This window comes from Pseudomonas putida S13.1.2, assembly GCF_000498395.2.
GTDB lineage: Bacteria > Pseudomonadota > Gammaproteobacteria > Pseudomonadales > Pseudomonadaceae > Aquipseudomonas > Aquipseudomonas putida_Q.
The window spans coordinates 2274676-2332346 of record NZ_CP010979.1; the positions used below are offsets into that span (position 1 = coordinate 2274676).

At 63.5% G+C, this 57671-nt stretch carries 49 protein-coding genes (2 of these 49 only partly in view); 22 read left to right on the forward strand and 27 right to left on the reverse strand.

Annotated elements, in window-relative coordinates; translation table 11 throughout:
* A protein-coding gene (locus tag N805_RS30995) for a hypothetical protein (protein ID WP_080956793.1) crosses the window boundary here: on the forward strand, positions 1-229 show its 3' portion. Its footprint begins 77 nt before the window's first position; only the last 229 of its 306 coding nucleotides appear in the window; its start codon lies beyond the left edge, outside the window; the stop codon is at positions 227-229.
* 129 nt (positions 230-358) lie between these two features.
* On the opposite strand, the gene N805_RS10335 is transcribed toward N805_RS30995, so the two are convergent.
* Positions 359-883: a hypothetical protein gene (locus tag N805_RS10335; RefSeq protein WP_028613696.1), complete on the reverse strand. Its 525-nt coding sequence runs from the start codon at positions 881-883 to the stop codon at positions 359-361.
* 147 nt (positions 884-1030) lie between these two features.
* Here N805_RS10335 and N805_RS10340 point away from each other — a divergent pair, with 147 nt between their 5' ends.
* Positions 1031-2818, forward strand: a complete 1788-nt coding sequence (locus N805_RS10340) for a thiamine pyrophosphate-requiring protein (RefSeq protein ID WP_028613695.1) — start codon at positions 1031-1033, stop codon at positions 2816-2818.
* Between the two features lie 42 nt (positions 2819-2860).
* On the opposite strand, the gene xth is transcribed toward N805_RS10340, so the two are convergent.
* From xth to N805_RS10365, 5 genes are all read right to left on the reverse strand, one after another.
* Positions 2861-3667, reverse strand: coding sequence for an exodeoxyribonuclease III (xth, locus tag N805_RS10345; protein WP_028613694.1), 807 nt, complete (start codon positions 3665-3667; stop codon positions 2861-2863).
* Positions 3664-3906 (reverse strand): hypothetical protein, encoded by a 243-nt coding sequence (locus tag N805_RS10350; RefSeq protein ID WP_016486338.1) that lies wholly within the window; start codon positions 3904-3906, stop codon positions 3664-3666. The genes xth and N805_RS10350 overlap by 4 nt, the downstream gene beginning before the upstream one ends.
* Before the next feature lie 173 nt (positions 3907-4079).
* Positions 4080-5033 (reverse strand): IS110 family transposase, encoded by a 954-nt coding sequence (locus N805_RS10355; RefSeq protein ID WP_028613411.1) that lies wholly within the window; start codon positions 5031-5033, stop codon positions 4080-4082.
* A gap of 388 nt (positions 5034-5421) precedes the next feature.
* Positions 5422-6606, reverse strand: a complete 1185-nt coding sequence (locus N805_RS10360; RefSeq protein WP_028613693.1) for a M20 aminoacylase family protein — start codon at positions 6604-6606, stop codon at positions 5422-5424.
* Positions 6607-6622: 16 nt separating this feature from the next.
* Positions 6623-7924 (reverse strand): MFS transporter, encoded by a 1302-nt coding sequence (locus tag N805_RS10365; RefSeq protein ID WP_028613692.1) that lies wholly within the window; start codon positions 7922-7924, stop codon positions 6623-6625.
* Between the two features lie 372 nt (positions 7925-8296).
* Here N805_RS10365 and N805_RS10370 point away from each other — a divergent pair, with 372 nt between their 5' ends.
* Positions 8297-9427 carry a porin gene (locus tag N805_RS10370; RefSeq protein ID WP_028613691.1) on the forward strand — a complete coding sequence of 377 codons (1131 nt, stop codon included), beginning with the start codon at positions 8297-8299 and terminating at the stop codon, positions 9425-9427.
* Here the strand turns inward: N805_RS10370 and N805_RS10375 are convergent.
* The 14 genes from N805_RS10375 to speB form a co-directional block, all read right to left on the reverse strand.
* On the reverse strand, positions 9404-10342 hold the full coding sequence (locus N805_RS10375; RefSeq protein ID WP_028613690.1) for a LysR family transcriptional regulator: 939 nt from the start codon (positions 10340-10342) through the stop codon (positions 9404-9406). The two genes, N805_RS10370 and N805_RS10375, sit on opposite strands and share 24 nt — an antisense overlap.
* 82 nt (positions 10343-10424) lie before the next feature.
* Positions 10425-10931, reverse strand: coding sequence for a peroxiredoxin (locus N805_RS10380; RefSeq protein WP_028613689.1), 507 nt, complete (start codon positions 10929-10931; stop codon positions 10425-10427).
* 88 nt (positions 10932-11019) lie between these two features.
* On the reverse strand, positions 11020-11160 hold the full coding sequence (locus N805_RS30750; RefSeq protein ID WP_016486219.1) for a hypothetical protein: 141 nt from the start codon (positions 11158-11160) through the stop codon (positions 11020-11022).
* Positions 11161-11387: 227 nt separating this feature from the next.
* A complete protein-coding gene (gene lipA, locus N805_RS10385) occupies positions 11388-12380 on the reverse strand; it encodes a lipoyl synthase (protein WP_028613688.1) in 993 nt (330 codons plus the stop codon).
* 167 nt (positions 12381-12547) lie between these two features.
* The gene (gene glyA, locus N805_RS10390; RefSeq protein ID WP_028613687.1) at positions 12548-13801 is read right to left on the reverse strand and encodes a serine hydroxymethyltransferase; all 1254 of its coding nucleotides are present in this window, start codon (positions 13799-13801) and stop codon (positions 12548-12550) included.
* Positions 13802-13864: 63 nt separating this feature from the next.
* Entirely contained in the window at positions 13865-16735 is a 2871-nt protein-coding gene (gene gcvP, locus N805_RS10395; protein ID WP_028613686.1) for an aminomethyl-transferring glycine dehydrogenase, read from the reverse strand.
* A 15-nt stretch (positions 16736-16750) separates the two neighbouring features.
* Positions 16751-17128: a glycine cleavage system protein GcvH gene (gene gcvH, locus N805_RS10400; RefSeq protein WP_028613685.1), complete on the reverse strand. Its 378-nt coding sequence runs from the start codon at positions 17126-17128 to the stop codon at positions 16751-16753.
* A gap of 261 nt (positions 17129-17389) precedes the next feature.
* Positions 17390-18922, reverse strand: coding sequence for a sigma-54-dependent transcriptional regulator (locus N805_RS10405; RefSeq protein ID WP_028613684.1), 1533 nt, complete (start codon positions 18920-18922; stop codon positions 17390-17392).
* Positions 18923-19015: 93 nt separating this feature from the next.
* Positions 19016-20440 (reverse strand): D-serine/D-alanine/glycine transporter, encoded by a 1425-nt coding sequence (gene cycA / locus N805_RS10410; RefSeq protein WP_028613683.1) that lies wholly within the window; start codon positions 20438-20440, stop codon positions 19016-19018.
* 329 nt (positions 20441-20769) lie between these two features.
* Positions 20770-22458: a choline dehydrogenase gene (gene betA, locus N805_RS10415; protein ID WP_028613682.1), complete on the reverse strand. Its 1689-nt coding sequence runs from the start codon at positions 22456-22458 to the stop codon at positions 20770-20772.
* 4 nt (positions 22459-22462) lie between these two features.
* A complete protein-coding gene (locus N805_RS10420; protein ID WP_028613681.1) occupies positions 22463-23932 on the reverse strand; it encodes a cytosine permease in 1470 nt (489 codons plus the stop codon).
* Entirely contained in the window at positions 23929-24108 is a 180-nt protein-coding gene (locus tag N805_RS10425) for a hypothetical protein (RefSeq protein ID WP_016500197.1), read from the reverse strand. Before N805_RS10425 ends, N805_RS10420 begins: the two co-directional genes overlap by 4 nt.
* A 96-nt stretch (positions 24109-24204) precedes the next feature.
* A complete protein-coding gene (locus tag N805_RS10430; RefSeq protein WP_028613680.1) occupies positions 24205-25713 on the reverse strand; it encodes an aldehyde dehydrogenase family protein in 1509 nt (502 codons plus the stop codon).
* A gap of 15 nt (positions 25714-25728) precedes the next feature.
* A complete protein-coding gene (speB, locus tag N805_RS10435) occupies positions 25729-26700 on the reverse strand; it encodes an agmatinase (RefSeq protein WP_016486208.1) in 972 nt (323 codons plus the stop codon).
* Between the two features lie 267 nt (positions 26701-26967).
* Between speB and N805_RS10445 the strand changes: the two genes are divergently transcribed.
* Positions 26968-27882: a LysR family transcriptional regulator gene (locus N805_RS10445; RefSeq protein ID WP_028613678.1), complete on the forward strand. Its 915-nt coding sequence runs from the start codon at positions 26968-26970 to the stop codon at positions 27880-27882.
* Between the two features lie 9 nt (positions 27883-27891).
* Here the strand turns inward: N805_RS10445 and N805_RS10450 are convergent, their stop codons facing one another.
* A complete protein-coding gene (locus N805_RS10450) occupies positions 27892-28779 on the reverse strand; it encodes a LysR family transcriptional regulator (RefSeq protein ID WP_028613677.1) in 888 nt (295 codons plus the stop codon).
* A gap of 95 nt (positions 28780-28874) precedes the next feature.
* Between N805_RS10450 and N805_RS10455 the strand changes: the two genes are divergently transcribed.
* The 14 genes from N805_RS10455 to dsdC all read left to right on the forward strand — a co-directional run bounded on the left by N805_RS10455 (position 28875) and on the right by dsdC (position 45273).
* Positions 28875-30317 (forward strand): aldehyde dehydrogenase family protein, encoded by a 1443-nt coding sequence (locus tag N805_RS10455; protein WP_028613676.1) that lies wholly within the window; start codon positions 28875-28877, stop codon positions 30315-30317.
* Positions 30318-30330: 13 nt separating this feature from the next.
* Positions 30331-31317, forward strand: coding sequence for a dipeptidase (locus tag N805_RS10460; protein ID WP_028613675.1), 987 nt, complete (start codon positions 30331-30333; stop codon positions 31315-31317).
* A gap of 55 nt (positions 31318-31372) precedes the next feature.
* Positions 31373-32923 (forward strand): BCCT family transporter, encoded by a 1551-nt coding sequence (locus N805_RS10465; RefSeq protein WP_028613674.1) that lies wholly within the window; start codon positions 31373-31375, stop codon positions 32921-32923.
* Positions 32924-32949: 26 nt separating this feature from the next.
* Positions 32950-34644 carry a hypothetical protein gene (locus N805_RS10470; protein WP_028613673.1) on the forward strand — a complete coding sequence of 565 codons (1695 nt, stop codon included), beginning with the start codon at positions 32950-32952 and terminating at the stop codon, positions 34642-34644.
* Positions 34645-34646: 2 nt separating this feature from the next.
* Entirely contained in the window at positions 34647-35342 is a 696-nt protein-coding gene (locus N805_RS10475; protein WP_028613672.1) for a DUF3726 domain-containing protein, read from the forward strand.
* Between the two features lie 28 nt (positions 35343-35370).
* On the forward strand, positions 35371-35742 hold the full coding sequence (locus tag N805_RS10480) for a RidA family protein (protein WP_028613671.1): 372 nt from the start codon (positions 35371-35373) through the stop codon (positions 35740-35742).
* Positions 35743-36178: 436 nt separating this feature from the next.
* Positions 36179-37588 carry a circularly permuted type 2 ATP-grasp protein gene (locus N805_RS10485; protein ID WP_028613670.1) on the forward strand — a complete coding sequence of 470 codons (1410 nt, stop codon included), beginning with the start codon at positions 36179-36181 and terminating at the stop codon, positions 37586-37588.
* A 3-nt stretch (positions 37589-37591) separates the two neighbouring features.
* Positions 37592-38542 carry an alpha-E domain-containing protein gene (locus N805_RS10490; protein WP_028613669.1) on the forward strand — a complete coding sequence of 317 codons (951 nt, stop codon included), beginning with the start codon at positions 37592-37594 and terminating at the stop codon, positions 38540-38542.
* Complete coding sequence (locus N805_RS10495; protein WP_028613668.1) at positions 38539-39318, forward strand: transglutaminase family protein; 780 nt, start codon at positions 38539-38541, stop codon at positions 39316-39318. Before N805_RS10490 ends, N805_RS10495 begins: the two co-directional genes overlap by 4 nt.
* Positions 39319-39391: 73 nt before the next feature.
* Entirely contained in the window at positions 39392-40114 is a 723-nt protein-coding gene (locus N805_RS10500) for a proteasome-type protease (RefSeq protein ID WP_028613667.1), read from the forward strand.
* 244 nt (positions 40115-40358) lie between these two features.
* Positions 40359-41495 carry an MFS transporter gene (locus tag N805_RS10505; protein ID WP_028613666.1) on the forward strand — a complete coding sequence of 379 codons (1137 nt, stop codon included), beginning with the start codon at positions 40359-40361 and terminating at the stop codon, positions 41493-41495.
* A gap of 139 nt (positions 41496-41634) precedes the next feature.
* Complete coding sequence (locus N805_RS10510; RefSeq protein WP_028613665.1) at positions 41635-42978, forward strand: gluconate:H+ symporter; 1344 nt, start codon at positions 41635-41637, stop codon at positions 42976-42978.
* Positions 42979-43012: 34 nt separating this feature from the next.
* Positions 43013-44362, forward strand: a complete 1350-nt coding sequence (locus N805_RS10515) for a D-serine ammonia-lyase (RefSeq protein ID WP_028613664.1) — start codon at positions 43013-43015, stop codon at positions 44360-44362.
* Positions 44359-45273 (forward strand): DNA-binding transcriptional regulator DsdC, encoded by a 915-nt coding sequence (gene dsdC / locus N805_RS10520; RefSeq protein ID WP_028613663.1) that lies wholly within the window; start codon positions 44359-44361, stop codon positions 45271-45273. The genes N805_RS10515 and dsdC overlap by 4 nt, the downstream gene beginning before the upstream one ends.
* A gap of 139 nt (positions 45274-45412) precedes the next feature.
* Here the strand turns inward: dsdC and N805_RS10525 are convergent, their stop codons facing one another.
* A complete protein-coding gene (locus N805_RS10525) occupies positions 45413-46780 on the reverse strand; it encodes a PLP-dependent aminotransferase family protein (protein WP_028613662.1) in 1368 nt (455 codons plus the stop codon).
* Between the two features lie 150 nt (positions 46781-46930).
* Between N805_RS10525 and N805_RS10530 the strand changes: the two genes are divergently transcribed.
* The 4 genes from N805_RS10530 (at position 46931) to N805_RS10545 (ending at position 51071) form a co-directional block, all read left to right on the forward strand.
* Positions 46931-48217, forward strand: coding sequence for a hydroxymethylglutaryl-CoA reductase, degradative (locus N805_RS10530; RefSeq protein WP_028613661.1), 1287 nt, complete (start codon positions 46931-46933; stop codon positions 48215-48217).
* Complete coding sequence (locus N805_RS10535) at positions 48214-49134, forward strand: hydroxymethylglutaryl-CoA lyase (RefSeq protein WP_028613660.1); 921 nt, start codon at positions 48214-48216, stop codon at positions 49132-49134. Before N805_RS10530 ends, N805_RS10535 begins: the two co-directional genes overlap by 4 nt.
* A gap of 102 nt (positions 49135-49236) precedes the next feature.
* The gene (locus N805_RS10540; RefSeq protein WP_028613659.1) at positions 49237-49689 is read left to right on the forward strand and encodes a hypothetical protein; all 453 of its coding nucleotides are present in this window, start codon (positions 49237-49239) and stop codon (positions 49687-49689) included.
* Positions 49689-51071 carry a tripartite tricarboxylate transporter permease gene (locus tag N805_RS10545; RefSeq protein WP_028613658.1) on the forward strand — a complete coding sequence of 461 codons (1383 nt, stop codon included), beginning with the start codon at positions 49689-49691 and terminating at the stop codon, positions 51069-51071. The genes N805_RS10540 and N805_RS10545 overlap by 1 nt, the downstream gene beginning before the upstream one ends.
* 215 nt (positions 51072-51286) lie before the next feature.
* Here the strand turns inward: N805_RS10545 and N805_RS10550 are convergent, their stop codons facing one another.
* The 5 genes from N805_RS10550 to pedH form a co-directional block, all read right to left on the reverse strand.
* The gene (locus N805_RS10550; RefSeq protein ID WP_028613657.1) at positions 51287-52957 is read right to left on the reverse strand and encodes a NahK/ErcS family hybrid sensor histidine kinase/response regulator; all 1671 of its coding nucleotides are present in this window, start codon (positions 52955-52957) and stop codon (positions 51287-51289) included.
* Positions 52941-54104 (reverse strand): alcohol dehydrogenase-like regulatory protein ErcA, encoded by a 1164-nt coding sequence (gene ercA, locus N805_RS10555; RefSeq protein WP_028613656.1) that lies wholly within the window; start codon positions 54102-54104, stop codon positions 52941-52943. The genes N805_RS10550 and ercA overlap by 17 nt, the downstream gene beginning before the upstream one ends.
* Before the next feature lie 142 nt (positions 54105-54246).
* Positions 54247-54318, reverse strand: a complete 72-nt coding sequence (pqqA, locus tag N805_RS29795; protein ID WP_010455123.1) for a pyrroloquinoline quinone precursor peptide PqqA — start codon at positions 54316-54318, stop codon at positions 54247-54249.
* Between the two features lie 230 nt (positions 54319-54548).
* Positions 54549-56069, reverse strand: coding sequence for an aldehyde dehydrogenase family protein (locus N805_RS10560; RefSeq protein ID WP_028613655.1), 1521 nt, complete (start codon positions 56067-56069; stop codon positions 54549-54551).
* A 139-nt stretch (positions 56070-56208) separates the two neighbouring features.
* A protein-coding gene (pedH, locus tag N805_RS10565) for a PQQ-dependent alcohol dehydrogenase PedH (RefSeq protein WP_028613654.1) crosses the window boundary here: on the reverse strand, positions 56209-57671 show its 3' portion. 325 nt of this gene lie beyond the right edge of the window; 1463 of the gene's 1788 nt are visible here — the last part of the coding sequence; its start codon lies off the right edge, out of view — the gene reads right to left on this strand; its stop codon occupies positions 56209-56211.

Here is a 57671-nt window from a genome sequence, read left to right on the forward strand (position 1 = left end):
CCGCCCCGGACGACGCATGGTGGGTTTCTGCTGTTTTATCGCCAGCAACATACTGTGGTCAGTCTGGGGATGGCATGCCCAGGCTTGGGCGCTGATTGTGCTGCAACTGGTGCTGTGCGCCATGAACCTGAGGGGGTGGAGGAAGAGTAAGCGCGCGTCAAGGAAAGCTCAGGGTGGTGCCGATACCCCGTCATATCAACTGCAGCCTGGAACTATCCGACGTCAGTAGCAACCCGTAGCGTCGTGCGCCACTGCGACTGTTCCTCGCCTGTTTTTGCCTTGACTGATCGCCGCTCGGCGGCGCTGACCATCTGCGCAAGACGCACGTAGCCGGCTTTTTCCTGTGCGCCTCATCGCGCTAGCGCCACAGCATCATCAAAGCACCGCCAATGCCGCTGACCGGGTCCTGCTCCGGGCCTGGTACTTTGGCAATCCGTGCCAGCGCCTGCTTGTGCGCTGCTCGATCTGGCCGATTTATCTCGTAGTGCTCCTGCCCACAGGGATAAGCGCCCACCACCAGAAAGTCCTCGCTGTGCTCGATGCAGCGATGGCCGGTGCCTGCGGGCAGCACCAAGACATCACCCATCCCCACGCTCACCGTCTGGCCCGCTTCGCCGCCAAGCATCACCTTGGCCCACCCGCAGGCAATGCCCAATGCCTCATGGGCGTTGGGGTGGAAGTGGTGGTAGTCGAATATGCCGTCACGCCACAACGGCGCCCAGCGGTGAGCGCTGAACAACGCCTCGAATGCACTGGCATTGTCTGCCGACGGTTCAAGCGGTACGCGATATAGCAATACCGGGTAACGGCTGTTCGGCATCGCGCCGTCGTCTTCGAAATACAGGGTCTGCACGCGGGCACCTGCGGTGTCGATAACGTTCATGGTGCGCTTCCTGGTTTTCTCGTCGGTTTACTTGCGAACACCCGTCTGTATCAAGGTTCCAGTCGGCAGACCGGTGCGCATACCGTTGAAACTTTAGCGACGCGTGCCAAGTCCAGACACCTATCAATCACAGAACGGGAGCAGGCAATGACCGGCACGGTAGGCGACTTTCTGGTCGAGCGTTTGTATCAATGGGGGGTGCGGCGCATCTTCGGTTACCCCGGCGACGGCATCAACGGCGTGTTCGGCGCGCTGAGCCGGGCCAACGGCAAGATCGAATTCATCCAGGCCCGCCACGAGGAAATGGCCGCCTTCATGGCCAGCGCCCATGCCAAATTCACCGGCGAACTCGGCGTTTGCATCGCCACCTCCGGCCCGGGCGCTTCGCACCTGCTTACTGGCCTGTACGATGCGCGCATGGACCACCAGCCGGTGCTGGCCATCGTCGGCCAACAGGCCCGTGCGGCACTGGGCGGGCACTACCAGCAGGAACTCGACCTGGTGTCCATGTTCAAGGACGTCGCCGGTGCGTTCGTGCAACAAGCCTCGACGCCGGAACAGGTGCGCCACCTGCTCGACCGTGCAGTGCGTACAGCCGTCGGCGAACGCCGCGTCACTGCCGTGATCCTGCCCAACGATCTGCAGGACCTGCCCTACCACGAACCCCCCAGGGCTCACGGTACCGTGCATTCCGGCATCGGCTACAGCAAGCCCAGGGTGGTGCCGTTCGATCAAGACCTGCAGCGCGCCGCCGATGTGCTCAATGCCGGGCGCAAGGTGGCGATACTGGTAGGGGCCGGCGCCCTGCAGGCGACTGATCAGGTTATTGCGGTCGCCGAAACGCTGGGCGCTGGCGTGGCCAAGGCGCTGTTGGGCAAGGCTGTTCTACCAGACGACCTGCCGTGGGTTACCGGGTCGATCGGGCTGCTGGGCACCGAACCCAGCTATCAGCTGATGAGCGAATGCGACACGTTGCTGATGATCGGCTCCGGTTTCCCCTATTCCGAGTTTCTGCCCAAGGAAGGCCAGGCGCGCGGCGTGCAGATCGACCTGCAGCCCGACATGCTCAGCCTGCGCTACCCGATGGAGGTCAACCTGGTCGGCGATGCCAGTGAAACCTTGCGCGCACTGTTGCCACTGCTCGAGCACAAGACCGAACGGCGCTGGCGCGACAAGGTCGAGACCTGGCGTGCACAGTGGGACAAGACCGTGGCCAAACGTGCGCTGGTCAAGGCCGACCCGATCAACCCGCAACGTGTGGTCCATGAACTGTCCCCTCGCCTGCCCGACCACGCCATCATCACCAGCGATTCTGGCTCCTGTGCCAACTGGTTTGCCCGCGACCTGCAGATCCGCCAGGGCATGCAGTGCTCGCTGTCCGGTGGCCTGGCCTGCATGGGCGCCGCCGTTCCCTATGCGATCGCGGCAAAGTTCGCCCACCCGCAACGCGCGGTGGTTGCCCTGGTGGGTGATGGGGCAATGCAGATGAACAACCTGGCTGAATTGATCACCGTGGCCAAGTATTGGCGGCAGTGGGACAACCCACAGTGGATCTGTGCGGTGTTCAACAATGAAGACCTCAACCAGGTCACCTGGGAACAACGGGTAATGGAGGGCGACCCCAAGTTCGAGGCTTCGCAGTCCATTCCTGACGTGCCCTACCATTTGTTCGCCATTTCCATTGGCCTGCAAGGTATCTACGTAGAGCGCGAAGAGGACGTCGCCGAGGCGTGGGAACGCGCACTGGCCGCTGATCGGCCGGTACTGATCGAGTTCAAGACCGACCCGGACGTGCCGCCTTTACCACCTCATATCAAGCTGGAGCAGGCGAAGAAGTTCGCCAGCACCTTGCTCAAGGGCGACCCGGACCAGGCCGGGGTCATCGTGCAGACGGCCAAGCAAGTGCTCAGCTCAGTACTGCCCGGCAAAAAATAACGGCCGAAAAGAGCCCGCGTCGCTGCGCGGGCCAGGCGTTTTTTACACTGTCTGTGATCGACCGCGCCGTGTACCCAGCGCTATCCAGGCGGGTGCATGATCGCTGGCCTTGACCTCGTTGCGCACCCAGGCATCAACCCCCGCCTGCTTCAGGTAAGGCGCCAGCTCGGGGTTTAGCAACAGATGGTCGATGCGTAACCCGGCATTGCGCTGCCAGTGATTGCGGAAATAGTCCCAGAAGGTGTAGACCCGCTCGTCCGGGTACAGATGGCGTATGGCATCGACCCAGCCCTGATCCAGCAGTTGCTGGTAACACGCGCGCGACTCAGGCTGTAGCAAAGCGTCCTTCAGCCAGGAGCGCGGGTTGTAGATATCCATGTCGGTGGGCACGACGTTGAAATCACCGGCCAGCAGCGTGGGGTGGCCACTTTCATACAGGCTATGCGCATGCTTGATCAGGCATTCGAACCAGCGCAGCTTGTAATCGAACTTGGGCCCTGGCTGCGGGTTGCCGTTCGGCAAGTACAGGCACGCCACCAGCACGCCATGTACCGCCGCTTCCAGATAGCGGCTCTGGCTGTCATCTTCCATGCCTGGCAAGCCGCGGCGAACCTCCAGCGGATCGCTGCCCCGTGCCAGGATGGCCACGCCGTTCCATGACGGTTGCCCTTGGTAAAGGCAGCCATAGCCTGCCGCCTCCAGCTGCGCGCGAGGGAACTGCTGATCGGCTGCCTTGAGCTCCTGCAGGCAGGCGATGTCGGGCTGCTCGCGTTCCAGCCAGGCCAGCAGCGCTGGCAAGCGGCTGCGGATGCCATTGATATTGAAGGTGGCAATCTTCAGCGCTTTCATGCGTCGGGGTCGCTTACATGGGCCTGCACGGCGTCTTCCAGCGCGCGGATATGCGCCTCATCAGCCAGCGCCTTTAGCGCCAACCAGTCGTCCCAGTCGATGGCGCCATCGTCGCGCAGGGCCTCGGCGGTGCGAACCAGTTCATGGTGATAGGCATCCGGTGACTCGCGCCGGTAACTGATGTCATCGTACTGGGCGTACCAGGCTTCAAGTTCGGGAATGCTGCGTTCGATGCTCATGAAGGCGTCCTCGCTGTACCCTTTGCTTGTGAGAGCCCTGGCGTGGCGGGACGTTCAATTGCTGTAGCCCGCGCCAGGGTTGGCTGCCGGATCAGCATCCAGCTTCCGGGAGGCAGCCCAGGTACTGCGTAGGCCTGAAGCCTACGCGATACCTGTGGGAGATTCTATGGTTTTCAGCAAGCCGGTTTCCCACCTTTGGAGACATATTCGTCCTGATTCTTCATCAGGGCGAATGCCACTCGCGCAAGCTTTCTGGCCAGGATTACCAACGCCTGGGTTGTTGCTTTACCCGCATTGCGATGTTGTTCGTATATCCCTTTCCAAGTGGCCGTCCGGCTGGCTGACATCGCCGCGTTATGCAACAGACGACGGATTTCTGAGCAGCCTCGCTTGGTCAGGCGGCGACGTCCATTCTTCTGCCCAGAATCAATCACTCGTAGATCCATTCCCAGGAATGCAATGTACGAATCACTGCTCTTGAACTCGCCCCGCATAAAGGCCATTACCAAGGCAGTGGCGGTGAGAAACCCAATGCCCTCTACCGCTTGGCAGCGAGCAACTTGCTCGTGCAGCCCAGCTTCGCGCAGCACCTCTTTAATTTTCTTTTGGATCAACAAATCCAGCCGGTCTATCGATTTTACAAAGGTTGTGAAGGCGGCTTTCAACAGGGCTTCATTAGCCCAGCTTTGAGTCATCGCCGTGCGGGCAGTCACCAAGGCCGCTCGGCGTCGCAGAAGGCTCTGAAGCTTGCCGTAGACGGCGGGAGGGGGAGTCCAAGGGCGGAGGTCTTCCCCCTCGTTTCTCAAAAATCGGGACAGCAACCGAGCATCAGTGGGGTCCGTTTTTACCCGTACACCCACGCTTTTGCGGTAGTTGCTCAGTTGGAATCCATCAATGACATAGACCTCGAAACCCAGGCTATGGGCCAGCTCAACCAAGTCCAGGTGGTAAACATTGGTCGCCTCAACAGCAATTGCCGTGTTGAGAGGCTGTTGCTTCAGCCATTTCTTGATTTCCGGTTTGGTATTTTTCACCTTGATGATCTCATCGCGATCATCGTGATGAATCACTAACTCTGCTTTCGCGACATCCGCACCCACGATCAATTTGCCAGCCTGCATTGCCACGGGAGCCTCCTCACGTTATGGTTTTTTGGCTTGAAGGGGTTTCACCAAGAGGCGCTGGCTTGCTTCTATCGTCGTTTGCAAACGATGCATTCTTTATCGGCGCTTTGGTGGAAGGGGTGGGGCGATGTCTCCCACGGTCTGTACTGCTGTGAACAGTCAGAATCGGGCATTTAGTCCCACCACCCCTTCAAGTCTAACCATACAAGCGGGCATGCCCGCGAAGGATTCATCGCGGTGAATGGCACCGGCTTCGCCGGTGTTCGCGGCTAAAGCCGCTCCCACAGAGCCTGTGTGAGCCTGAACCCTGCGCTCCCATGGTGCTCGCCTGCAAACCAGTTGCTATCACAAAGGGAAGCATGGAGGGCCGGCGCCCCGCCCGGCAATGGCATCAACGCAGGTAGTCCTGAACCCACTTCACCCAGCAATCGGCGCCAATCTTCACCAATGCATCATTGAAATCGTAGTGCGGGTTATGCACCGAGCACCCATGAAACTCGCCGGTACCATTCCCCAGCATGAAGTAACACCCAGGCCGTGCCTGCAACATGTAGGCAAAGTCTTCGGTGCCCATGACCTTCTTCGGCATCTTGTCCAGCAGCGCGCCGTCGGCGAACAACGGCCTCAGGCTTTCACGCAGCAACGCGCTTTCGTGGTCACTGTTGCACAACGCGGGGGCCAGCTGGGTGTATTGAACGTCGATCTCCACGCCAAAGCTTTCGGCATGCCCCCTGGCCAGGGCGTCAATGCGGCTGTTGATCTTCTGCTGGGTCTCGGCCGTGTCGGTGCGCACGCTCAGCAGCATGCTGGCTTCGTCAGGAATGATGTTGTAGACGGTACCGGCCTGGATCATGCCGATGCTGATCACGGCATATTCCTCGACGCTCAGGTTGCGCGACTTGATGGTCTGGATACCGCTGATCAGGCTGTTCAACGCCATCACCGGGTCCACCGACAGTTCCGGCATCGCCCCGTGCCCGCCTTTGCCGGTGATACGAATGCTGACGCGCTGAGAGGACGCCATGGTTGGCCCGGCCTGGACCACGCAGGTACCCACCGGCATGCCGGGCATGTTGTGCAGCGCATACACCGAGTCACACGGGAAGCGCTCGAACAGGCCGTCGTCGATCATCGCCTTGGCCCCGGCCAGGCCCTCTTCGTCCGGCTGAAAGATCACGTTCAACGTGCCGTTGAAGCTGCGCGTGGCCGCCAGTTGCGCAGCGGCTGCCAACAGGATCGCGGTATGCCCGTCATGGCCACAGGCATGCATGCGACCGGGGATCTTGCTGGCATGCTCAAAGGGGTTTTTCTCACTCATGGGCAATGCGTCCATGTCTGCACGCAGGCCGATGCTGCGCGGGCTGTCCCCTGCTTGCAGCACCCCGACCACGCCATGCCCGCCTACGTTGCGATGCACTTCATAACCCCAGGCCTGCAACTTGTCGGCCACCAGCGCCGCCGTGTCAGGCGTGTCGCCGCCAAGCTCCGGTGCGGCATGAATCTGCCGGCGAATCACAACGAACTCTTCCAGCCCTGCTGCCGGGGGCTGAGGTTGATTGCTGTCAAAAGTAGTCATGTTCAAAGTGCCCATGTCACTCGCATCCTTTGTTTTCGGGGAAGTATTTGAGGCAGGCCAGGCTGACAACACCACCGGCCAGCAGGAAGTACGCCGGCGCCAACGGGGTGCCGAGCGCCGCAATCAGCCAGGTCGCCACCAGCGGCGAAAACCCGCCGAAAATCGTTACCCCCAGGCTGTAGCTGACCGAGGTGCCGAACGAGCGCCGCGCTTTCGGGAAGCCCTCCATGATCAGCGCAAAGAACGCGCCGGCACCGATGCAGGTAGGCAGTATCAGCACCGCCACGCACATCATGGCCAGGCCCATGTGCTGCACCTGCCCAAGCAGGTAGAACACCGGCAGGGTCAGCACCACCGGCATGGCAACCGTCCACCCCAGCAGGCGCTTGCGCAGCTGATACTTGTCAGCAAACTTGCCGGCCAACGGGCAGATGACCGCCATGCAGCCGCTGCTGATACAGGCAATTGCCATCGCGCTGCCTGGCGGGTAATGCAAGGCCGTGGTCAGGTAGGTGGGCATGTAGAACACGAACAGGTACATGCCGATGGTCGAGCTGGCCATCAGGCCGATGCCTTGGGCGATACGTTTGAGCAGTTCAGCGTCCAGCGCCTGTTCGGCCTTGTGCGCCGGGGCGGCCGCATGGGTTTCTGGCAAACGCGTGCGAATGTACCAACCGACCGGGCCGATCAGCAGGCCGAAAATGAACGGGATCCGCCATCCCCAGCTTTCCAGGGCGGCAGGCTCGAGCAACTGGCTGAGGGCAAAGCCAAAGCCGGCCCCCAGCAATGCAGCGTATCCCTGGCTAGCGGCCTGCCAACTGACGTTCTGGCAACGTTTGCCAACCGCACTGGACTCCATCAGGAACACCGACGCGGTACCCACCTCCCCGCCTGCCGACATGCCTTGGATAAGCCGGCCAGCCACCAGCAGCACCGTGGCGAAAATGCCGATCTGCGAATAGGTGGGCGCAAACGCGATCAGCGCAGTACCCAGGGTCATCAGCCCGATGGTCAGGCTCAATGCCGCCTTGCGCCCGCGCCGGTCGGCATAGCGACCGATCACCATCGCCCCCACCGGGCGCATCAGGAAACCGACACCGAAGGTGGCCAGCGACATCAGCAACGAAGCCATCGCCGACTCGGCGGGGAAGAAATGCTTGCCGATCAGCACAGCGAAAAAGCTGTAGATCGTGAAGTCGTACATTTCCAGTGCATTGCCCAGCGAGCAGGCAATCAAGGTTTTACGTGAGGAAGATGCCTGCGCGGCTGAATGCGCGCCCGTCTGCATGAGGGTCGGTGCGGGTAGCGGTGTAGTCATTGTTATCTCCGATGGCAATTCGCGGCATGCAGCGAATATCGGCCAATCGGGCACCCAACACACTTGCAGTTTAGGCATGTGGCTAACCATTGGTTAATTGACCGGACCGCTCGCTGGCCAATTTGCCCTGAACTGGCGCACAGATTGCCTTGCCTCTGCGCGCTGCCCCTTTAGTGCTCACTCAACCCGGCAGCAAGCGCGGCCTCGCGCGTGTTCGAAGCCTGTCTAGCGCAGACCTTCTCGCCACCCGTAACGCCCCGCAGGGCCTTGATTAACCAAACGGCATGACATGGCCGAATAAGCAATCACGCTGCAACGCGCTGTTCACCGACGCTACAGCCACCACATCACTGTGCTGGCCTGGAGTCGTGAATGAACACTCGCACTACGTCGTTGCTGCTGATGATCCAAGGGGCGTGCCTTGCCGCGCAGGCACAGGCCGAGGGCTTTCCGACGCTCGGCCGGATTGCGCCGGGCTTTGGTTATTACGGGGTGGATAACGGTTTCGATGACAACCTCAAGGTCTACGGCACCGTGGATGCATTCGCCAGCTATCACGACTCGCAGCACCACTCGGGCTTTCGCCTGGCCGGCGGCGGCGCCTGGACCAACAAGGTCGGGCTATATGCCCGCAAGGGGCTGAACCCCGACACCGTGCTGGAGCTGGACGTCGAGGAAGGTTTCAACGTGAATGGCAAAGCCCTGGAAGGCACCTGGGACACCATTGGTACCCTGCGCTTGGCAACCGTCGCCCTGCGCTCGCGCACCGTGGGCAAGCTTGAGTTCGGCAAGACCTACAGCATGGGCACGCCCACCTACGCTGACCCGTTCCTGGCCACCTACGGCTCACCCTACACCTACCTGGCCCTGCCGGCCGCCGGCAAGGGCGCTTTTTACCTGGACCTGCGCCCCAAGCACACCCTGGCCTACACCAGCCCGAACCTGAACGGCTTCAGCATCGGCACCGCGCTAAGCTTCGGCTTCGACGATGCCGCCAGCCAGGGGCGCACCGTGCGTGGCGGCGGCGCCAGGTTGCAATACCGCAACAGTCGGGTGATGCTGCTGGCCTCCTACAACCTGTATTACAGCGACCCCTGGGACGACGCGGGCAGCTCACGCCAGACCGCCAACTACTACAAGAGCCTGTCGGCGTTCTACGATTTCGGCCCACTGGCCACCAGCCTGACCTGGCAACGCCAGGACGTAGACCAGGCCGGCACGCCCAGTACCACGCTATACACCTTGGGGGTGATGGCGCCAGTCGGCGAGCGGGATGTGCTGCGCCTGGCCGTGATGCAACGCAAGGTCACCGCCCGCGACAAGGACGCAGCAGGGGTGATGATCGGCTATGACCATTTCATCAACCCACGCTGGGCCGTCTACGGACGGCTCGGCCTGATTGCCAACCAGCGTGCGTCGTCAGTCACCTATGCCGGCACCCCGGTGGACCAGGTTGGCGACAACCCTGGCAATGTCTCGCTAGGCATGTACTACCACTTCTGACGCCACTGGGCGGGTTTGCCTGAGCACCTGCCCGCGCAAGCTGTGGAACAGCTCCTGGGCAGGCGCCGTTAGGCTGTGGCGGTCGATACAGACCAGGTTGATGGGGTAGTCCGGAATAAGCTCCTGCACCGCCATGGCCACGTACTCGCCATGCACGCCCAGAGTGAAGCCCTGGTCCACCGCCAGCTCACTGATGGTCATCAACGATTCGGTGTTTTTCAGCAGCTTGAGCGCCATCATCACCGAGGTGCATTCAATGGTGTTCTGCGGCACCTGAAGGCCGTTGACCTCGAACAGCTGGTGGAACTGCGAAGCCTGGTCCGACAATTCGTCCAGGCTGATCCAGTGGCCGTACTGCAAGGTGCGCAGCGACTTGGAAAACTTTTGTGCGTTGGACGCGTGGCAAATCACCCTGCCCTTGATACTGCCCAGCGCCTCCCAGTCCAGGCTCAGCCGGCTCAGCGGTTGCTGCGAGGTAATGGCAAAGTCCAGGCTGCCGTCGCGCAGGCGTTGCAGGATCTGGCTGGGGCGCAAGTCGGTGATGGTGATCTTCACCCGCGGGTACTTGCGCCGGAATGCCAGGATGCTCTCATCGACACCATCGAGCATCGCCGTCAGCGATGTCACCCCGATCGACACCGCGCCCAGCGCGGCATCCTGAATGCTCGCGGCTTCGATCTGCAGGCGACGGATGCTCTCCACCACGAGGTTGGCGTGGCGGATGACGCGCTTGCCTTCCTCGGTAAGGGCCATGCCTTTGTGCGACCGCTGCAACAGGCTGAAGCCGACTTCCCGTTCCAGGTCCTTGATCGAACGGCTCAGCGCAGGCTGGGTAATGTGCATGAGCTTGGAAGCTTCAAGGATGCTGCCTGCGTTGTGGATGGCGACCAGCGCCTTGAGTTGATGCAGTTTCAACCGTCTTTTCCCTTGTTGTTATCGGGTCGGTTTGAAATAGGCTTTGGCGACCCTGACAGGCCCTGACTGAAAGGCCTGGCGGCTACACGTGACGCAACGTGGCCAGCACGCTCGCCGCATCACTGACCTCGAACTTGCCGGGCGCTTCGACAGCAATGTGTTTGACAACCAGGTTGTCGACCACCATGGCGTAACGCAGCGAACGGCGCCCCAACCCACGCGCCGACAGGTCCTGGATCAGGCCCAGTGCGTCGCTGAACTCGCCGTTGCCATCGCCGATCATCCTCACCGCTTCGCCCACCTGCAGGCTGTTGCCCCAGGCATTCATGACAAAGGCATCGTTCACGGACACGCAGAGAATCTCGTCAACTCCCGCGGCGAACAACGCTTGTGCCTCAGCGACATAACCCGGGACGTGGCGTTCGGAGCAGGTAGGCGTGAACGCGCCGGGCAAACCGAAAACAACCACTTTTTTCTGCTTGCAGTGCTCGTGAACGGAAAAGGCATTCGGGCCGATCGCGCAGGCGCCTTCGTCATTGTTGTACTCGTACAGCGTAACGTCGGGCAGTAGATCGCCAGTGTTGATCATCGTGGTCTCCTGGGTGCGTTGATGGCCGGGCACGCTATGATGCCGCAGTCCACCAGGCCAGGTACACCATGCCCGCCGCAACGTCCGTTCAACGCGCCAATATCGCCTGGGTATGGTCGATGGAAGGAACGGGCACCAGCACACGCCGAGCCGCCAGCCATTCCCGCATGCGCGCCGTATCGAAAATCTGCCCCTCTTCCATCATCACCAGGATGAGCGCTTGTGACATTCGGTAACATCCACACTGGGAACAATGCCGCTCTTCCCATCCCTGGGTGCACTCGACGGATTGCGCCTGTCCCGCGCAAATCAGACAACTCATGTAAGCCCCCTTTTGTTTTTGTCCATGGAGGTGAGCGCAAGGTTACGAAAATCGTATGCCAAGCGCTGTACATGAGATTTCCATGCCAACTTTTAATTCCCTCCCTTTTTTAAAGTGCGATCAGGGCGCAACGCTCAACCGGCAACGGCGCGTTCCGCTAACTGCACTTGCTGGTCAGCCTGGTAGGACGAACGCACCAATGGCCCGGATGCCACGTTTCTGAACCCCATTGCCAAGCCCTGCTCGGCAAACCAGGCAAAGGTGTCCGGGTGCACGAAGCGCTGCACCGGCAGGTGGCTGCGTGAAGGCTGCAAGTACTGCCCCAACGTCAGCATGTCGACCTGATGCTCGCGCATGCGCTGCATCACTTCGATCACTTCTTCATCGGTTTCGCCCAGGCCTAGCATCAGCCCGGACTTGGTCGGCACCCTTGGTACCTGTTGCTTGAAGCGCTCCAGCAGGTCCAGCGACCACTCGAAATCCGAGCCCGGCCGGGCCGCCTTGTACAGGCGCGGCACGGTTTCGAGGTTGTGGTTGAACACGTCTGGCGGTTCCTGGCCGGTGATGGCCAGGGCCACCTCCATGCGCCCGCGGTAATCGGGCACCAGGGTTTCCAGCTGAATACCCGGCGACAGCCTGCGGATCTCGCGCAGGCAATCGGCAAAATGCCCGGCGCCGCCATCGCGCAGGTCGTCACGGTCCACCGAGGTGATCACCACGTACTTCAGGCCCAGGTCGGCGATGGCGATGGCCAGGTTCTTCGGCTCGTCGACGTCCAGCGGCTTGGGTCGACCATGGCCGACGTCGCAGAACGGGCACCGCCGGGTGCAGATGTCGCCCATGATCATGAATGTCGCCGTGCCGCCAGAGAAGCACTCGCCCAGGTTCGGGCAGGCGGCTTCCTCGCACACGCTGTGCAGCTTGTGCTTGCGCAGCAGGGCCTTGACCCGCGCTACCTCGGGCGTGGTAGGAATGGCCACGCGGATCCAGTCGGGCTTGCGTGGCACATCCTCGGTGGGCAGGATTTTCACCGGGATACGCGCCACCTTTTCGGCGCCGCGCAGTTTTACCCCGGCCTGCAAAGGCTGCGGGCGCGGTGGTGTGTGTTGCAGTTGTTCGGTTGACATGGCTGGCTCCTGGCTCTGCGCTGATATTGACCGACAGCATCACAGGGGCTGCTTTGCAGCCCTTCGCGGGCTTGCCCGCTCCCACAGGAGTTGCGCAATACCTGAGTCCAGCGCCGCACCTGTGGGAGCGGGCAAGCCCGCGAAGGGCCGCAGAGCGGCCCCATTTGCTAGGCTGGATATACCGGGAACATCTTGCACAACTCAGAGACCTGGCCCGCCACATGGGCCTCGACGTCAGCATCACCGAGGTGGTCGAGAATGTCGCAGATCCAGCTCGCCAGGGCTCGGCACTGCGCTTCCTTGAAGCCACGGGTCGTCACCGCCGGGGTGCCGATGCGCAGGCCCGAGGTCACGAACGGCGACTGCGGGTCGTTGGGCACGGCGTTCTTGTTCACCGTGATGTGCGCACGCCCCAGCGCAGCATCGGCGTCCTTGCCGGTAATGCCCTGGCGGATCAGGCTGACCAGGAACAGGTGGTTGTCGGTGCCGCCTGAAACCACGTCGAAGCCCCGCTGCATGAACACCTGTGCCATGGCCTGGGCGTTGCTGATGACCTGGCGCTGGTAGTCCCTGAAGCCAGGCTCCAAAGCTTCCTTGAAACACACCGCCTTGGCCGCGATCACATGCATCAGCGGCCCGCCCTGCCCGCCCGGGAACACCGCCGAATTGAGCTTTTTCTCAAGCTCCGGGTCCGCCTTGGCCAGAATCAGGCCACCACGTGGCCCGCGCAGGGTTTTGTGGGTGGTGGTGGTGACCACATCGGCATACGGCAGCGGGTTGGGGTACAACCCCGCCGCTACCAGCCCGGCGACGTGGGCCATGTCGACGAACAGGTAGGCCCCGACCTTGTCGGCGATCTGCCGAAAACGCGGGAAGTCGAGGGTTTTCGAATAGGCCGAGAAGCCCGCCACGATCATCTTCGGCTGGTGCTCGACGGCCAGCCGCTCGACTTCGTCGTAGTCGATCAGGCCGTTGGCGTCGATGCCATATTGCACGGCGTTGTACAGCTTGCCCGATGACGACACCTTGGCACCGTGGGTCAGGTGGCCGCCATGCGCCAGGCTCATGCCCAACAGGGTGTCGCCGGCTTGCAGCAAGGCCAGGTAGACCGCAGCGTTGGCCTGGGAGCCAGAATGCGGCTGGACGTTGGCATAACCCGCGCCGAACAGTTGTTTTGCACGGTCGATGGCCAACTGCTCGACCACGTCGACATGCTCGCAGCCACCGTAATAACGCTTGCCGGGGTAGCCTTCGGCGTACTTGTTGGTCAGTTCGGTACCTTGGGCCTGCATCACCTGCGGGCTGGTGTAGTTTTCCGAAGCGATCAGCTCGATGTGGTCTTCCTGGCGTTGCACTTCGCGGCGGATGGCCTCGGACAGCGCAGGGTCGAAATCGGACAGGGTCAGGCTTTTATGGAACATGGGTGTGATTCCTTGATTGTCTGGTCGGCAAATATGGCCCGGAGCGGCTCCGGGCCAGCAGGGTCAGGCGTTTTGATAGCTCGACAGCGGCGGGCAGGCACAGGCCAGGTTGCGGTCGCCGTAAACGTTGTCCACGCGCCCCACCGGCGGCCAGTACTTGCTCTCGTGCAAGTCGGCAAGCGGGTACACCGCCAATTCCCGGCTATAGCTGTGGGCCCATTCACCGACCAGTTCGCTGGCAGTGTGCGGGGCGTTCTTCAACGGGTTGTCGAGCGCGTCCAGGGTGCCGTTTTCCACCGCGCGAATTTCTTCGCGGATGCAGATCATCGCGGCGCAGAAGCGGTCCAGTTCCTCCTTGGACTCGCTCTCGGTCGGCTCGACCATCAGCGTGCCGGCCACCGGAAAGGACATGGTCGGGGCATGGAAGCCAAAGTCGATGAGCCGTTTGGCCACATCCTCGACGCCAATGCCGCTGCTGTCCTTGAGCGGGCGCAGGTCAAGAATGCACTCGTGGGCCACCAGGCCGTTCTCGCCGGTGTACAGCACCGGGTAGTGCTCTTCCAGGCGCCGGGCAATGTAGTTGGCACTGAGGATCGCCAGCTGCGAGGCACGCTTGAGCCCTGCCCCGCCCATCATGCGGATGTACATCCAGGTGATCGGCAAGATACTGGCACTGCCATATGGCGCCGCACTGACCGCACCCTGCTGCTTGGGCAGGTGGCCGTGCCCCGGCAGAAACGGCGCCAGGTGCGCCTTGACGCCGATCGGGCCGACCCCGGGGCCACCTCCGCCGTGGGGAATGCAGAAGGTCTTGTGCAGGTTCAGGTGCGACACATCGCCACCGAACTTGCCGGGCGCACACAACCCGACCATGGCGTTCATGTTGGCGCCGTCCAGGTACACCTGGCCGCCACACGCATGAATGATGTCGCAGATTCGCGTGATGCCGTCTTCGAACACCCCGTGGGTCGAAGGGTAGGTAATCATCAGGGCCGCCAGCTTGGCCTTGTGATGCTCGGCCTTGTGCTGCAGGTCGGCCACATCGACATTGCCGCGCTCATCGCAGTTGACCACCACCACCTGCATGCCGGCCATCTGCGCCGTGGCCGGGTTGGTGCCATGGGCCGACGACGGGATCAGGCACACATCACGCCCGGCCTCGCCACGGCTGGCGTGGTAGGCGCGTATGGCCAGCAGGCCGGCGTACTCGCCCTGGGACCCGGCGTTGGGCTGCAACGACATGGCGTCATACCCGGTGGCCGCACACAGCATGGCCTCCAGCTCATCGGTCAGTTGGCGGTAGCCCAGCGATTGGCTGGCCGGGGCGAACGGGTGCAGGGCGCCGAACTCGGGCCAGGTGATCGGGATCATCTCGCTGGCGGCGTTGAGCTTCATGGTGCACGAGCCCAGGGCGATCATGCTGCGGTCCAGGGCCAGGTCCTTGTCGCCCAGGCGACGCAGGTAGCGCATCAGCTCGGTTTCAGAGTGGTAACGGTTGAACACCGGGTGCTGCAGGTAATGCGTGTCACGCAGCAGCACCGACGGCAGGCAATCGGCACCGTCGGCAGCCAAAGCGGCGAAGTCCGGAAGCGCCTGCCCGGCGCCCGCGAACACCTGCCACAGGGCCTCGACGCTGTCCTGCTCGCAGGTTTCATCCAGCGCGACGCCAACCCGTACGTCGTCGATCAGGCGCAGGTTCAGCCGGGCAGCGTTGGCCGCCGCCAGCACATCGGCCAACGGCCTGGCGGTTACCACGCTGACGGTGTCGAAGAAGTGCGCCTGTTCGACATGATGCCCAAGCTGGCGCAACCCCTGCACAAGGATCGCCGTCAGGCGATGCACCCGCCGGGCGATCTGTGCCAGGCCTTGGGGGCCGTGGTAAACCGCATACATGCTGGCGATGTTGGCCAGCAGCACTTGTGCGGTGCAGATGTTGCTGGTGGCTTTCTCGCGGCGGATATGTTGCTCGCGCGTCTGCATGGCCAGGCGCAGTGCCGGTTTGCCGAAGCGGTCGATGGACACCCCGACCAGGCGGCCGGGCATGTCGCGCTTGAACACATCGCGGGTGGCAAAATACGCCGCATGCGGGCCGCCGAAACCCAGTGGCACACCCAAGCGCTGGGCGCTGCCGATGACCACATCTGCGCCCCACTCCCCCGGGGGCGCCAGCAAAGTCAGGGCCAGCAGGTCTGCGGATACCGAAACCAGCGCGCCCGCTGCATGGGCGCGTTGCACCAAGGCGCGGTGATCGACAATTGCACCGGTACTGGCCGGGTACTGCAACAGCAGGCCGAAATAGCCGTCCAGGGGCTGGCCCTCCAGCGCCGCCTCATCATCGATGACCACCTCGATACCCAGTGGCCGCGCACGGGTAAGCAACACATCGAGGGTTTGCGGGTGGCAATGGCGAGAAGCGAAGAACGCCGGGGCTTTGTTCTTCGCCAGGCGCTTGCAGAAGGCCATGGCCTCGGCGGCAGCGGTGGCTTCATCGAGCAACGAGGCGTTGGCGATTTGCATACCGGTCAGGTCGCTGACCAGGGTCTGGAAGTTCAGCAGTGCTTCCAGGCGGCCTTGGGAAATTTCCGGCTGGTACGGGGTGTACGCGGTGTACCAGGCCGGGTTCTCCAGCAGGTTGCGCAGGATCGGGGCCGGGGTATGGCAAGGGTAATAGCCCTGGCCGATGTGGTTGCGATACAGCTGGTTGTTCGCGGCAATCGCCTTGAGTGCGGCCAGCGCCTCTGCCTCGCCCTGCCCCGGGGTCAGCGTGAGCACACTGCTGCCTTTTATACTGGCGGGGATGACGCTGTCGACCAGCGCGTCGAGCGAATCATGGCCGGTCAGCGCCAGCATGGCCTCGATGTCGCCTTCGCGCGGGCCAATGTGACGGGCGACAAATTCATCAAGCGTGCCCAGCGGGATACACGGGTTGTTCATGGCGGCCACCCCGGTTCAGGCGTTGTCGGCCAGGAAGCGGTCGTAGCCGTCCTGGTCCATCAGGCTATCGAGGTCAGCAGGGTTGCTGGCCTGGATACGGAAGAACCAGCCGTCCTGCATCGGCGAGGCGTTGATCAGCTCAGGGTCGTCGGCCAGTGCCTGGTTGACTGCCACCACCGTGCCTTTCACCGGCATGGTGATGTTGCTGGCGGCCTTTACCGACTCGAGCACCGCGACTTCCTTGCCTTCCCCGTACTCACCAGGCTCCGGCAGTTGCACGAACACCACGTCACCCAGGGCCTGCTGGGCATAGCTGGTGATGCCGACGGTCAGCTCGCCGGTCGCTTCCAGACGCAGCCATTCGTGTTCGGGCGTAAAACGCAGAGTGCTCATGGACGTTCCTCTCTTGTTATCGGGTGGGTCCCTGTGCGGGACTGCCAGATACAAGAGCAAGGGCGATGCCAACTCAATATTTTCTATATTTATCAGTATGTTAGAACATTCAGCAGAAGGTTTCGAAGTACCTGCGCCGGAGCGTATTCGCTCCACCGCCAGCGCCCGGCAATCACCTATTGTGGGGCCAGCCACTGGATGCGGGCGCCACAGCAAAACGGAGCGCAATCACTCCAGTGGAGCGCATTCGAACCGGGTCAGCTACGAGGCCCGGCTGGCGATGCCGTACTTGCGCAGGCGCTGACCGATGGCCGTGTGGGAAGTCTGCAGCCGCACGGCCAGTTGCCGGGTCGAGGGGTAGCTCTCGTACAAGTTCTCCAGCAAGGCCTTTTCAAAGGCCTGCACGGCCGCCTCCAGGCTGACGATTTCCGCCCCCTCGGCCTGCTGACTGCTCAATGCGGTGCCGGCCAGTTCCAGGTCGTCGCAGTCGATCAGCTCGCCTTCACTGATGGCTGCTGCGCGGAAAATCACGTTCTGCAACTGGCGCACATTGCCTGACCAGCGATTGCCCAGCAGCAGCGGATGGGTGGCCAGCGCCAGGCGGCAGGGTGAGCGCTGTATCTGCGCACAGGCCTGGCGCAGGAAATGTTCGGCCAGCAGCAGAATGTCCTTGCCCCGCTCGCGCAGGGGCGGCACCTTCAGGTTGAGCACGTTCAGCCGGTAGTACAGGTCTTCGCGAAAACTGCCCTCCATCACCATGTTTTCCAGGTTACGGTGGGTGGCACAGACCACCCGCACATTCACCCGCACCTCATTGCCACCCCCCACCCGGCGAAAACTGCCGTCGTTGAGAAAGCGCAGCAGCTTGGCCTGCAGGTAGGGCGACATCTCGCCCACTTCATCGAGAAACACCGTTCCGCCATCGGCCAGCTCCAACAGGCCCGGCTTGCCACCGCGCTGGGCGCCGGTAAAGGCGCCGGCGGCGTAGCCGAACAGCTCGCTTTCGGCCAGGCTTTCGGGCAGCGCTGCGCAGTTCAGCGCCAGGAATGACGTATCGCGCCGGGCACTGAGCGCATGGCAGGCACGGGCCACCAGCTCCTTGCCTGTACCGGTCTCGCCCTGGATCAGCAACGGCGCCTCCAGGCTCGCCACTTTGTGCAAGCGCGCCTTGAGCGCCTGCAGCGCGGCCGATTCCCCCAGCAACGCCCCAAGCCCTTCACCGTTGTCATGCAGCAGCGAGGCCAGGCGCTCGCCGATGCGGCTGGGTGGGTACAGGGTCAGCAAGCCGCCCACCAGGCCTTCGGCGCCGCCGCTGATGGGCGTGGCCTCCAGCAGCAGGGACTGGCCCTGAAAGCTCACCTCGCACATGGGCAGGCGAAAACCCTTGTCGATCAGGTTCTGCGCCAGGTTCGGTTCGGCAAACAGCTTGCTCAAAGGCTCACCCGCCGGCTCGTGGCCCACCAGGCTGACCAGCGTCGGGTTGGCCAGCAGCACATGGCCAGTGGGGTCCACTGCCAGCACCGGGTCGCTCATGGCGGCCAGCAAGGCCTCCAGCTGCAAGCGCCGGCGGTGGCCGGGCAGGAAGTCGACCAGCGACACCTCCTGCACACCGTCCACCCCCAACAAGGCGGCATACAGTTCATCCAGCACGACCGGGGACAGCGTCGGGGCATCGATGTAGACGTTGGGCGGAATCATTTCCACCGCGTCCAGGTTGAGGTTGCGCGCCCCGAGCAGCGACAGGATTTCCTGGGTGATGCCGACACGGTCGACAAAGTTGACGTGGATTCTCATCTAAGCTCCTCAGCCAAAATCCCTGTTTGGCAAAAAGACAACAAGGGGCCAGCGCAGCGCGCCGTCCCCTTGGGCAACACATGAATGTGCCGGTCAATCAGCGTCAAACGACAACTGCGCTGTCGCCTGTTTTTTCTGGCGGATGGACCGGTACGCCAGGCCCAGCACGGCAAACCACACCGGCACCAGGTACAACGCCATGCGGGTGTCGGCCTCCAGGGCCAGCAATGCCAGGATGAAGGCGAAGAACGCCAGGCATACCCGGCACATCACGGTGCCGCCCGGCATCTTGTACTTCGACGCCTGGTGCAACGGGTCGCGCTGCTTGCGGTACGCCAGGTACGACAGCAGGATGATCGACCAGACAAACATGAACAGCAGTGCCGATACCGTGGTAATCAGCGTGAAGGCATCGAGCATGTTCGGCACCAGGTAGATCACCAGCGCCCCGCCGGTCAGGCACACACACGAGAAGATCAGGCCGTTGGAGGGCACGGCACGGCGGGACAGTGCGCCGAACTTGCCAGGCGCATCACCGTCCATCGCCAGGCCATAAAGCATGCGGCTGGTAGAGAACACGCCGCTGTTGGCCGACGACATGGCCGAGGTCAGTACCACGAAGTTGATGATGCCTGCGGCTGCCGGCAGGCCGGCCAGCACGAACAACTCGACGAAGGGGCTCTTGTTTGCCACCACTTCACGCCACGGGGTAACGGCCATGATGGCGATCAGCGCCAGCACATAGAATACGATGATGCGCACCGGAATCGAGTTGATCGCCCGCGGCAGGTTGCGCTCCGGGTTCTTGGTTTCGGCCGCAGTGGTGCCCACCAGCTCGATGCCGACGAAGGCAAACACCGCAATCTGAAAGCCCGCAAAAAAGCCCATGGCGCCGTGGGGGAACATCCCGCCGTCGTTCCACAGGTTGGCCAGCGCTGCGGCATACCCGGCCGGCGACTGATAGGCCGCCGCCACCATGTAGAAGCCGGTGCAGACCAGCGCGCAAATGGCCACGATCTTGATCATGGCGAACCAGAACTCCATTTCCCCGAACATCTTGACCGTCATCAGGTTCAGCGTCAGCAACAGCCCCACGCAGGTCAGCGCCGGTATCCACAATGGCATGTCCGGGAACCAGAATTGTGTATAGGCAGAAATGGCAATCACATCGGCAATGCCGGTGACAATCCAGCAGAACCAGTAGGTCCAGCCGGTAAAGAACCCCGCCCACGGCCCTAGCAGGTCGGCAGCAAAGTCGATGAACGATTTGTAGTGCAAGTTGGACAGCAACAGCTCGCCCATTGCGCGCATGACGAAGAACAGCATGAAGCCGATGATCATGTAGACAAAGATGATGGAAGGCCCGGCCAGGCTGATGGTCTTGCCAGAGCCCATGAACAGGCCGGTGCCGATGGCACCGCCGATGGCGATCAGCTGGATATGGCGGTTGGACAGGTTGCGTTTGAGTTCGTGTGCGTCACCTTCAGGCGGGCAGTGACCGTGCGGCAAGTTATTCATTGTTATGTACCTTGCTAGTTTAATTGTTTTTATAACGTCACAAGTTCAACCCTCGGGGCCGGATGAACAACGTTCAGTGCCGAGCGAGTGCAAGGTCGGGAGCAAGGTCTGTGCCAAGCGCAAATACTGCTAGTTAGAGGGGTTCTAACGAAAAGAGGCTGTACCGGCTGTAAAGAAGTCACTCCATCTATTTGTGTCAATCAGGCCCTTGAGCTGCCCGAGGCATCGCCAGCGCTGTACTTGCACGCCATGTATCGAAATCATTCCAATGGAGCGCATTCAGTCCGCCAAGTTGACGCGGTCGGGGTAGGAGCGCGTCAACCGGTAGTTTAACGGACAGGCATCTCGCGCACCGGCTTGCGGCTACGCTGCTCTTCTTCCCAGCCCCCCACCAGCCCAACCGGCACATCAGCCGGTGCCAGCGGCTGCCGCCCGCGCACCAGGTCGGCGGCGCGCTCGGCCAGCATGATGGTCGGGGCGTTGAGGTTGCCATTGGGCTCGCTCGGGAACACCGAGGAGTCAATGACCCGCAGCCCCTGCAAGCCGTGTACACGCAACGCAGAGTCCACCACCGCCATGTCATCCTCGCCCATGCGGCACGAGCCGCACGGGTGCATGGTGCTTTCCATGTTGGCGCGCACGAAGGCGTCGATTTCTTCGTCAGTCTGCACCTGCGGCCCCGGCGCCAGCTCTTCGCCGCGGTAGCGGTCCATGGCCGGCTGGGCGATGATCTCGCGGGTCAGCCGCACGCAGCGGCGGAAGCCCTCGCGGTCCTCTTCGCTCGCCAGGTAGTTGAAGCGGATTTGCGGGTGCTGGTACGGGTCGGCCGACAACGCCCGCACATGGCCCCGGCTCTTGGGCTTGTTGGGCCCGGTCAGTACCATGAAACCATGCCCCTTGAACGGCTTGTCGCCGTCGTAGCGCATGGCCGCCGGCAGGAAGTGAAACTGGATGTCCGGCCAGCGCAGGCCCTTGGACGAACGGATGAAACCGCCCGCCTCGAAGTGGTTGCTGGCCCCCAGGCCGTCCTTGAACAGCAACCAGCGCAAGCCGATCAGGGCCTTGCCCAGCAGGTTCATCTTGCCGTTGAGGGTTACCGGCTCCTTGCACGCATACTGGATGTAGATTTCCGAGTGGTCCTGCAGGTTCTCGCCCACCCCAGGCAAGTCGTGGCGCACCTCGATACCGGCGCTTTTCAGCACCGCAGCCGGGCCGATGCCGGAGCGCTGCAGCAAGTGCGGCGAACCGATCGGGCCAGACGCCACCAGCACCTCGCGGTTGCACATGACTTTGTGCGTCTGCCCGCCCTGGTCGTACTCCACGCCCACCGCCCGCTTGCCCTCCAGCAAGATGCGCCGGGTCATCGCATGGGTGATCACGGTCAGGTTCGGCCGGCTCATGGCCGGGCGCAGGTAGGCATTGGCGGTGGACCAGCGCACGCCATCCTTCACCGTCATGTGCATGGCACCAAAGCCTTCCTGCATGTAGCCGTTGCAGTCGTCGGTCTTGATGTAGCCGGCCTCGGCACCTGCTTCGACCCAGGCGCCGTACAGCGGGTTTTGCATGTTGTTGCCGTTGTTGGTCGACAGCGGCCCCGCCCCGCCCCGGTAGTCGTCACCACCGAATTTGTATTGCTCGGCCCGTTTGAAATACGGCAGGCAATTGCGGTAGCTCCAGTTTTTCGCGCCCAGGCTTTCCCACTCATCGAAGTCACAGGCATGGCCACGGATGTACACCAGGCCATTGATCGACGACGAACCGCCCAGCACCTTGCCCCGTGGGCAGTGCAGGCGCCGGTTGTCGAGGTGCGGCTCGGCCACGGTCTCGTAGTGCCAGTTGTACTTTTTGGTGTTCATCGGCAAGGAGAACGCACTGGGCATCTGGATCAGCACGCTGCGGTCGCTGCCGCCGAACTCCAGTACCAGTACCGAAGTACCGGCGTCTTCGCTGAGGCGGTTGGCCAACACGCAGCCGGCCGAGCCCGCACCGATGATGATGTAGTCGTATCGCTTGGTCATTGTTCTAGTCCTGTGCGCGAAGGCCTACGGCCTCGATATTGCGTGCATTACGCTTTGGGTAGCCGCCCCAACCCAGGCGCGCTGCCAGCAGTCGGGTCAGGCCGTAGTGCACCAGCCCGGCCAGCAGGCAGGACGGTAGCGAGGCCGTGGCGAAGGTGAAGAAGTCGGTATGGGCCAGGGTTTGCGGGTTGAATACCACCACGTAGACCGCAAAGCCCGCCACCAGCGCCACCAGTGCGATGGGGTTGAAGCCTTTGCAGTAGCGCAAGGGCGACACGCTCTGTTCGGCGTAGATATGCCGCAGGTTCAGGCGCTGCTTGCGCAGGAAGAAGTAATCGGCGATGCCGATACCGGCCAGGGCGCTGTTGAGGGCAGAGGTCCACACCAGGAAGATGAAGAACCCATCGTAAATACCCGGCAGCAACACCACGATCACCACCGGGATGATGCAGAACAGCGCGATCAACACCCCCCAACCCACACTGCGCAGGCGTTCGCCTGCCAGCTGGCGCAAGCCGATCACTGCGGTGTAGAGGATGTTGACCATGCCGGTCAGGTTGGCCAGCGCCAGGAAACTCAAGGCGATGATACCGAAGCCCATGCCACCGGCCAGGCGCATCCACGCCGTGGGGTCGCTGCTGCCCAGGGTGGTGGCCGCGAACAGGCTGACCGACTCACCCAGTGAAGCGGCGCCGAAGATGCCCACCAGGTTGGGCCAGAAGGCCGTACGCTGGTTGCTGCACAGGCGCGACAGGTTGCCGATGTAGGGCCACCACGAAAAGCCCGCAGCAATGTTGATTTCCACCGCGACCATGAAGTTGACGTGCGGGTTCTCGAATGGTGGCTGCAAGGGCGGCATGGCCAGCAGTTCGTCGAGGCTGTAGCGCCGGGAAATGAAGTACATCAGTGCCAGCATGATCAGGATCAGGCTGGGTGCGATCACCGCGCTCAGGCGGCGGATCATGTCCGGCCCGCGCACGGCAACCAGCGCCGCCAGCACAATGGCCAGCAAGGCCCCGGCGGTTACCAGCCAACCGTCTGCGCCGGGCTGGCGCTGTTGCACCAGGGTCTCGAGGTTGTCCAGCGCCCGCCCGCACATCAGCCCCAGCACCGCCAGCCACCCCATGGTCAGCACCACCACCGAGAGGAAGTAGACCAGGCGGCTGCCATTGAGGCCGAACATGCTGCGCAGGAAGGTGAACTGCTCGACGCCGTACTTGCCACAGGGCAGGCAGGTGGACGAGGCAGCCAGCACCACGCCGATGATGTTGCCGATGATGATCGCCGCAATCCCTTGCAAGGGCCCGACGAACAGCGCCGTGGCGCCGCCGATCAGGAACACCCAGGTGGCCACCGCCAGCGCCGAGTTGGCGTACGCAAAGCCCCAGAAGCCCCAGACCCGCTCACCGGGTAGCAAGGGGGTGTCGCCACGTTCCGCACCCAGGCGAAACTCCTGCTCGCGGGAGGCGCTCATGGCTGGCCTCCCAGGTAGTACGCGCCAGCAATCATCACCAGCACCAGCAGGGTAAGTGCAACCACGTCAGCCGCCGTCAAGGCGCCCGGCCACTGCACACGCTTTTCCAACTCCTCGTAGGCGCACAGGCGCCTTTCCAGGTCCTGCGCACGCTCCACATCCACTTGGCTGTTCATCGGCATCACCTCGACAGGTTCTTGTTCTTGAAATTCGATGCTTGATTGAACCTGCGTCGCTCGCCAAACCTCAGCGACGCAGACAGGCCCTGAACCTCAGGGCAAGGTGATCCAGACCGCCTTGGTCTCCAGCAGAAACTCCAGTTGTTCCGCGCCCAGGTCCTTGCCATAGCCCGACTGCTTGTAGCCACCGAACGGCATGGCCGGGTCGAGGGTGCTGTGGGCATTGACGTACACGGTACCGGCCCGCAACTGCGGGATCAGCCCGTGCACCCTGCCCAGGTCGTTGGAGTAGATCGCCGCGGCCAGGCCGAACAGCGAGTCGTTGGCCAGGGCCAGGGCCTGCTCCTGGGTATCGAACGGCTGGGTGACCAGCACCGGGCCAAAGATTTCCTCGCTGACGATGCGCATGTCGTTGCGGCAGTGGGCAAAGATCGTCGGCTGCACGTAAAAGCCTGGGCCGTCCAGCGGCTCGCCGCCATAGTGCACCTGCGCGCCTTCGGCCTTGCCCAGGGCGATGTAGTCCAGCACCCGCTGCTGCTGTTGCTGCGACACCATGGGGCTGATGAAACACTCAGGGTCGAGCCCCGGGGCGATCTTCAACGTCGCGGTGTAGCGCGCCAGCGCTTCGAGAAATGCCGGGTAGACACTGCGCTCTATGTAAGCACGGGTACCGGCGTCGCACACTTGCCCAGAATTGAAAAATACGCCGTTGGCCACGGCTTGCGCCGCCGCCTCGATGTCCGCGTCGGCAAACACGATCACCGGCGACTTGCCGCCCAGTTCGAGGGTGAGGCGCTTCATCTGGTCCATCGCCGTCTTGCCCACCGTACAACCCACCGGGGTAGAGCCGGTAAAGCTCAGCTTGTCGATGCCCGGGTGGCTGGACATCGCCTGGCCGACCACGCTGCCGCGCCCGGTCACGATGTTCACTACCCCGTCGGGAACGCCTGCCGCCTGTACCAGTTCGGCAAAGCGCAGTGCCGACAGCGAGGTCAGCTCCGCCGGCTTGACCACCACGGTGCAGCCGGTGGCCAGCGCTGCGCCCAGTTTCCAGGCCATGGTTTGCAGCGGGAAGTTCCACGGCACGATGGCGCCGACCACCCCTACCGCTTCCTTGCGGGTGTATGCCAGGTAATTGCCTGGTAGCGAAGGCTCGACGGTGCGGCCATGAATCTTGCTGGCCCAACCGGCGAAATAACGCAGGGTGTCGACCGTGCCCTGAATGTCGACGGCACGCGCCTGCACCACCGACTTGCCCATGTCGATGGCTTCGATCTGCGCCAGTTCGTCGCCGTGGGTTTCGATCAGGTCGGCCAGGCGATGGATCAGGCGTTCGCGCTCCAGCGGTTTCAGCTGGCTCCAGGCGCCACCATCGAACTGCGCACGCGCGGCGCGCACCGCACGGTCAAGGTCATCTGCGGTACCCATGGGGATGCGCGTCAGTACCCCTTCGGTAGAGGGCTCGACCACCTCGGCGCTGCCACCGTCGCTGGCCTCCAGCCAGGCACCCCCGATGAACATGCGCTGCGGCTTGCTGAGAAAGCGCTGGGTCGCCTCGCTAACACCGAAGGCCTGCAAATAGGCTTTTACCTTGTTGTCCACAGTACAGTCTCCGGGTCAGCGTGCTTTGGCGCGCGCGTGGAAAATGAAGCCGATGCTGTTCATCAGCAGTTGTGCGGCAAGGATCGAGGTCATGCCGGTGGGGTCGTAGGCCGGGGCCACTTCGACCAGGTCCATGCCGACAATGCGGCCGTGGCTGCGCTTGGCCAGCGCCTGAATGATTTCCAGCACTTCGTAGTAAAGGAACCCGCCATGGCTCGGCGTGCCGGTGCCAGGGGCGATGGAGGGGTCGAAGCCGTCGATGTCGATGGTGATGTAGTAGTTGCGCCCTTCCGGGATTTTCGCCAGCACGCCTTCGCAGCCCAGGCGGCGAACGTCACGCACCGAAAGAATCTGCGAGCCGGCCTCGCGAGCGGCGTCGTAGTCGTCGCGGTTGGATGACGACACGTTGCGGATACCCATCTGGGTCATGCCGACGATGTGATCCAGCTCCGAGGCGCGGCGCAGGGGGCTGCCGTGGCCATAGCGCACGCCATGGCGCTCGTCGACGAAGTCCAGGTGGGCATCGAAATGCACGATGTGGATCGGCCCATGGCCTTCGAACGCCTTGATCACCGGGGCATGCACCGAATGGTCACCGCCCAGTACCACCGGCATGGCGCCGGCTGCGAGGATCTGCCTGACGGCCGCCTCGATGTTGGCGTTGCTGCTGACCATGTCGGTGTGCACGATGTCGGCATCGCCTACATCGACCATGCGCACCTGGTCTTCGGTCAGGTAGGTGGCGTCATCCTCGAAGTCGTAGGCACCGGCATGGCCGAAGGAAAACAGGGTGGATGCCTCGCGAATGCCACGCGGCCCGAAACGCGCCCCTGAACGCCACTGGGTGCCCATGTCATTAGGCGCGCCCAAAATCGCCACATCGGCGTCGATAGCCTCCCAGTCGGTGCACACCGGCGCCTTGGCGAACGTGCAATGGCCCACGAAGGGCAGGTTCAGGCGGCCGGACTCGTAACCGTGTTTTGCCATGTTCTGGTTTCTCCACTTCTTGTTGTATGTCAGGAGACGGGGCGACTGCTCGACCACCGTTGCAGCCACTATGGCAACCACCAGGGCAGGGAAAAATGCGCAAGTGCAGATACATACATCGCCCCTTCCGATGTATCCGAAGGCAATGCGGGCGGAGAACGCCAGGCATTGCAGCGGCCTGGCACTCATGGTTAGCTTGCGCAACAAGAACAATGCACGGGCGCTCATATCAGCACGGGCGATGTGAGGCCCGGCCGGGAGGCTACGGTGATCCAGCTCCACGATGTCGACCTGAAGCTGCTCAGGGTATTCACCACTATCGTCCGGTGCGGCGGCTTTTCTGCGGCGCAGGCGGCACTCAATGCCGGCCAGTCGACCATCAGCGAACAGATGACGCACCTGGAAACCCGCCTTGGGGTCAAGCTATGCCAACGCGGGCGCAGCGGCTTTCGCCTGACCGAGCAAGGGGTGGCGATCCATGAGGCAACCTTGCGCCTGCTCAGTGCCGTGGAGAGCTTTTGCCTGGACGCCGACGTGCTCAAGCAGCACATCAGCGGCAAGCTCAACCTGGGCATCATCGACTCCACCCTGACCGACCCCGTCTCGCCGCTACCGCGCACCACCCAGCGCTTTGTTTCACGTGGGCATGATGCCCACCTGCACATCTACATCGGTGCCCCGGCAGAACTCGAAGAACGCGTGCTGGATGGCAGGCTGCACCTGGCCATCGGCCATTTCCCGTTACGGGTGGCTGGCTTGTCCTACCTGCCGCTGTATGACGAGGCCCTGGGGCTTTACTGTGGCCGGCGCCACCCGTTGTTCGCCAGCAATGCAGCCAACGGCCGGCTGATGGAAGACGTGCGCCAGAGCCGTATCGTGGTGCGCGGCTACATGCAGCAGTACGACCTGGAGCAACTGGGCATCTCCAAGGCCGACGCAACGGTGGAGAACATCGAGGCAGCGGCGATCCTGATCATTTCCGGCGCCTACATCGGTTTTTTGCCCGTGCACTTTGCCGAGCAGTGGGTCAAGACGGGCGAAATGCGTCGCCTGGGGGCCAGCACGTTGGACCTCAGCTCACCCTTCGAGGTGGTTACCCGGCGCGGTGTGTCGCGCCCGCCCATCCTCCAGGCGTTTCTGGAGGACCTGGCGGCCTGCACCAGCCAGCCCGGGGTGCCATGAGCCGCAGGCTCAGCCGGCTTGGGCCAGTTGCACCTGCAAAAACGCCATCAATGCCCCCGCCGCAGGTGACAAGCTGCGCCCCTTGCGGGTGAGCATGCCGATATGCCGCTCGACCTTGGGCTCCACAAGCGGTACGAACGCCAGCTTGTCGTTCTCCTGCGGAAAGGCGAGATACGGCAAGGTGCTGATCCCCACCCCCTCCTCCAGCATGGCGATCAACGAAATCATGTTGGAGATGAACAGCCGGCTGTGCGCCAGCAAACCCTCGGCCTCGGTGCCTGCCAGCAGTTGCGAAGTGCCATTGCGGATCATCGGCACGCCCTGCAACTGCGCCCAGTGCAGCGGATCACCCGCCTGCGCCAATGGGTGGTCGCTACGGCACACCACGCCCACCTGATCGTTCACGATCGGGGCGAATTCGAGCTGTTCATCGTCCATCCACAAGCTGCTGATGCCGAAGTCCACCTGCCCTTGGGCCAGCAACTGCTGCACACGTTCGGCGGTGCCATCCTGGATGCTGACCTGCACGTTGGGGTGCGCGGCTACAAAGCGGGCCAGCGGCCCTGGCAGCATGCGGCTGGCCACCGAAGGCACCGTGGCGATGCTGACCTGGCCGATTTCATGCCGGGCAAGCAGCGTGGCTTCACGGGCGATACGGTCATGGTGCTCGATCAAACCGCGAAACAACGGCAGGCAATGCTCGCCGAAGGGCGTCAGCTCTACCCGCCCCCCGCCCTTCTCGACCAATGCCTGGCCCAGCTTCTGCTCCAGTTCACGCACGGCCAGGGATATCGCCGGCTGGGTGCGAAAGGCCTGGCGGGCGGCGGCGTGGAAGCTCTTGAGTTCGGCGACCAGTACGAAGTAGCGCAACTGGGCGATCTTCAGCTCGGGCAACATGGTTAGCATTCCTTATCAAAGCATTTTTTTTATTAATTTTTATTTGCTGCATATTGCTCGCATCATGAATGCCATGCAAACAGAGGCGTTCATCCATGTCACACAAGACCTACAACAACTACATTGATGGCCAGTGGTGCGAAGGCCACACCACCCAGGGCAACTACAGCCCCTCGGACACCGGCGACCTGATCGGCCAGTACCATCAGGCCAGCGCCGAACAGGCCCGCCAGGCCATCCAGGCCGCCCGCGCCGCACAACCGCAGTGGGCCGCCAGCGGCCTGGAAGCCCGTCAGCAAATCCTGATGGCCATTGGCGACGAATTGCTTGCGCGCAAGGAAGAGCTCGGCGAGCTGCTCTCGCGAGAAGAAGGCAAGCCCCTGGCCGAAGGCATCGGCGAGGTCAACCGCAGCGGCCAGTTCTTCCATTACTACGCCGCCGAAGTACTGCGCCAGATGGGCGAGACCGCCGCCTCGGTGCGCGCCGGGGTCGACATCGAAGTGCATCGCGAACCGGTGGGTGTGGTGGGCATCATCACCCCATGGAACTTCCCCATGGCCACCGCCGCCTGGAAAATCGCCCCGGCCCTGGCCTTCGGCAACGCCGTGGTGTTCAAGCCGGCCAACCTGGTGCCGGCCAGTGCCTGGGCACTCACCGAGATCATCAGCCGCCAGGGCCTGCCAAGCGGCACCTTCAACCTGGTAATGGGCAGCGGCGCCGAGGTCGGCGAAGCGCTGGTGCAGTCCGCCGACATCGATGCCCTGACGTTCACCGGTTCGCTGCAGACTGGCCGGCGCGTGGCGGTCGCCACCGCAGGTAACCTGGTGCGCTGCCAGCTGGAAATGGGCAGCAAGAATGCCCTCGTGGTCATGGACGACGCCGACCTGGACCTCGCCGTGGAATGCGCGCTCAACGGCGCCTTCTTCGGCACCGGGCAGAAGTGCACCGCGTCGTCGCGGCTGATCGTCTGCGAAGCCATCCACGACCGTTTCGTCGAGGCTTTGCGCCTGCGCATGCGCCAGCTCAAGGTCGGCCATGCCCTTCAGGCCGGCGTGCAGATCGGCCCGGTGGCCGACGCGCGCCAGCTGGAACAGAACCTGGCCTACCTGGAGCTGGCCCAGGCCGAAGGCGCCACCCTGATTGAAGGTGGCGAACGCCTGCAACTGGAGAGCGACGGCTACTACATGCGCCCGGCGCTGTTCATCGACAGCCGCAATGACATGCGCATCAACCGCGAGGAAGTGTTCGGGCCCATCGCCTGCGTGATCCGCGTGCGCGACTTTGAAGAGGCAGTGGCCACGCTCAACGACACCGAATACGGCCTCACTGCCGGCATCATCACCCAGTCGCTGCGCCACGCCAGCCACTTCAAGCGCCGCGCCCAGACCGGCTGCGTGATGGTCAACCTGCCTACCGCCGGCACCGATTACCACGTGCCGTTCGGCGGCCGCAAAGCCTCCAGTTTCGGCCCACGGGAACAGGGCCAGTACGCCCGTGACTTCTACACCGTGGTCAAGACCACCTACCTGCGGCCCTGAAGGAGTACACGCCATGCACGACCTCTTGATGATCGACGGCCTGCAGTACTCCAACTGGAGCCCGGAAATATTCCAGCAGATGCAGGCCGGTGGCCTGAGCGCGGTGCACGCCACCATCGCCTACCACGAGAACGCCCGCGAAACCCTGTCGCGCCTGGGCGAATGGAACCGCCGCTTCGAGACCTGGCCCGAGCTGATCCGCCCGGTGCGTACGGCCAGCGACATCCGCCTGGCGCACGAGGAAGGCCGGGTGGGGATATTCTTCGGCTTCCAGAACTGCTCGCCGATCGAGGACGACATCGCCCTGGTGGAAGTCTTCCGCCAGCTCGGGGTGTTCGTCATGCAGCTGACCTACAACAACCAGAGCCTGCTGGCCAGCGGCTGCTATGAGCGCGAAGACAACGGCATCAGCCGCTTCGGCCGCCAGGTGATCGCCGAAATGAACCGCGTCGGCATGCTCATCGACATGTCCCACAGCGCCGAGCGCAGCACGCTGGAGGCCATCGAGCTGTCGAGCCGACCGGTGATCATCTCCCACGCCAACCCGGCCAGCTTCCACGCGGCCAAGCGCAACAAGTCCGACGCGGTGCTGCGCGGCATCGCTGAATCCGGCGGGCTGCTGGGCTTCAGCACCTACCCGTTCCACCTCAAGGGGGCCTCGGGCTGCAGCCTGCAAAGCTTCTGCGACATGGTCGCGCGCACCGCCGACCTGATGGGCGTGGAGCATATCGGCATCGGCACCGACCTGTGTCAGGCGCAACCGCTGGCCGTGCTGGAATGGATGCGCAACGGCCGCTGGAGCAAGGACAAGGACTACGGCGAAGGCTCCAAGGACAACGCCAACTGGCCGGCGCCCTTGCAGTGGTTCCGCGACAGCCGCGACTTCGGCAACATCGCCCAGGGCCTGCGCGCCCGTGGCTTTGCCGAACAGGACGTGGCCAACATCATGGGGCTGAACTGGTTGCGCCTGCTGGAGACCGCCACCACGGCACAGGCCTGAGCCCCTTGCACGGACAGCATCAACAATAACAACAATCGCAGGTTCCGGAGGCTTCATGAAAAACCCAACCACCGTGCAGGCTGAAGGCCAGGCCATGGGCCTGCCAATGGCCCGCGACATCGACTGGCCGCTGTTCCTGATCAGCGGCGGGTTCCTTGGCGCATTCCTGCTGGCGGCGCTGATCGACATCGACAGCGTGTCGGCGCTGGTCAACACGCTTTTCGCCTGGTCGACCAAAGCCTTTGGCCTCTATTGGCAAGTGCTGATGCTGGCAACCTTCGCCGTCAGCCTGTTCATCGGCTTTTCCAGATGCGGGCGCGTACGCCTGGGCGGCGTTACCCAGCGCCCAGACATCAGCACCTTCAACTGGATCGCGGTGATCATGTGCGCCCTGCTGGCAGGTGGCGGCGCCTTCTGGGCCGCTGCCGAACCCATGATGCACTTTGCCAGCCCGCCGCCCTTGTTCGCCGGCTTGCAACCGCACAGCGAAGCGGCGGCCACCGCGGCACTGGCGCAATCGTTCGTGCACTGGGGCTTTCTGGCCTGGGCCGTGCTGGGCAGCCTGCTGGCAATCGTGCTGATGCACCTGCACTACGACAAGGGCCTGCCTCTGGCGCCGCGCACGCTGCTTTACCCGCTGTTCGGCGAGCGGGCGCTCAAGGGCCCGATCGGCACCCTGGCCGACGCCACCTCGATCATCGCCGTGGTCGCCGGCACCATCGGCCCGATCGGCTTTCTCGGCTTGCAGATCAGCAGCGCCATGCATGCGGTGTGGGGCTTGCCCAACGATATCGTCACCCAGGCGCTGACCATCGTCCTGGTCACGGCGATGTACACCGTCTCGTGCCTGGTGGGCCTCAAAGGCATCCGTTTTGTCAGCGAGATCAACGTCTGGCTGATGATCGGCCTGGCACTGTTCATGGTGGTATTCGGGCCGACGCTGTTCATCCTCGGCAGTTTCCCGGCGGCCTTTGCCGAGCATGTGGAACACTTCCTGCCGATGGCGATGTTCCGCGCCGACCCCAAGTGGCTGGACTGGTGGACGGTGTTCTACTGGGGCTGGTTCATCGGCTACGCGCCCATGGTGGCACTGTACGTCGCGCGGATCTCGCGCGGCCGCACCATTCGCGAGATCATCATGACACTGTCGATCATCGCGCCGCTGGTGACCATGTTCTGGTTCACCGTGGTCGGCGGCACCGGTATCGGCCTGGAGCTGCAAACGCCAGGCATCGTCACCGCCCACGGCACCCAGCCCGAGGACCTGCTGCTGGGGGTGACACAGAACCTGCCACTGGGGGGCCTGATCAGCGCGCTGTTCCTGTTCCTGAGCTTCATCTCGGTGGCCACCAATGGCGATGCCATGGCCTTCACCGTGGCGCTGGCGATGTCCAGCAACGATAAACCGAAAAAATGGCTGTGCGGTTTCTGGGCCATCGGCATGGGCCTGGCAGCGGTGGTGCTGATCACCATTGGCGCAGGCGGCGTGACAGCCCTGCAGTCCTTCATTGTCATTACCGCGGTGCCGGTGTCGCTGGTGATTCTGCCAGCGTTGTGGGATGCAGTGCGCATCGCCCGGCACATGGCCCGCGAACAAGGCGTCTGAACATGATCCATCCAGGTACAACAACAATGTCCGACAACGTGCCTGCAATACCCGCGTTGCGCCCTGCCAGCCAGGTCATGGACCTGGCCCGGCTGGGCAGCCACTTCCAGAGCCCGCTGAGCTTCGTGCGTAGCAGCATGCGGCGGATGATGCAGCAGCACTGGCATATCCAGCGCAGTTGCTTCGACCTTGACGGCCAAGGCTTCGGCACCGCTATCTATCGCATCGACACGCCGCATGGCCATTACCACTGCGTGATCTTCTCAGCCTACCTGCCGCCGGAAAAGCGCAGCGACCGGGTCATCGCTGACCAGTGGGATGTTACCTTCGTGCTGGTGAATGGTGATGTCGATGCTGCACAACTGGCCGACCTTCAGCGTAACGTGCCGCTGCAGGAGGCGGGCCGCTTCGATGCCCGCGTGCTCGTGCTGTCACGGGCCAACCGCAGCCTGCGCAATTTCGACCGGTTTCTGGCGGCGCTGGCGGAGGGTCACCAGCCCGACCCGCAGCAACTGGCTGAAGTTGGCTACCTGTACCGCACCACGGCGGTGTACGGCAACGGCAAGTTCGGCATCGCCGACTTTGGCTGCCTGCAAGACAACCCGGACTTCAGCCAGCCGTTCAGCGCGCAGATGTTCACGGTCTACCTGCTGCGCCACTTCAGCATCGAGCAGATCAACCACATGGCCCAGGCGCTCGACCCGCAGCGGGCAGTGCAACTGGCCCCGCCCCTGCAACGTTACCTGGGGGTCGGCAACGCGACCGGGTTGGGCATGGCCCCGTTCCTGATCAACCACCCGCAGCTGGTGGAACGCTGGATCAGCACCCGGGAAACCGCCCTGGCCCTGGTGTTGGCGCAGCCGGCCGACCCTGACCGGTTGGTGCGCCTGCAGGCACTGCTGGCACGCGCCCGCCTGCATTTGGAACAGTCCCGGACCGAAGACCAGCGCCAGCATGAGCAGAACCTGCAAACCTTGGCCGAGCTTGCTTTACTGACCACCTGGCTTGGCGCACAAGCCACCGACGCAGGCCTTTGGTCGCGCCTGCTGGCCTGGGCTGAGACACAGGCGGGGGTGGGCTGTCAGGAACTGCTGGCAAGCCTGCTGCTGGAGCTGTACCCCGAGCAGGTCACGCCACTGGCCGAGCACATGGGCGTCAACGAAAGCTGGCAGCTGGACGCGCAGATGCCCCTCGGGCAACTGCGCCAGCTCATCGAGCAGCAGTACGGCTGGGCGCTGGAGTACGACTTCAGTGCCGTGGATGCCGAGCACTTCTTCTGGTACCGATCGGCCGAGAAAGAGGAGCCGCGCCTGGGCATGCGCGCCGAGGAACCGGGGGCCGAAAAAGAAATGCAGCTGGGCATTGCCCGTAATATCCAGCAGTGCCACGCCGCACTGCTGAAGCACCTGCAGCTGGAGCCTCAGGCGCTGACCGCGCACTTTCTGATCGCCCAACCGGCGTTCAAGGGCACGGTGCGCCGCCTGCAAGGCATGGCTCAGACGACCTACGGCGAAATCCGCGCCAACCTGCTGGCCCGGGACATGCTGCCGATTCACCTGCTGCGCTGCAAACTGGCGTTTTTCGGCGCGGGCAAGTTCGACCCCAAGTCGAGCCGCTGGGTGCGTATAACGCTGTTCCAGGGCGCACCGCTGGTGAGCGACATCGGCCAGCCATTCGCTGACGACTGGAATTTTGCGGTCATGCCGCAAGGGGAACTTTGACCATGCGCGTATCGCTTAACGAAATACAGGTGATGTGCCGCAAGGCATTCGAAGGCATGGGCTTCGCCCCCGGCGACTGCGAGGACGCCGCCGAGCTGGTGGGCTGGCTGCAATTGCAAGGGCTCGATGGCGTAGGTGCGCTGGAGAAGGCCCTGCTCTACCTGCAAGCCGAAGCTGCCAGGCCGTACACCCTGAGCCACGAGGATAACGCCCTGCTGGTGATCGACGCCAAGGGCCAGAGCGTGTTGCGCTGCGCCGCCACAGTGGTGGAACTGGCGGTAGCCAAAGCCATGCGCAGTGGTCAGGCCGAGCTGCGCATCCGCCACTGCCACAACCGCTTGCTGCTGCTGGGTTACCTGAACCGGGCAGCAGTGCAGGGGCTGCATGTGCAAGCCCGCTGGGAGGATGCCCGTCAGTGCCACCTGGCCGACTTTACCGCCGGGATCCAGCGCCCGGCACTGCTCAGTGAAGCCCGGCCCGGCGCCATTGACGCGGCCGAGCAAAGCGTCACGGTGCTGTTCAGCCGGCCTGGCCAGACCGCAACGGCGCCAGCCAACCCGCAGAGCACCTTGCAGCAGGGTTTTACAGTCAACGACCACACCTGGCAACGGCTAAAACAGCTGGCCGAACACATCCTCGTCGAAAGCACCGATGCCTCGCGCCGCCACGGCGCAGGCGGCGGCAGCGATGCTGACTGAAGCCGCTCATCACTCAGGAAACCAGCGTATGAAACATGCAATCAAGACCGAGCTGTTCGCCTCTCGGGCCCCTCTGGAATGGGCGGTAGTCGGCAACGGTACGCTCTACACCGCCCAGATCCCCATCGACGCACAGGGCCAGGTGGTTGCTGGCGGCATCGAGGCGCAGGCCCGCCAGACACTGGACAACCTGCGCCATACCCTGGAAGCCGCCGGCAGTTCGCTGGATGCCGTGACCCAGGTGCTGATCTACGTGACCGACCGCCAATACCTGGCCACCGTCAACAGCCTGTATGCCGACTACTTCCAGGCCCCCTACCCTAACCGCGCGGCAATCGTAGTGGCGGGGTTGGCACGTGAAGAAATGCTGGTGGAGCTGGTGGTGTACGCCTGCCTTTGAGGGCCTTGAGGCGCTCGCCTGGAGGTTTTCAGCGTCTGTGCGATCGAGCGCCGCGCGGGCGGCGCTCGATATACGCACCACATAAACCCCAAGACATGCACCCGGAACACTTCCTTTTTTCCGCGCCAGGCACCGGCCCGTGCCCCATCTCGGTTCAAAACCCTCTCCCTGATCAAAACCGCCCTTTTTTGATGCATCGGCCAAAGCCCCCCCGACAGCGCCGGTCCGCAATGCCCCTCGCATTTCCCGCATTCCCGGCACTACCAAGCATTTTCGGCACTTTCATTGCAAAGGCTGTTTGTGCCCAACGCACAGGCAATCAATCGCAACCGAGGCTTACGCCAGACACAGCACCCACTTACCCCAGCAAGGCAGCACCCCGAAATACGCAGATGAACCGCAATGAAGCTGCCGGCGACGGCGGCAAGGAGTGGGTATGTCCCGGGCTTTTTTCAATGAAATGTACGAAGCGAACGGCAGTTGCCGCCCGCATTACCAGGAGTTCGCCCGCTGGCTGGCAAACACCCCGCTGGAGCTGCTGGAGCAGCGCCGGCGCGAGGCCGACCTGCTGTTTCACCGCGCCGGCATCACCTTCACCTTGTACGGCGACTCACAGGACACCGAGCGCCTGATCCCCTTCGATATCATCCCGCGCAGCATCCGCGCCAGCGAGTGGCGCACGGTCGAGCGTGGCTGTATCCAGCGTGTGCAGGCCCTTAACCTGTTCCTGCAGGACATCTACCACGATCAGCGCATCCTCAAGGCCGGCATCATTCCGCCAGAGCAAGTACTGGCCAACGAGGGCTACCAGATCGCCATGCAGGGCCTGGACCTGCACCGTGGGCTGTACGCCCATATCGCCGGTGTCGACCTGGTGCGTGACGGCGATGGCAGCTACTTCGTACTGGAAGACAACCTGCGTACCCCCAGCGGCGTCAGCTACATGCTCGAAGACCGCAAGATGATGATGCGCCTGTTCCCCGAACTGTTTGCCGCCCAGCGTATCGCGCCCATCGACCATTACCCCAACCTGCTGCTGGACACGCTCAAGAGCGCCAGCCCGCTGGACAACCCCACCGCCGTGCTGCTCACCCCCGGCCGTTTCAACAGCGCCTACTTCGAGCATGCCTTCCTGGCCCGGGAGATGGGCATCGAGCTGGTCGAAGGCGCAGACCTGTTCGTGCGTGACGAGCATGTCTACATGCGCACCACTGCCGGGCCTCAGCAGGTGGATGTGATCTACCGGCGCCTGGACGACGACTACCTCGACCCGCTGTCCTTCAACCCTGACTCGACGCTGGGCATACCGGGGCTTATCTCGGTGTACCGCGCCGGCAATGTGGTGCTGGCCAACGCAGTCGGCACTGGCGTGGCAGACGACAAGTCGATCTACCCGTATGTGGACGACATGATCCGTTTCTACCTGAGCGAAGAGCCGATCCTCAACAACGTGCCGACCTGGCAGTGCCGCAAGCCCGCGGACCTGTCCCATGTCCTGGCCCACCTGCCCGAGCTGGTGGTCAAGGAAACCCAGGGCTCTGGCGGCTATGGCATGTTGGTCGGGCCGGCATCGACCAGCGCCCAGATCGAGGACTTCCGCGCGCGTATCAAAGCCCGCCCGCACGCCTATATCGCGCAACCCACCTTGTGCCTGTCGACCTGCCCGACCTTCGTCGACAGCGGCATCGCGCCGCGCCACATCGACCTGCGCCCGTTCGTGCTATCGGGCAGTGAAACGCGCCTGGTGCCTGGCGGCCTGACCCGCGTGGCCTTGCAGGAAGGCTCGCTGGTGGTCAACTCGTCGCAGGGCGGCGGTACCAAAGATACCTGGGTGGTGGAGGACTGAACCATGCTTTCGCGAACCGCTTCCGACCTGTACTGGATGTCCCGCTACCTGGAACGCGCAGAAAACCTCGCGCGCATGCTCGAGGTCAGCTATTCGCTGTCGCTGATGCCCCAGGCCGGGCGCAGCGACGGGCATGCCGAGCTTGCAATGTCGCTGCTGGCCTCTGGCACGCTGGACGACTACATCCGCCGGCACACCGAACTCGACCCCGAGCGCATGCTGCACTTCTTCGCCCTCGACGCGACCAACCCCAGCAGCATCTATTGCTGCCTGCAGGCCGCCAGGACCAATGCCCATGCTGTGCGCGGCCGCATCACCGCCGACATGTGGGAGAACATCAACGCCACCTGGATCGAAATGCGCAACATCGCCAGCAATGGCCTTGGCCGCTATGGCATCAGCCAGTTCTGCGACTGGGTCAAGGAGCGCTCGCACCTGTTCCGCGGCGCCACCTCCGGCACCATCATGCGCAACGATGCCTACAGTTTCATCCGCCTGGGCACCTTCCTGGAGCGGGCGGACAACACCCTGCGCCTGCTCGATGCGCGCTACGAAATGTTCGGCGAGGCTTCCGAAGAGGTCAGCGACAGCTCCGCCCGAGGCTATTACCAGTGGAGCGCCTTGCTGCGCGCGCTGACCTCGTATGAAGCCTTCAACGAGTTGTATCGCGCCGCGCCCAGTGCCCGGCCAGTGTCCGAGCTGCTGCTGTTACGGGTGGACGTGCCGCGCTCGCTGCATGCCTGCATCGAGGAGCTGGACCTGATTCTGGCCGGCCTGCCGGGCAGCAGCGGCCGCGCCGCCCAGCGCATGGCCGCCGAACTGAACGCGCGCCTGCGCTACACCGCAATCGACGAAATACTCGACGCCGGGCTGCACCCTTGGCTGAGCGACTTCATCGGCCGCATCAACCAGCTGGGCCAGGCCGTCCATCACTCCTACCTGGAGGTCGTATGAAACTGTCCATTCGCCACGACACCACTTACAGCTACGCCAGCGACGTGAGCAACAGCATTCAGTTGCTGCGCCTGACACCACGCAGCAGCGAACGCCAGCGCATCGATGAATGGCAACTGGACCTGCCTTGCAAGGTAAAGGGCCAGATCGATCCTTATGGCAACATCCTGCATGTACTGACCCTGGACAAACCCCATGGCCACCTGGCGCTGACCGCCCGCGGGCAGGTCGAGATCGACCCGGACTGCGAACACGAACTCGAGAGCCAGTCCCCCCTGCCGTTCCTGCGCGGCAGCCACCTGACCCAGGCCGATGACGCACTGATCGCATTTGCCGCCCGGCAATGCGGCAGCCACCGCGACCGGGCAGCGCTGATCGCGCTGATGCAAGGCCTGGCCGAACACATGCCCTACAGCCCAGGGGCCACTTCGGTGGGCACCACGGCCATCGAAGCGTTCAGTGGTGGTGCAGGCGTGTGCCAGGACCACACCCACGCCTTCCTGGCCTGCGCACGCAGCCTTGGGGTGCCGGCACGCTATGTGTCTGGTTACCTGTGCACCGAGGACGAACAGCACCTGGCCAGCCATGCATGGGCCGAGGCCTGGGTCGACGACGCCTGGTACAGCTTCGACATCACCAACCGCCTGACACGCCCGGAACGTCATCTGAAGCTGGCAGTCGGCCTGGACTACCTGGACGCCTGCCCGGTCAGGGGCGTACGCCGCGGCGGTGGCGCCGAAGCGATGCAGGCCAGCGTCCACGTGCATCGCCAGTGACGGGTTTGCTGCAGGCCGGTCTTGCCGCCCGGGTGCGGCAAGACCACTCCATACGCAACACAAGGGAAACCGCATGACTTACTGTGTCGCCATGCACCTGGAGGACGGGCTTGTCTTCATCAGCGACTCGCGCACCAACGCCGGCATCGACCAGATCTCCACCTTTGCCAAGTTGTTCGTCTTCAGCGTGCCGGGCGAGCGGCTGATCGTGCTGCAGACCGCCGGCAACCTGGCGACCTCGCAATCGGTGGTGAACCTGCTGCGCCAGCGTACCCAAGGCAGCGGCCCTCATCTGCTGAACGTTGCCACGCTCTACGATGCAACGGTGCTGGTTGCCGACACCCTGCGCGAAGTGGTCAGCCGAGACCGCAGCAAGCTTACGGCCGACATCGACCTGAGCAGTTCATTCATTGTCGGCGGCCAGATAGCCGGCGGGCCCATGGCCATCTACAACGTCTACGCGCAAGGCAATTTCTTTCAGGCCACCCCGGATACCCCGTTCCTGCAACTGGGCGAAAGCAAGTACGGCCGGCCAATCCTCGACCGCAACCTGGATTACCGCACGCCGCTCGAAGAAGCGCTGCGCTGCGGCCTGATTTCGTTCGACTCCACCATCCGCAGCAACCTGTCGGTGGGCATGCCGCTGGACTTGCTGGTGTACCGCAACAACAGCCTGGAAAGCATGACCCGCCAGCGCATCACGAACGACGATGCCTACTACCAGCAGATTCGCAGGCAGTGGAGTGACGGCTTGAAGACCCTGCTGGCCGAACTGCCAGCGCCGCCTTATGGCTGAATGAGCAAACTGTTCAGATCCTCTGGTGCCTGTACCGGCCTCTTCGCGGGTAAACCCGCTCCCACAGGTATTGTGCAAAGCCTCAAGATTGTGATGATCCTGTGGGAGCGGGTTTACCCGCGAAGAGGCCAGCACAGGCAACATATCAATGAAGCAGAGTGCAAAGCCGCAGACTCAGTAGACAGATTTCAAAGGGAGAGCCACGCGGGTTATCCTGCGCTCTCACCCCTGTCACGAGACTGTCATGTCGTCCGCTGCCACACCGGTGCAAACCCACCGCGCCGACCAAGACTCCCGCAATGCGGCCCAGGTGCTCAGCCTGTGCCTGCCCAGTGACGTACTGCTCTACCTGCTGCTACCGATGTACGCATCCGATTTCGGCGTGACCCTGACCGAGGCTGGCATTCTGCTCGCGGCCAACCGCCTGGTGCGCATCATCGGCTACGGCTGGGTAGTGCGTTTCTATGCCCGCCATGGTGACCGCGCGGCCTGCAGCCTCGCCGCCTTTGCCGCCGCGGTGTGTGCACTGGGCAACGCGGTGCTGACCGGTTTCGCCGCGCTGCTGGTGCTGCGCCTGGTCTGGGGCCTGTGCTTCGCCACCTTCAACCTCAGCACCCAGACCCTCGCCACCGCTGAAGCACAAGGCGCGGCGCGGCGTGCCGGGCGTTCGCGGGCGAGCATTTCCATCGGGCCAATGCTGGCCTTGCCGCTGGGTGCGCTGATGGCCCAGGCCTACGGCCCGCGCAGTGTGTTCTTTGTGCTCTGCATCAGTGCCCTGTTCGGGCTGTGGCGGGCGCGTGCCCTGCCCAGCACTGGCCACCCGGTCGCCAGCCGGGGTGGCCGACGCCTGCGCCTGCCAGACAGCATTGCCACCTGGTCCTTCATCGAAGGGGTGACCCTGGACGGCCTGTTCATCTTCGGCCTCTCGCTTTACGCACAAACCCACCTGGGTGAGTCCGGCGTGCTGGCAGCGGGTGTGCTGATGGCGGTGCGCTACCTCAGCGAAATGCTCTTCAGCCCCTTCGGGGGGCGCCTGGCCGACCGCTTCGGGGCGCTGCGCATGCTGGTAGTGCTGTCACTGGCAACGTCCATGGCGCTGCTGCTGTTCGGCAGCCACTGGCTGTTCATCGGCGCCTTCTTCGTGCTGTTGCTGCGCGCCCTGCAACTGCCGCTGGTGATGACCCTGGTCGCCATGCGCAACCCGCAACAACGCATCCAGGCGCTGGCTGGCAACGCCGTATGGCGCGACATCGGCGCCGGGCTCGGGCCGATGCTTGCGGGGGTATTGCTGCCGCAGGTACCGGCGATCTGGGCCTATGCCGGGGCGGCACTGGCGGTTGCGGTGGCAGCGTTGAATTGTGCCTGGTCGGCGCGGCATTGAGCGCTGGCGCCATGCATGACATGGGCTCACCTATGGGGTGAGGAGTGATCGTTTGAGTCGATCAAATCGCTGAAATCTAATGGGTGCAAACCAACAAGAAGCTCGCACGGAAGCGATCAGCGATAGAGAAAACCACACGATGACTCCAACGTTCTCATTACTCGTCCTGGGCACTGCGATACTCCTGATCGTCGTCATGATCAGCAAACTTAAAGTACACCCCTTTCTGGCCTTGATGGCCGCAAGCCTAGTGGTCGGTGTCGGCACCGGCATGGCGCCCACGGCAATTGTGGCGGCATTCGAGAAAGGCATGGGCAGCACGCTGGGCTTTCTTGCCGGCATCATCGGCCTGGGCAGTATCCTCGGCAAACTGCTGGAGGAATCCGGAGGCGCCAGGCGCATCGCCACCACGCTGCTGAACAGGCTGGGGGAACGCAATGCCTCGTGGGCAATGATGCTCGTCGGCTTCATCGCCGGCATCCCGGTATTCTTCGAGGTCGGCTTCGTCCTGCTGATTCCGTTGATCTACGTGGTGGCACGGCAAACCCGCATCAGCATGCTGTACCTCGGCGTGCCGCTGGCCACTTCGCTGATGGTGGTGCACTGCATTCTCCCGCCACACCCGGCCGCCACAGCCATCACCGGCATGCTCAATGCGGATATCGGTACTGTCATCCTGTACGGCCTGATCGTTGGCCTTCCGACCGCTATCATCGCGGGCCCGGTGTGGGTTCGCTTCACCTGTAGCCGTGAAGCTGGCGAATCCCAGCAGGCCTTCCTGTCTGCACGCACGGTAGCCCAAGCAGAAGAACAGGCAATGCCCGCATTTGGCATCACCCTCACCACCGTACTGCTGCCACTGGTGTTGATGGTCGGCAAAACGTTGGCCGTCACGGTCCTGGACAAGGGCTCTGCGCTGTACGAGTGGGTGGCCTTCCTGGGCAGCCCACTGATTGCCCTGACGCTGTCGGTGGTGTTCGCCTACTGGGCACTGGGCTTGCGCCGCGGCCTGGATATGGCGCACCTGCTGAGCCTGACCCAACGCTGTTTCCCTCCCCTGGCCGGCATTCTGCTGATCATCGGTGCCGGCGGTGCCTTCAATGACATGCTCGTGGGCAGCGGCATCGGCAAGGCACTGGCCGATGTGCTGAACCAGACGCAGCTCAACCCGATCATCCTCGCCTGGTTGATCGCCGGGATCATGCACTTTGCCGTCGGCTCGGCCACCGTCGCGATGATCAGCGCGGCCGGCATGGTAATGCCGATCCTTGGCCAGCACCCGGAATACAACCGGGAAATCCTGGTGATCGCCATCGGCGCCGGCGCCATCGGCTGGACCCACATCACCGACTCGGCGTTCTGGGTGGTGAAGGAATACCTGGGCCTTTCCCTGAGTGATGCACTGAAGAAGTTCACTGCCGCTACAGTGCTGGCCTCGGTAGTCGCCTTGTGCCTGACCCTGCTCCTTTCGAAGATTGTCTGATCTACTCTGCACATACCGCACTACAGGTGAAATCATGATTCACGGAAAAACCCTGGAAGCCTGGCAACAAAGCCACCCGATCATCGCCGAGCTGGTTGCACTAAAACAAACCAGCTGGTTCAACCCTGGCATCGCCAAGGCTGCAGAAGCCCTGCGCGACGTGGGCCTGACGGCGGCCGACGTGCAAGCCACCAGCGCGCGGCTGCAGCGGTTCGCGCCCTACCTGGCCACCGCGTTTCCCGAGACGGCAGCGGCCGGCGGGGTCATCGAGTCGCACATTACCCCGCTGCCACAGCTGCGCCAGCTGCTTGTCCAGGAGGGATCGCTGCAGAACGTGGGCAGCCTGTGGCTCAAGGCGGACAGCGACTTGCCCATCTCCGGCTCGATCAAGGCCCGGGGCGGCATCCATGAAGTGCTCAAGCACGCCGAGGACCTGGCCCTGGAAGCCGGCCTGATCACGCCAACGGATGACTACACCAAATTGGCAAGCGACCAGGCCCGCGCCTTCTTCAGCCAATACAAGATCGCCGTGGGTTCGACCGGCAATCTGGGGCTGTCGATTGGCATCATGAGCGCCAAGCTGGGCTTCCAGGTGAGCGTGCACATGTCGTCTGACGCCAGGCAATGGAAGAAGGACAAGCTGCGCGCCAACGGCGTAACAGTGGTAGAACACGCCTCTGACTACAGCGTGGCGGTCGAGCAAGGTCGCCAGCAGGCGGCTTCAGACCCCAGCTGTTACTTTGTCGACGACGAAAACTCCCCACAGCTGTTTCTCGGCTATGCCGTGGCCGCCGAACGGCTGGCGCGGCAATTCGAGCAGGCGGGTATCCAGGTGAATGCAGATCACCCGTTGTTCGTGTACCTGCCGTGCGGCGTAGGGGGCGGCCCAGGCGGTGTTGCGTTCGGGCTGAAGCTGGTATTCGGCGATGCGGTGCACTGCATCTTTGCCGAGCCCACCCATTCCCCCTGCATGCTGCTGGGTGTGTATACCGGCCTGCACGATGAAACCAGCGTGCAGGACTTCGGCATCGACAACATCACCGCCGCCGACGGCCTGGCGGTCGGGCGCCCATCAGGGTTTGTCGGCAAAGCCATGCAGCGCCTGATCGATGGTTACTACACCGTGACCGACGAAGAACTGTACCGCTTGATGGTCATCGCCCATGAGCAGGACAGGGTCAAACTGGAACCCTCTGCCCTGGCCGGCGTACCCGGTATGCTGCGGGTGCTGCAAGCAGGCGAGTACCTGGCTCGCCAGGGCTTTACCCCCACCCAGCTGCAGCAGGCTACCCACCTCGTCTGGGGAACGGGTGGCAGCATGGTGCCGGACGATGAATTCAACGCCTATCTGGCGAAAGGGCGTAGCGTGCAGGCGGCGCCGTGAAACTCAATGGCTCGCACCTGGGCAGCCTGCATGTCTTTCTGGTGGCGGCACGGCACTTGAGCTTCTCGCGTGCCGCCGATGAGCTGTGCCTGACGGCCAGTGCCGTGAGCCATCGCATCAATCGCCTGGAAGATGAGCTGGCGCTCAAGCTGTTCCACCGCATGCCGCGCAAGGTCAGCCTCACCGAAGACGGCGAGCGCCTGTTCGCGGTCATGCAACGGACCATGGATGAGTTGAGCGAGGCCGTGCAGGAACGTGCTCACGCCGAAATCGCCGGCCAGTTGACGCTGTATGTGCGCCCGTCAGTCGCACAGTGCTGGCTGGTGCCGCGGCTGGCGCAGTTCACCGCCCGCTACCCTGATATCCAGCTGGATATCAGGGTGGGCAACGAGAGCATCGATTACCGCACACGCAAGATCGACCTGGTGCTGTGTTACTCGGATGGCCATCATCCCGGGTTGCAGAGCATCCACTTGATGGACGAGCGGGTCGCCCCGGTGTGCTCCCCCCGTTACGCAGAAACCCATGCATTGACCGGTGACCTGCACCCGCTGGATCAATGCACCGCCTTGCATGACGTAGCGGCCTGGGACAACGCTGCATTCGATGCAGAATGGCAGCTCTGGGCCGACACCACAGGTGCAGGTATCAGCCTCCCGCGCCGGTTCCTCACATTCGATCGCTCCGACCTGTGCACGCTCGCCGCGCTGAATCACGTAGGCATCGCCATTGGCCGCGAACAGCTGGTCAAGGATCGCATTGCACGAGGTGAGCTGGTCTTGCCGTTCGGTGGTTTCGTCAACACTCCCAACTATGGCTATTACCTGGTCTATCCGCATCATGACCCGATGCCCAAACGCCTGCAGGTGTTGATCGACTGGCTTGTCAAAGAAGCCTGCACTGACCTGTAGGAGCGGCCTTGTGTCGCGAAGGGCTGCAAAGCAGCCCCGGCGATTTATGCATCTGTCTCGAAACCCTGGGGCTGCTTTGCAGCCCTTCGCGGCACAAGGCCGCTCCTACACAGGGGCCAGTGCGGACCGGAAGACAGCATCAGGGGCGGATGCACTGCGCGAACACCGGTTCCTGCAGATAAGCCACGTTCAGCCGGGTCCAGGGTGTCACCGCCTTCTGGTTGGTCTGGAAGATCGCCCCCGGCGCCAGCATTACCCCTCTGCCCTGCACTTCACGGGTCAGCACGGCAGTATCTTCGATCCCGGGAAAACGCGCCCACAGGTACAGGCTCTGTTCCGGTCGGCAGAACACCTCGGCCCCTAGTTCGTCCAGCACCCGCAGCCCACCGGCAGTGGCTTCCCGCACCCGGTCCTGCAGGCGCATCAGGTGCCGCAGGAAGTGCCCTTCGCTGAGGATCACATCCGCCGTGCGCTCGCACAGTTCCGAACAGCTGGTGTGCAGCATCATCTGCAGGTCGGCCAACTCGTCGATGGCCTCCTTGCTGCCCGCGATGTAACCCACCCGCAAGGCCGCCGACACCGATTTGGAAAAACTGCCGATGTACAGCGACCGGCGCAACTGGTCGAGCGCCGCCACCTTCAGCGCAGAGCTGGGCTTGAAGTCGGCCAGGGCATCGTCTTCGACCAGCAGCAAGTCGTGCCGCTCGGCCAGTTGCAGCAGGCGGTGGGCCTTGGCCGGGGAGATATCCGAGCCGGTAGGGTTGTGGCACACCGACTGGATGAAGAGCAAGCGGGGCCGTTCGACACGCAGCATGGCCTCCAGCGCGTCCATGTCCGGCCCATCCGCCAGACGCGGAACGCTCAGCAGCCGCGCGCCGTGGAGTTGCAGCTTGCCGAACAGCGGGTAGTACCCTGGGTTTTCCACCAGCACCGCGTCGCCCGGTACCACGAAGCGGCGGATGATCAGGTCCAGCGCATGGTTGGCGCCGTGGGTGGTCACGATCTGCCGGGGCGTGGCACTGATGGCGTAGCTGGCCAGCTTGCGCACCAGGCTCTGGCGCAGCCCCGGGTTGCCCAGGCGGTTGCCATAGCGGAACAGGTTGCCAGCGCCGCTGCGCATGGCCTGCCGGGTGAATTTGTCGAGGCGCATGTCCTGCAGCCAGGCCACCGGCGCAAAACCTTCACCCAGCGGCGCCAGCCCGGGTTCGCGAACGAACTGCTGACGCATCATCCAGATGGTGTCCATTGCCCGGGTGTAAGGCGGCGTTTCATCCACTTCGGCGGCCTGCACCTGCGCGCCCACGAAAAAGCCCTGGCCGTGGCGCGCCTCCACCAGCCCCTTGGAGGCGAGGATCTCGTAGGCGGTTATCACGGTATTCTTCGAATGCCCGTGCAAGCGCATGTATTCACGCAGCGATGGCAGGCGATCGCCGACCTTCAGCACCCCAGTACGGATCTGCTGCTCAACCGCATCGGCGACCTGCTGGGCAAGGGTGACACGGGGCATCGGCGGGCTCCTGGGCTGTCAGGGGTACAGTCTGGGTACTGTTGGGCAAAACTGTACCTTTAATCAAGGGCACAGTGGCTGCACATTTAGCACCAAGCCGGCGACGCGCTCAAGCCGCCGCCCAACAACAATGACTCCAACGGAGCCTCCATGAGCCTCGACTCCCGCCTGCCTGCTTTCCGCAACCTGTCCCCAGCCGCGCGCCTGGATCATATCGGCCAGCTACTTGGCCTGAGCCACGACGATGTCAGCCTGCTGGCCAACGCCGGCGCCCTACCGATGGACATCGCCAACGGCATGATCGAAAACGTCATCGGCACCTTCGAGCTGCCCTTTGCCGTGGCCAGCAACTTCCAGGTCAACGGCCGTGATGTGCTGGTGCCGCTGGTGGTGGAAGAACCCTCGATCGTCGCCGCGGCTTCGTACATGGCCAAGCTGGCTCGCGCCAATGGCGGCTTCATCACCTCCAGCAGCGCCCCGCTGATGCGTGCCCAGGTACAGATCGTCGGCGTCCAGGACCCGCTCAATGCGCGCCTGAGCCTGCTGCGGCGCAAGGACGAAATCATTGAGCTGGCCAACCGCAAGGACCAGTTGCTCAACAGCCTCGGCGGTGGCTGCCGCGATATCGAAGTACACACCTTCGCCGATACCCCGCGCGGCCCGATGCTGGTGGCGCACCTGATCGTCGATGTGCGCGATGCCATGGGTGCCAACACCGTCAACACCATGGCCGAGGCCGTGGCGCCGCTGATGGAAGCGATCACCGGGGGCCAGGTACGCCTGCGCATTCTGTCCAACCTCGCCGACCTGCGCCTGGCCCGGGCCCAGCTGCGCATCACCCCGGAACAATTGAATACGACCGAGTTCAGCGGCGAGGCGGTGATCGAAGGCATCCTCGACGCCTACGCCTTCGCGGCGGTCGATCCCTACCGCGCGGCCACCCACAACAAGGGCATCATGAACGGCATCGACCCGCTGATCGTCGCCACTGGCAACGACTGGCGTGCCGTTGAAGCCGGCGCCCACGCGTTTGCCTGCCGCACTGGCCACTATGGTTCGCTGACCACCTGGGAAAAGGACGGTAACGGCCACCTGGTCGGCACCCTGGAAATGCCGATGCCCGTGGGCCTGGTCGGCGGCGCCACCAAGACGCACCCGCTGGCGCAACTGTCGCTGCGCATCCTGCAGGTGAAAACCGCCCAGGATCTGGCGGAGATTGCCGTGGCCGTGGGCCTGGCGCAAAACCTCGGGGCCATGCGCGCCCTTGCCACCGAAGGTATCCAGCGCGGCCACATGGCCCTGCATGCGCGCAATATCGCCGTAGTCGCGGGCGCCCGGGGCGACGAGGTGGACTGGGTTGCCCGGCAACTGGTAGAGAACCACGATGTGCGTGCCGACCGCGCCGTAGCGCTGCTGAAACAGAAGCGCGGCGAATGACCATGGCCCCGGCGCAAGCGGTAAAGGTGTTTGAAGTCGGCCCTCGTGACGGCCTGCAAAACGAGCGCCAGCCGTTGTCGGTGGCCGCCCGCGTAAGTTTGATCGGCGAGCTGGCGGCCACCGGCCTGCGGTATATCGAAGCCGGTGCCTTCGTGTCGCCGCGCTGGGTGCCGCAAATGGCCGGCAGCGAGGAAGTGTTGCGCCAGTTGCCCAACGACGACGGAGTTCGCTACGCAGGCCTGGTGCCCAACCTGCAAGGCTTCCAGGCCGCGCAACGGGCCGGTTGCCGCGAGGTGGCGGTGTTCGCCGCCGCCTCCGAGGCGTTCTCGCGCAACAACATCAACTGTTCCATCGATGAAAGCTTCGAACGCTTCGCCCCGGTGCTGCAAGCAGCCAGACAAGCGTCAATCCGTGTGCGCGGTTATGTATCCTGCGTGCTCGGCTGCCCGTTCAGTGGTGCGGTGGCGCCAGAGGCCGTGGCCAAGGTCGCACGGCGCCTGCACGAACTGGGCTGCTACGAGATCAGCCTGGGCGACACCATCGGTGCCGGCCGGCCAGACGCAACCGCGCAACTGTTCGAGCACTGCGCGCAGCACGTGCCGGTGGCAGCGTTGGCCGGCCATTTCCACGATACCTGGGGCATGGCCATCGCCAATGTTCATGCCGCGCTGGGGCAAGGTGTACGCACCTTCGACAGTTCGGTCGCAGGCCTTGGCGGCTGCCCCTACTCGCCCGGCGCCAGCGGCAACGTGGCCACGGAAGATTTGTTGTACCTGTTGCACGGTCTGGGCTACAGCACCGGTGTCGACCTGCAGGCCGTGGCGCGGGTTGGCGTGCACATCAGCGCCCAGCTGGGCACCGCCAACCGCTCCCGCGCCGGCCTCGCCCTGGCGGCAAGGAGCGCCAGCCAGCACTGATCGCACCTGTAGCTCCCGAACAAAAACAACAAGCCCGCAAGGGCAGGAGAAAACCAATGACCCTTGAATGCCGCCTGCAGCCCCTCCACCCGGAGGTGGACCATGGCTGACGACAACCTGTATGAAGTCTGGGGCGACACCGTGGACAGCCGCCACCTGCTCGCCGCCATCGCCATCGGCGCCGCCTGCAGCCTGGGCACGTTCTTTCTGGCCGAACACTTGCTGACCGGCTGGGTCGAGTCCAGCCAGATGGCTCGCGCCTACGCCATGTTGCTGGGCATTCTTGGCTCACTGCTGGGCGGCGGGGTCAGCGCTTGCCTGTTCAAACCCAAGCGCCATGTGGTCGAGCACGTCGCCGACCCTGCCTGGCGCCAGCAGGTGATCGAAGAGCTGCGCAGCGAGTACGGCGGCATCGGCCAGCTCAGCGACCTGCCGCAAGAGGTACGCAACGAGTTGCATGAACTGGGCCTGGAGCGCCTGTTCGATGAAGCCGAGCCCGCCAACGCAGCCGTCGCCTGCGCAAGCACCGCCACCCTGAAGCGAGGTGCCGCCTGATGGACGCCCTGTTCGACCAGGTTCTGATAGCCGTGCTGATGGGCGTGATCGGTGCCGTGGTGTTTGCTGCCATCGGCCTGATCTCCGGCAGCGACGAAACCACCACCCTGGCGCCCCTGACCTTGCTGGTGGTACTGCTGGGCGTGCCCGCTGCCGGGGTATTCACCTTCTTCCTTGCCGGCGCGGTGGCCAAGCACATGACCCACGCGGTACCCACGGCGTTGCTCGGCATCCCCGGTGACACCATGGCTACCCCACTGATGCGCGAAGCGAACTTCCTGCGCAACCTTGGCGTGCCGCATATTGCCCTGCGCAAGATGATCTCCGGCGCGGTGATCGCCGCCCTGGTGGCAGTCCCGCTGGCGGTGCTGTTCGCAGTGCTGCTGGCGCCCTTCGGGGATGCGATCAAACAGGCGGCGCCCTGGGTGTTCCTTGCCGCCGCCACCACCATTGCCTACTTCTCGGCCGGCCGCTGGGCCTCGGTGCTGGCGCTGCTGCCCTTCGTGCTGGTGATCATTGCCTTGCAGACCCTCACCGGCCAGCACGGCGTCAAACTCAGCGTCAGCTACTTTCTGGGCATCGCCATCGGCCCGCTGATCGCCGCCCTGTTCGCCATGCTCGCCCCGGCAGAGCGGGCGCGGATGAAGCGCAGCGAGCGACGCACCTTTGCCCTGTCGCCAGACGTCAAGGGCTGGGGTGGATGGTTCCCCAACCCGTTGAAGGTACTGGACCGCCGCCAGGCCGGCTGGACCCTGGCCACCGCCACCGTGTCCAGTGCCACTTTCGTGTTCAGCCCGGTGGCGATGACGGTGATCCTCGGTGAAGTGGTGGGTTCGCGCATCAAGCACGCTTATCACCGCCTGACCACGGTCATCAGCGTGCGCAATGGTGTTACCGAGTCCACCTACATTGCCGAGGCGCTGATCCCGCTGATCGCCTTTGGCCTGCCGCTCAGCCCGGTAGCCGCCGGGCCGGCCGCACCGCTGTTCAACGCCCCGCCACGCTTCACCGTGGACAGCGCCAGCGGGCAGGTGAACAACCTGCACAACCTGCTAAGCGCAGGCGAATTCCTCGCCTTCGGCATGCTGGCGGTCGTGATCGCCATCCTGATCGCCTACCCCTTCTCGATGAACTTCGCCCACCGCGCTGCCTCGTTCGTTTCGCGGCGAATCAGCCACGAGGCGGTAATCGCCACCTTCGTCGGCCTGATCTTGGTGATCGGCCTGTGGGAAGGCGGCCTGCTGGGCCTGCTGGTGATCCTCACAGTCGGCCTGCTGGGTGGCTTCCTGTACCGCTTCATCGGCTTCAACATCGGCGTGCAATTCATGGGCTACTACACCGCCGTGCTCAGCGTGCCGGCAATCGTCGCCCTGTTCGGCTGAACTGCCCCTCCCCTGTTCTGCCACGCAGCCACTGCGGCTGCGTGGTTTCACTCGCTTGCAAGAAAGGAAAATCAGCGATTGGGGCCGCTTTGCGGCCCATCGCCGGCAAGCCGGGCTCCCACAGGTGCGGCGCAAAACTCAGGCATAGCACGTTACCTGTGGGAGCCCGGCTTGCCGGCGATGGGCTGTGCAGCAGCCCCAAAGGCCCCGCACAATCAATGCTCCTGCAGCAACTGGCTCAATACCGCGCGCAATTTCCCAGGCTTGACCGGTTTGTTCAAAAGCGGCGCCCCCAGTTTCTGCAAGCCCCGCCGGCATTGATCGCTGCGGTCGGCGGTGATGATCACCGCAGGTATGGCGGTGGCAAAATGCTCACGCAAGTGCTTGACCACCTCGCAACCCACCACGCCATGGTCCAGGTGGTAGTCGGCCAGGATCAATTCCGGGGCCCGCCCCTGCAAGGCCAGCAAGGCGCCTGCCTGGTCGGTCGCGGTCACCACTTCGCAGCCCCACTGCCCAAGCAGCGCGCCCATGCTCTCGAGGATGCTCACTTCGTTGTCCACTACCAACAGGCGGCGGCCCGGCAACGGGTTGCCGACGCTTGGCAGCGGCACAGCCTGGTGAGCGGGCAGCGGCACCTCTTTACCCAGCGGGACCTCGATGCTGAACACCGAGCCACGCCCCGGCCACGAACGTACCTCAATCCGGTAGCCGAGAATCTTGGCAATCCGCTCGACGATGGCCAACCCCAGCCCCACGCCCTTGCGATCCGCTGCGCGGCCCACGTCCAGTTGGTTGAACTCAAGGAAGATCGCCTGTAACCGGTCCTCGGCAATACCCCGCCCGGTATCCCACACTTCCAGCCGCAAATGGCCACCCCGGCGCCTTGCCCCCAGCAAGATCCGGCCTTCGTCGGTGTAGCGGCAGGCGTTGCTGAGGAAGTTGCGCAGGATACGTGTCATCAGCCGCAGGTCAGTGCTGATGGCACAGTCCGGGATGCGCGCATGCAGCTTGAGGCCTTCCGCATCGGCCACCGAGCGGAACTCCGAGACCAGTGGTGCGAACAACTCGTCGAGGCGGTACACGGCCACGTCCGGCTTCACCGCTGCCTGGTCGAGCCGGGAAATGTCCAGCAGGTCGGTCAGCAGGTCTTCGGCGCCCTCCAGGGCCTGGTGGGTACGCTCCACCAGCACATGCTCGGCGTCTGGCAATGGCCGCTCGCGCAAGGTGGCGATCAGCAGGCGGGCGGCGTTCAGCGGTTGCAGCAGGTCATGGCTGGCAGCGGCCAGGTATTTGTCCTTGCTGCGGTTGGCAGCCTCTGCGGCGTCGCGGGCCTCCAACAATTCATCGGTACGCGCAGCGACCCGTTGCTCCAGTTCGTCATTCAGCTGTTGCAGGCGTTGCTGGGCCTGCTTGCGTTCGGTGATGTCGGCGACAAAACCCTCCACCAGCCCTTCCTGCCCGGGCTTGAGCAGCAGGTTCATCAGCACATCGAGGTGGCTGCCGTCCTTGCGTCGCAAGCGGGTTTCGTAGCCGTGCAGGCTGCGCTCACGGGCGAGGATTGCGGTAATCGCCTGCAACTCCTCGGCACCGCCGTCAAACAGGTTGGCGGCCAGGTCCGTCAGGGAAAACAGCACCGCTTGCGGGTCGTCGTAGCCGAGCATGCGCGCCAGCGCCGGGTTGGCGGCACGCATGCCGTCTTGCAGGCTGGCCTGGAATATCCCGTGCACGGCGTTTTCGAACAGCCATTTGTAACGGTTGCGTTCGGCTTCCAGTTCGTCCAGGCGGGCCGCCAGCTCTGGGTAATGGCTTTTGCGGGCCGAGTGGTCGCCCAGCCCCAACAGCCCGGCCAGCGCCCGCTGCTGTTCTTCAGAGGGCCTCGCCATAAACCACCTCGACATCACGCTGGCTTGACGCACGGGGGTTGGTGAGGATGCACGGGTCGCCCATCGCATGGTGCGACAGGAACGGGATATCGGCAGTGCGCACCCCGTGCAGCCCCAGGGTTTCATGGAAGCCGATGGCGTGCTTCAACGCGATCAGGTGCTCCACCAGGCGCCCGCAGATCTGCCGGTGGTTAAGGCCGCGGCAATCAATACCGAACACCTCGGCAATCACTTTGAAACGCTCCGGCGCCGAGCTGTAGTTGAACGCCACCACGTGCTCCACCAGCACGGCGTTGCACAGGCCATGGGGCAAGTCGAGGAAGCCGCCCAGGCTGTGGGACATGGCGTGAACTGCGCCCAGAATCGCGTTGGAGAACGCCAGCCCCGCCTGCATGCTGCCCAGCATGATCTTTTCGCGCAGGGCGATATCGGACGGGTTGGCAATCATCTGCACCAGGTTGCCATTGATCAGGCGCATGGCTTCGAGCGCGTGAGGGTCGGTCAGCGGGCCGTGACCGGTTGAGACAAAGGCTTCGATGGCGTGCACCAGCGCATCAATGCCGGTGCAGGCCGACAGGAACGGGTCCATGCTCAGGGTGGTTTGCGGGTCGATCAGGGATACGTCCGGCACCACCGCCTTGCTGACGATGGAGAACTTCATGCGTTCTTGCTGGTTGGAGATGATCACGAACTGCGACACGTCCGCCGAGGTACCGGCCGTGGTCGGGATCAGGATCAGCGGCGGGCTGGGCACGCGGATCATGTCCACGCCTTCGAATTCGAGGATGCTGCGCCCGTGGGCGACCACGATGCCGATGGCCTTGCCGCAATCCATCGGGCTGCCGCCGCCGACGGCGACGATCACATCGCAGTGGTTTTGCCGGTAGATCTCGGCGCCGAGCATCACCTCTTCAACCCGCGGGTTGGGCGATACGGCCGTATACAGGCAGTAATCGATGCCCTGGGCCTGCAAGCTGGCCTCCACGTCGGCCACCCAGCCGGCGGCGATCACGCCCGGGTCGCTGACCACCAGCACCTTGCGGGCACCGAAGGTTTTCGCGTAATTGGCGACGTTATGCCGGCAGCCGGCACCAAAGATGATTTCAGGCGATACGAACTTGCGAAGCGGGCTGAAACTCTGGCTCATTGGCAAGCCTGTTCTTATTGTTCTGGAAGGTAACCGCCAGCGTAAAGCATCCCGCAGCGAAAGCAACCAGACCAATGAGCAGCACTGGCTCAGCCACGGGCAAACAGAGGAACCGGCCACCGTAACGATGGCCGGGGGCACATCAACGATTGGCGAAATACATCGTCACTTCAAAGCCGATGCGCAGGTCGGTAAAGGCGGGTTTATTCCACATGGGCAGTCCTCTTCTTGTGCCGGGGGAGTCCGGTAGATGCATTAATGCACGGGGGGCGCCAGGGCCGAATGCTACTTTGGAAGGAGCTTGCGGGGTGCGTTGGTAGGGGATTTTGTTTCCTGTGCCGGCCTCTTCGCGGGCTTGCCCGCTCCCACAGGGATTGCACAGCATTCAAACCATGTGCGATCCCTGTGGGAGCGGGCGAGCCCGCGAAAAGGCCGCGACGCGGTCTAGAAGAAGCCCAGCGGGTTGATGTCGTAGCTTACCAACAGGTTCTTGGTCTGCTGGTAGTGGTCGAGCATCATCTTGTGGGTCTCACGGCCCACGCCAGACTTCTTGTAGCCGCCAAACGCTGCGTGCGCCGGGTACAGGTGGTAGCAGTTGGTCCACACGCGGCCGGCCTTGATGCCGCGGCCCATGCGGTAGGCGCGGTTGATGTCGCGGGTCCACAGGCCGGCGCCCAGGCCAAACTCGGTGTCGTTGGCAATTGCCAGCGCTTCGGCTTCGTCCTTGAAGGTGGTCACGCCCACCACCGGGCCGAAGATTTCTTCCTGGAACACACGCATCGTGTTGTTGCCTTTGAGCAGGGTCGGCTGGATGTAGTAGCCGCTGGCCAGGTCGCCCTGCAGCCGCTCGGCACCGCCGCCGGTGAGCAGCTGCGCGCCCTCCTCCCGGGCAACCTGCAGATAGGAAAGGATCTTGTCGTACTGCTGCTCCGAGGCCTGGGCGCCAACCATGGTCTCGGTGTCCAGCGGGTTGCCCCGCGTTATCTTGGCGATCTTCTTCATCACCTCGGCCATGAATGGCTCGTAGATCGATTCCTGGATCAGTGCCCGTGACGGGCAGGTGCACACCTCGCCCTGGTTGAAGAACGCCAGCACCAGGCCCTCGGCGGCCTTCTCGATGAACGCGGGCTCGGCCTGCATGATGTCTTCGAAGAAGATGTTCGGCGACTTGCCGCCCAGTTCGACGGTGGACGGGATGATGTTCTCGGCCGCGCACTTCATGATGTGCGAACCCACCGGGGTGGAGCCGGTGAACGCGATCTTGGCAATGCGCTTGCTGGTGGCCAAGGCCTCGCCGGCCTCACGGCCGAAGCCCTGGACGATGTTCAACACGCCCGCCGGCAGCAGGTCGGCGACCAGCTCGGCAAAAATGGTGATCGACAGTGGCGTCTGCTCGGCCGGCTTGAGCACCACACAGTTGCCGGCGGCCAGGGCCGGGGCAAGCTTCCAGGCGGCCATCAGCAGCGGAAAGTTCCACGGGATGATCTGCCCAACCACGCCCAGCGGCTCATGGATGTGATAAGCCACGGTGCCTTCGTTGATTTCGGCAGCGCCCCCCTCCTGGGCACGGATGCAACCGGCAAAATAGCGGAAGTGGTCCGCTGCCAGCGGCACGTCGGCATTGAGCGTTTCGCGCACCGCCTTGCCGTTGTCCCAGCTTTCGGTGACGGCCAGCACTTCCAGGTTCTGTTCGATACGGTCGGCAATCTTCAGCAGCACCAGGGCGCGGTCTTGCACGGAGGTCTTGCCCCAGGCTTCGGCGGCTGCGTGTGCGGCGTCCAGGGCGCGGTCGACGTCCTGGGCAGTGGAACGCGGGAATTCGGCAATCGGCTGGCCATTGACCGGCGAGCTGTTGGTGAAGTACTGGCCAGCCAACGGTTGCACGAACTCGCCATTGATGAAGTTGCCATATCGTGGCTTGAAGGACACGACGGCGCCTGGGGTTCCGGGTTGTGCGTAGATCATGCTGAGCCTCTGCGGGTCGATGCCTGTCCCACGACAGGCGATGGACCGATGGTAAAAAGCCCCGCGTGCCAGGCGAATGCATCGTTGGCAGCGGGGCTCTCGTCATTTGGTAGTAGGGCCGCTTGCCTCAGGCCACTGCTTACGGCTTGGCGCTTGCCGTTTGCTGCAGCTGCTTGGGTAGCTTGAAGGTCCAGAGCATGCCGCCCTGGTTGAAGTCCTTGACCCGCTTGGCCACTTCGCCACCCCACAGCGGCACCGCGCCGCCCCAGCCGGAGACCACCGACACGTATTGCTCGCCGTCCATTTCCCAGGTCACGGGCGAACCAAGCACGCCAGAGCCCGTCTGGAATTCCCAGATCTTGTCGCCGGTCTTGGCGTTGAAGGCCTGCAGGAAGCCTTCCGGCGTGCCGGTGAACACCAGGTTGCCCTTGGTGGTCAGCACCCCGCCCCACAGCGGCGCGTAGTTCTTGTGCCGCCACACTTCCTTGCCACTGATCGGGTCGATGGCACGCAGCACGCCGATGTAGTCTTCGTTGAGCGGCTTGATGGTGAAGCCGGCGCCGAGGAACGCCGCACCTTTCTTGTAGGCGATGCCTTCGTTCCAGATGTCCATGCCCCACTCGTTGGAGGGCACGTAGAACAGCCCGGTGTCCTTGTTGTAGGCCATTGGCATCCAGTTCTTGGCGCCGAGGAAGGCCGGGGCGACGAACACCGAACTGCCCTTGGCCTCGCTGCCGGGTGCGCCCGGGCGGCTGGCGTCGTTGTAGATCGGCCGGCCGTCCTTGTCCAGGCCGGTGGCCCAGGTGATCTTGTCGACGAAGGGGAAGCCGCGAATGAACGTGCCGTTGGTGCGGTCCAGCACGTAGAAGAAGCCGTTGCGGTCGGCCGTGGCGGCGGCCTTGACCTCCTTGCCGCCATCCTTGTAGTTGAACGAGATCAGCTCGTTGACGCCGTCGAAGTCCCAGCCGTCATGCGGCGTGCTCTGGAAGTGCCACTTGATGGTGCCGTCGTCCGGGTTCAGGGCCAGGCGCGACGAGGAATACAGGTTGTCACCGGGGCGCAGGTGCGAGTTCCACGGTGCCGGGTTGCCGGTGCCGAACAGGATCAGGTTGGTTTCCGGGTCGTAGTAACCGCCCAGCCAGGGCGCAGCGCCGCCGGTCTTCCACAGGTCCCCGGGCCAGGTCTTGCCCGCCTCGCCGCCGGAAATACCGTTTTCGATGGCCTTGCCGTCCTTGTACACGTAGCCCATGTGCCCTTCCACGGTGGGGCGCATCCACAGCAGCTCGCCGTTTTCCGGGTTGTAGGCCTGGATCTTGCCCACCACGCCGAACTCGCCACCGGCGACGCCGGTGATCAGCTTGCCGTTGACGATCATGGGCGCAGCGCTGATGGAATAGCCTTCCTTGTGGTCGGCCACCTTCTTGCTCCAGACCACCTTGCCGGTGTCCTTGTTCAGGGCCACCAGCTTGGCGTCCAGGGTGCCGAAGAACACCAGGTCGCCGTACAGCGCCACGCCGCGGTTGATCACGTCGCAGCAGGGGCGGATGTCATCCGGCAGGCGTGCATCGTATTGCCACAGTTTCTTGCCGGTGCGGGCATCCA

Bases quoted from the DNA above. Each gene is read 5' to 3' on its own strand.
- N805_RS10335 (WP_028613696.1), bottom strand. From the start codon at position 883: ATGAACGTTATCGACACCGCAGGTGCCCGCGTGCAGACCCTGTATTTC.
- N805_RS10340 (WP_028613695.1), top strand. From the start codon at position 1,031: ATGACCGGCACGGTAGGCGACTTTCTGGTCGAGCGTTTGTATCAATGG.
- xth (WP_028613694.1), bottom strand. From the start codon at position 3,667: ATGAAAGCGCTGAAGATTGCCACCTTCAATATCAATGGCATCCGCAGC.
- N805_RS10350 (WP_016486338.1), bottom strand. From the start codon at position 3,906: ATGAGCATCGAACGCAGCATTCCCGAACTTGAAGCCTGGTACGCCCAG.
- N805_RS10360 (WP_028613693.1), bottom strand. From the start codon at position 6,606: ATGACTACTTTTGACAGCAATCAACCTCAGCCCCCGGCAGCAGGGCTG.
- N805_RS10365 (WP_028613692.1), bottom strand. From the start codon at position 7,924: ATGACTACACCGCTACCCGCACCGACCCTCATGCAGACGGGCGCGCAT.
- N805_RS10370 (WP_028613691.1), top strand. From the start codon at position 8,297: ATGAACACTCGCACTACGTCGTTGCTGCTGATGATCCAAGGGGCGTGC.
- N805_RS10380 (WP_028613689.1), bottom strand. From the start codon at position 10,931: ATGATCAACACTGGCGATCTACTGCCCGACGTTACGCTGTACGAGTAC.
- N805_RS30750 (WP_016486219.1), bottom strand. From the start codon at position 11,160: ATGTCACAAGCGCTCATCCTGGTGATGATGGAAGAGGGGCAGATTTTC.
- lipA (WP_028613688.1), bottom strand. From the start codon at position 12,380: ATGTCAACCGAACAACTGCAACACACACCACCGCGCCCGCAGCCTTTG.
- glyA (WP_028613687.1), bottom strand. From the start codon at position 13,801: ATGTTCCATAAAAGCCTGACCCTGTCCGATTTCGACCCTGCGCTGTCC.
- gcvP (WP_028613686.1), bottom strand. From the start codon at position 16,735: ATGAACAACCCGTGTATCCCGCTGGGCACGCTTGATGAATTTGTCGCC.
- gcvH (WP_028613685.1), bottom strand. From the start codon at position 17,128: ATGAGCACTCTGCGTTTTACGCCCGAACACGAATGGCTGCGTCTGGAA.
- N805_RS10405 (WP_028613684.1), bottom strand. From the start codon at position 18,922: ATGAGAATCCACGTCAACTTTGTCGACCGTGTCGGCATCACCCAGGAA.
- cycA (WP_028613683.1), bottom strand. From the start codon at position 20,440: ATGAATAACTTGCCGCACGGTCACTGCCCGCCTGAAGGTGACGCACAC.
- betA (WP_028613682.1), bottom strand. From the start codon at position 22,458: ATGACCAAGCGATACGACTACATCATCATCGGTGCGGGCTCGGCCGGC.
- N805_RS10420 (WP_028613681.1), bottom strand. From the start codon at position 23,932: ATGAGCGCCTCCCGCGAGCAGGAGTTTCGCCTGGGTGCGGAACGTGGC.
- N805_RS10425 (WP_016500197.1), bottom strand. From the start codon at position 24,108: ATGAACAGCCAAGTGGATGTGGAGCGTGCGCAGGACCTGGAAAGGCGC.
- speB (WP_016486208.1), bottom strand. From the start codon at position 26,700: ATGGCAAAACACGGTTACGAGTCCGGCCGCCTGAACCTGCCCTTCGTG.
- N805_RS10450 (WP_028613677.1), bottom strand. From the start codon at position 28,779: ATGTTGCCCGAGCTGAAGATCGCCCAGTTGCGCTACTTCGTACTGGTC.
- N805_RS10455 (WP_028613676.1), top strand. From the start codon at position 28,875: ATGTCACACAAGACCTACAACAACTACATTGATGGCCAGTGGTGCGAA.
- N805_RS10460 (WP_028613675.1), top strand. From the start codon at position 30,331: ATGCACGACCTCTTGATGATCGACGGCCTGCAGTACTCCAACTGGAGC.
- N805_RS10465 (WP_028613674.1), top strand. From the start codon at position 31,373: ATGAAAAACCCAACCACCGTGCAGGCTGAAGGCCAGGCCATGGGCCTG.
- N805_RS10470 (WP_028613673.1), top strand. From the start codon at position 32,950: ATGTCCGACAACGTGCCTGCAATACCCGCGTTGCGCCCTGCCAGCCAG.
- N805_RS10475 (WP_028613672.1), top strand. From the start codon at position 34,647: ATGCGCGTATCGCTTAACGAAATACAGGTGATGTGCCGCAAGGCATTC.
- N805_RS10480 (WP_028613671.1), top strand. From the start codon at position 35,371: ATGAAACATGCAATCAAGACCGAGCTGTTCGCCTCTCGGGCCCCTCTG.
- N805_RS10485 (WP_028613670.1), top strand. From the start codon at position 36,179: ATGTCCCGGGCTTTTTTCAATGAAATGTACGAAGCGAACGGCAGTTGC.
- N805_RS10490 (WP_028613669.1), top strand. From the start codon at position 37,592: ATGCTTTCGCGAACCGCTTCCGACCTGTACTGGATGTCCCGCTACCTG.
- N805_RS10495 (WP_028613668.1), top strand. From the start codon at position 38,539: ATGAAACTGTCCATTCGCCACGACACCACTTACAGCTACGCCAGCGAC.
- N805_RS10500 (WP_028613667.1), top strand. From the start codon at position 39,392: ATGACTTACTGTGTCGCCATGCACCTGGAGGACGGGCTTGTCTTCATC.
- N805_RS10505 (WP_028613666.1), top strand. From the start codon at position 40,359: ATGTCGTCCGCTGCCACACCGGTGCAAACCCACCGCGCCGACCAAGAC.
- N805_RS10510 (WP_028613665.1), top strand. From the start codon at position 41,635: ATGACTCCAACGTTCTCATTACTCGTCCTGGGCACTGCGATACTCCTG.
- N805_RS10515 (WP_028613664.1), top strand. From the start codon at position 43,013: ATGATTCACGGAAAAACCCTGGAAGCCTGGCAACAAAGCCACCCGATC.
- N805_RS10525 (WP_028613662.1), bottom strand. From the start codon at position 46,780: ATGCCCCGTGTCACCCTTGCCCAGCAGGTCGCCGATGCGGTTGAGCAG.
- N805_RS10530 (WP_028613661.1), top strand. From the start codon at position 46,931: ATGAGCCTCGACTCCCGCCTGCCTGCTTTCCGCAACCTGTCCCCAGCC.
- N805_RS10535 (WP_028613660.1), top strand. From the start codon at position 48,214: ATGACCATGGCCCCGGCGCAAGCGGTAAAGGTGTTTGAAGTCGGCCCT.
- N805_RS10540 (WP_028613659.1), top strand. From the start codon at position 49,237: ATGGCTGACGACAACCTGTATGAAGTCTGGGGCGACACCGTGGACAGC.
- N805_RS10545 (WP_028613658.1), top strand. From the start codon at position 49,689: ATGGACGCCCTGTTCGACCAGGTTCTGATAGCCGTGCTGATGGGCGTG.
- N805_RS10550 (WP_028613657.1), bottom strand. From the start codon at position 52,957: ATGGCGAGGCCCTCTGAAGAACAGCAGCGGGCGCTGGCCGGGCTGTTG.
- ercA (WP_028613656.1), bottom strand. From the start codon at position 54,104: ATGAGCCAGAGTTTCAGCCCGCTTCGCAAGTTCGTATCGCCTGAAATC.
- N805_RS10560 (WP_028613655.1), bottom strand. From the start codon at position 56,069: ATGATCTACGCACAACCCGGAACCCCAGGCGCCGTCGTGTCCTTCAAG.